General features: G+C 70.0%; 48 protein-coding genes and 2 pseudogenes (2 of these 50 cut by a window edge). 26 read left to right on the top strand and 24 right to left on the bottom strand.

Features of this window, described 5'->3' with window-relative positions; genetic code table 11:
• Positions 1 to 1064 carry the 5' portion of a glycoside hydrolase 5 family protein gene (locus AC1MEY_RS25700; RefSeq protein ID WP_480228163.1) on the bottom strand. The gene continues 76 nt to the left of window position 1, outside the view, so the window shows 1064 of its 1140 coding nt (coding positions 1-1064); it begins with the start codon at positions 1062 to 1064; the stop codon falls past the left edge of the window.
• Between the two features lie 136 nt (positions 1065 to 1200).
• Between AC1MEY_RS25700 and AC1MEY_RS25695 the strand changes: the two genes are divergently transcribed.
• Both AC1MEY_RS25695 and AC1MEY_RS25690 read left to right on the top strand, forming a co-directional pair.
• A complete protein-coding gene (locus AC1MEY_RS25695; protein ID WP_480228162.1) occupies positions 1201 to 1845 on the top strand; it encodes a TetR/AcrR family transcriptional regulator in 645 nt (214 codons plus the stop codon).
• 73 nt (positions 1846 to 1918) lie between these two features.
• Positions 1919 to 3781, top strand: coding sequence for a S9 family peptidase (locus tag AC1MEY_RS25690; protein WP_480228161.1), 1863 nt, complete (start codon positions 1919 to 1921; stop codon positions 3779 to 3781).
• A 6-nt stretch (positions 3782 to 3787) separates the two neighbouring features.
• Here the strand turns inward: AC1MEY_RS25690 and AC1MEY_RS25685 are convergent, their stop codons facing one another.
• Positions 3788 to 4483 carry a proteasome protein gene (locus tag AC1MEY_RS25685; RefSeq protein ID WP_480228160.1) on the bottom strand — a complete coding sequence of 232 codons (696 nt, stop codon included), beginning with the start codon at positions 4481 to 4483 and terminating at the stop codon, positions 3788 to 3790.
• Positions 4484 to 4513: 30 nt separating this feature from the next.
• The gene (locus tag AC1MEY_RS25680) at positions 4514 to 6025 is read right to left on the bottom strand and encodes a threonine/serine exporter family protein (RefSeq protein ID WP_480228159.1); all 1512 of its coding nucleotides are present in this window, start codon (positions 6023 to 6025) and stop codon (positions 4514 to 4516) included.
• A gap of 172 nt (positions 6026 to 6197) precedes the next feature.
• Here AC1MEY_RS25680 and AC1MEY_RS25675 point away from each other — a divergent pair, with 172 nt between their 5' ends.
• Positions 6198 to 6797: a LysE/ArgO family amino acid transporter gene (locus tag AC1MEY_RS25675; RefSeq protein ID WP_480228158.1), complete on the top strand. Its 600-nt coding sequence runs from the start codon at positions 6198 to 6200 to the stop codon at positions 6795 to 6797.
• On the opposite strand, the gene AC1MEY_RS25670 is transcribed toward AC1MEY_RS25675, so the two are convergent.
• Both AC1MEY_RS25670 and AC1MEY_RS25665 read right to left on the bottom strand, forming a co-directional pair.
• Entirely contained in the window at positions 6790 to 7011 is a 222-nt protein-coding gene (locus tag AC1MEY_RS25670) for a hypothetical protein (RefSeq protein WP_480228157.1), read from the bottom strand. The two genes, AC1MEY_RS25675 and AC1MEY_RS25670, sit on opposite strands and share 8 nt — an antisense overlap.
• Positions 7012 to 7015: 4 nt before the next feature.
• Positions 7016 to 7300: a GlsB/YeaQ/YmgE family stress response membrane protein gene (locus AC1MEY_RS25665; protein ID WP_480228156.1), complete on the bottom strand. Its 285-nt coding sequence runs from the start codon at positions 7298 to 7300 to the stop codon at positions 7016 to 7018.
• A gap of 275 nt (positions 7301 to 7575) precedes the next feature.
• On the opposite strand from AC1MEY_RS25665, the gene AC1MEY_RS25660 reads away from it, so the two are divergent.
• Genes AC1MEY_RS25660 through AC1MEY_RS25635 form a run of 6 tightly spaced genes read left to right on the top strand, consistent with a single transcriptional unit; the run spans position 7576 to position 12567 of the window.
• On the top strand, positions 7576 to 8661 hold the full coding sequence (locus tag AC1MEY_RS25660; protein WP_480231673.1) for a YeiH family protein: 1086 nt from the start codon (positions 7576 to 7578) through the stop codon (positions 8659 to 8661).
• A 17-nt stretch (positions 8662 to 8678) separates the two neighbouring features.
• Entirely contained in the window at positions 8679 to 9671 is a 993-nt protein-coding gene (locus AC1MEY_RS25655; protein WP_480228155.1) for an ABC transporter substrate-binding protein, read from the top strand.
• A gap of 32 nt (positions 9672 to 9703) precedes the next feature.
• Positions 9704 to 10390, top strand: coding sequence for a queuosine precursor transporter (locus tag AC1MEY_RS25650; protein WP_480228154.1), 687 nt, complete (start codon positions 9704 to 9706; stop codon positions 10388 to 10390).
• Between the two features lie 2 nt (positions 10391 to 10392).
• Positions 10393 to 11034, top strand: coding sequence for a 5-oxoprolinase subunit B family protein (locus AC1MEY_RS25645; protein WP_480228153.1), 642 nt, complete (start codon positions 10393 to 10395; stop codon positions 11032 to 11034).
• Complete coding sequence (locus tag AC1MEY_RS25640; RefSeq protein ID WP_480228152.1) at positions 11031 to 11933, top strand: 5-oxoprolinase/urea amidolyase family protein; 903 nt, start codon at positions 11031 to 11033, stop codon at positions 11931 to 11933. Before AC1MEY_RS25645 ends, AC1MEY_RS25640 begins: the two co-directional genes overlap by 4 nt.
• Positions 11934 to 11967: 34 nt before the next feature.
• Entirely contained in the window at positions 11968 to 12567 is a 600-nt protein-coding gene (locus AC1MEY_RS25635) for a TetR/AcrR family transcriptional regulator (protein WP_480228151.1), read from the top strand.
• Between the two features lie 6 nt (positions 12568 to 12573).
• Here the strand turns inward: AC1MEY_RS25635 and AC1MEY_RS25630 are convergent, their stop codons facing one another.
• The gene (locus tag AC1MEY_RS25630) at positions 12574 to 15627 is read right to left on the bottom strand and encodes an MMPL family transporter (RefSeq protein ID WP_480228150.1); all 3054 of its coding nucleotides are present in this window, start codon (positions 15625 to 15627) and stop codon (positions 12574 to 12576) included.
• 151 nt (positions 15628 to 15778) lie between these two features.
• On the opposite strand from AC1MEY_RS25630, the gene AC1MEY_RS25625 reads away from it, so the two are divergent.
• Positions 15779 to 16324 carry a GNAT family N-acetyltransferase gene (locus AC1MEY_RS25625; protein ID WP_480231672.1) on the top strand — a complete coding sequence of 182 codons (546 nt, stop codon included), beginning with the start codon at positions 15779 to 15781 and terminating at the stop codon, positions 16322 to 16324.
• A gap of 12 nt (positions 16325 to 16336) precedes the next feature.
• Here AC1MEY_RS25625 and AC1MEY_RS25620 read toward each other — a convergent pair.
• Positions 16337 to 16652: pseudogene (locus AC1MEY_RS25620) on the bottom strand (Orn/Lys/Arg family decarboxylase); the annotation flags it as partial.
• Between the two features lie 148 nt (positions 16653 to 16800).
• Positions 16801 to 17379, bottom strand: coding sequence for a hypothetical protein (locus tag AC1MEY_RS25615; RefSeq protein WP_480228149.1), 579 nt, complete (start codon positions 17377 to 17379; stop codon positions 16801 to 16803).
• 18 nt (positions 17380 to 17397) lie between these two features.
• On the opposite strand from AC1MEY_RS25615, the gene AC1MEY_RS25610 reads away from it, so the two are divergent.
• The 3 genes from AC1MEY_RS25610 (at position 17398) to AC1MEY_RS25600 (ending at position 20118) form a co-directional block, all read left to right on the top strand.
• The gene (locus AC1MEY_RS25610; protein ID WP_480228148.1) at positions 17398 to 18165 is read left to right on the top strand and encodes an endonuclease/exonuclease/phosphatase family protein; all 768 of its coding nucleotides are present in this window, start codon (positions 17398 to 17400) and stop codon (positions 18163 to 18165) included.
• 130 nt (positions 18166 to 18295) lie between these two features.
• Positions 18296 to 19438, top strand: a complete 1143-nt coding sequence (locus AC1MEY_RS25605) for a uroporphyrinogen-III synthase (protein ID WP_480228147.1) — start codon at positions 18296 to 18298, stop codon at positions 19436 to 19438.
• Entirely contained in the window at positions 19435 to 20118 is a 684-nt protein-coding gene (locus tag AC1MEY_RS25600; RefSeq protein WP_480228146.1) for a sirohydrochlorin chelatase, read from the top strand. The genes AC1MEY_RS25605 and AC1MEY_RS25600 overlap by 4 nt, the downstream gene beginning before the upstream one ends.
• 78 nt (positions 20119 to 20196) lie before the next feature.
• Here AC1MEY_RS25600 and nirD read toward each other — a convergent pair whose 3' ends face one another.
• Both nirD and nirB read right to left on the bottom strand, forming a co-directional pair.
• On the bottom strand, positions 20197 to 20556 hold the full coding sequence (gene nirD / locus AC1MEY_RS25595) for a nitrite reductase small subunit NirD (protein ID WP_480228145.1): 360 nt from the start codon (positions 20554 to 20556) through the stop codon (positions 20197 to 20199).
• A complete protein-coding gene (gene nirB, locus AC1MEY_RS25590; RefSeq protein ID WP_480228144.1) occupies positions 20553 to 23114 on the bottom strand; it encodes a nitrite reductase large subunit NirB in 2562 nt (853 codons plus the stop codon). Before nirB ends, nirD begins: the two co-directional genes overlap by 4 nt.
• Positions 23115 to 23277: 163 nt before the next feature.
• Between nirB and AC1MEY_RS25585 the strand changes: the two are divergent.
• Positions 23278 to 23873: pseudogene (locus AC1MEY_RS25585) on the top strand (YdcF family protein).
• Between the two features lie 2 nt (positions 23874 to 23875).
• On the opposite strand, the gene AC1MEY_RS25580 reads toward AC1MEY_RS25585, so the two are convergent.
• Both AC1MEY_RS25580 and AC1MEY_RS25575 read right to left on the bottom strand, forming a co-directional pair.
• Entirely contained in the window at positions 23876 to 24259 is a 384-nt protein-coding gene (locus AC1MEY_RS25580) for a hypothetical protein (protein ID WP_480228143.1), read from the bottom strand.
• Positions 24260 to 24301: 42 nt separating this feature from the next.
• Positions 24302 to 25072 carry an isocitrate lyase/PEP mutase family protein gene (locus AC1MEY_RS25575; protein WP_480228142.1) on the bottom strand — a complete coding sequence of 257 codons (771 nt, stop codon included), beginning with the start codon at positions 25070 to 25072 and terminating at the stop codon, positions 24302 to 24304.
• A 113-nt stretch (positions 25073 to 25185) separates the two neighbouring features.
• On the opposite strand from AC1MEY_RS25575, the gene AC1MEY_RS25570 reads away from it, so the two are divergent.
• From AC1MEY_RS25570 to AC1MEY_RS25550, 5 genes are all read left to right on the top strand, one after another.
• Positions 25186 to 25491 (top strand): hypothetical protein, encoded by a 306-nt coding sequence (locus AC1MEY_RS25570; protein ID WP_163796425.1) that lies wholly within the window; start codon positions 25186 to 25188, stop codon positions 25489 to 25491.
• Between the two features lie 48 nt (positions 25492 to 25539).
• Positions 25540 to 26376, top strand: a complete 837-nt coding sequence (locus tag AC1MEY_RS25565) for a hypothetical protein (protein WP_480228141.1) — start codon at positions 25540 to 25542, stop codon at positions 26374 to 26376.
• 34 nt (positions 26377 to 26410) lie between these two features.
• A complete protein-coding gene (locus AC1MEY_RS25560; RefSeq protein WP_480228140.1) occupies positions 26411 to 28342 on the top strand; it encodes a fumarate reductase/succinate dehydrogenase flavoprotein subunit in 1932 nt (643 codons plus the stop codon).
• A 3-nt stretch (positions 28343 to 28345) separates the two neighbouring features.
• The gene (locus AC1MEY_RS25555) at positions 28346 to 29098 is read left to right on the top strand and encodes a succinate dehydrogenase/fumarate reductase iron-sulfur subunit (protein WP_480228139.1); all 753 of its coding nucleotides are present in this window, start codon (positions 28346 to 28348) and stop codon (positions 29096 to 29098) included.
• Between the two features lie 177 nt (positions 29099 to 29275).
• On the top strand, positions 29276 to 29437 hold the full coding sequence (locus tag AC1MEY_RS25550; RefSeq protein WP_480228138.1) for a hypothetical protein: 162 nt from the start codon (positions 29276 to 29278) through the stop codon (positions 29435 to 29437).
• A gap of 6 nt (positions 29438 to 29443) precedes the next feature.
• Here the strand turns inward: AC1MEY_RS25550 and AC1MEY_RS25545 are convergent, their stop codons facing one another.
• Positions 29444 to 29929, bottom strand: coding sequence for a flavin reductase family protein (locus AC1MEY_RS25545; RefSeq protein ID WP_480228137.1), 486 nt, complete (start codon positions 29927 to 29929; stop codon positions 29444 to 29446).
• Between the two features lie 180 nt (positions 29930 to 30109).
• On the opposite strand from AC1MEY_RS25545, the gene AC1MEY_RS25540 reads away from it, so the two are divergent.
• The 3 genes from AC1MEY_RS25540 (at position 30110) to AC1MEY_RS25530 (ending at position 33731) form a co-directional block, all read left to right on the top strand.
• The gene (locus tag AC1MEY_RS25540) at positions 30110 to 31843 is read left to right on the top strand and encodes an AMP-binding protein (protein ID WP_480228136.1); all 1734 of its coding nucleotides are present in this window, start codon (positions 30110 to 30112) and stop codon (positions 31841 to 31843) included.
• A gap of 42 nt (positions 31844 to 31885) precedes the next feature.
• Complete coding sequence (locus tag AC1MEY_RS25535; protein WP_480228135.1) at positions 31886 to 32542, top strand: GAP family protein; 657 nt, start codon at positions 31886 to 31888, stop codon at positions 32540 to 32542.
• Positions 32543 to 32642: 100 nt separating this feature from the next.
• Positions 32643 to 33731, top strand: a complete 1089-nt coding sequence (locus AC1MEY_RS25530; protein WP_480228134.1) for a PE-PPE domain-containing protein — start codon at positions 32643 to 32645, stop codon at positions 33729 to 33731.
• 326 nt (positions 33732 to 34057) lie between these two features.
• Here AC1MEY_RS25530 and AC1MEY_RS25525 read toward each other — a convergent pair whose 3' ends face one another.
• The 4 genes from AC1MEY_RS25525 to AC1MEY_RS25510 form a co-directional block, all read right to left on the bottom strand.
• Positions 34058 to 37051, bottom strand: a complete 2994-nt coding sequence (locus tag AC1MEY_RS25525; RefSeq protein ID WP_480228133.1) for an MMPL/RND family transporter — start codon at positions 37049 to 37051, stop codon at positions 34058 to 34060.
• Positions 37052 to 37132: 81 nt separating this feature from the next.
• Complete coding sequence (locus tag AC1MEY_RS25520; protein WP_480228132.1) at positions 37133 to 38548, bottom strand: condensation domain-containing protein; 1416 nt, start codon at positions 38546 to 38548, stop codon at positions 37133 to 37135.
• 49 nt (positions 38549 to 38597) lie between these two features.
• Positions 38598 to 44867: a sulfolipid-1 biosynthesis phthioceranic/hydroxyphthioceranic acid synthase gene (gene pks2 / locus AC1MEY_RS25515; protein WP_480228131.1), complete on the bottom strand. Its 6270-nt coding sequence runs from the start codon at positions 44865 to 44867 to the stop codon at positions 38598 to 38600.
• Positions 44868 to 45185: 318 nt separating this feature from the next.
• Complete coding sequence (locus AC1MEY_RS25510; protein ID WP_480228130.1) at positions 45186 to 46268, bottom strand: NAD(P)H-dependent amine dehydrogenase family protein; 1083 nt, start codon at positions 46266 to 46268, stop codon at positions 45186 to 45188.
• A gap of 248 nt (positions 46269 to 46516) precedes the next feature.
• Here AC1MEY_RS25510 and AC1MEY_RS25505 point away from each other — a divergent pair, with 248 nt between their 5' ends.
• Positions 46517 to 48352 carry an acyl-CoA dehydrogenase gene (locus AC1MEY_RS25505; protein ID WP_480228129.1) on the top strand — a complete coding sequence of 612 codons (1836 nt, stop codon included), beginning with the start codon at positions 46517 to 46519 and terminating at the stop codon, positions 48350 to 48352.
• A 116-nt stretch (positions 48353 to 48468) separates the two neighbouring features.
• Here AC1MEY_RS25505 and AC1MEY_RS25500 read toward each other — a convergent pair whose 3' ends face one another.
• Complete coding sequence (locus tag AC1MEY_RS25500) at positions 48469 to 49281, bottom strand: GNAT family N-acetyltransferase (RefSeq protein WP_480231671.1); 813 nt, start codon at positions 49279 to 49281, stop codon at positions 48469 to 48471.
• A gap of 49 nt (positions 49282 to 49330) precedes the next feature.
• Entirely contained in the window at positions 49331 to 50257 is a 927-nt protein-coding gene (locus tag AC1MEY_RS25495) for a TIGR03564 family F420-dependent LLM class oxidoreductase (protein ID WP_480228128.1), read from the bottom strand.
• A 15-nt stretch (positions 50258 to 50272) separates the two neighbouring features.
• Between AC1MEY_RS25495 and AC1MEY_RS25490 the strand changes: the two genes are divergently transcribed.
• The gene (locus AC1MEY_RS25490) at positions 50273 to 51418 is read left to right on the top strand and encodes a TDT family transporter (RefSeq protein WP_480228127.1); all 1146 of its coding nucleotides are present in this window, start codon (positions 50273 to 50275) and stop codon (positions 51416 to 51418) included.
• Here the strand turns inward: AC1MEY_RS25490 and AC1MEY_RS25485 are convergent.
• On the bottom strand, positions 51376 to 52062 hold the full coding sequence (locus tag AC1MEY_RS25485; protein WP_480228126.1) for an alpha/beta hydrolase: 687 nt from the start codon (positions 52060 to 52062) through the stop codon (positions 51376 to 51378). The two genes, AC1MEY_RS25490 and AC1MEY_RS25485, sit on opposite strands and share 43 nt — an antisense overlap.
• Positions 52063 to 52220: 158 nt before the next feature.
• The gene (locus AC1MEY_RS25480; RefSeq protein ID WP_480228125.1) at positions 52221 to 53522 is read right to left on the bottom strand and encodes an acetyl-CoA C-acetyltransferase; all 1302 of its coding nucleotides are present in this window, start codon (positions 53520 to 53522) and stop codon (positions 52221 to 52223) included.
• A gap of 182 nt (positions 53523 to 53704) precedes the next feature.
• Between AC1MEY_RS25480 and AC1MEY_RS25475 the strand changes: the two genes are divergently transcribed.
• Positions 53705 to 55069 (top strand): 3-oxoacyl-ACP reductase, encoded by a 1365-nt coding sequence (locus AC1MEY_RS25475; RefSeq protein WP_480228124.1) that lies wholly within the window; start codon positions 53705 to 53707, stop codon positions 55067 to 55069.
• A 31-nt stretch (positions 55070 to 55100) separates the two neighbouring features.
• Positions 55101 to 55946 carry a MaoC/PaaZ C-terminal domain-containing protein gene (locus AC1MEY_RS25470; RefSeq protein ID WP_480228123.1) on the top strand — a complete coding sequence of 282 codons (846 nt, stop codon included), beginning with the start codon at positions 55101 to 55103 and terminating at the stop codon, positions 55944 to 55946.
• Between the two features lie 105 nt (positions 55947 to 56051).
• Here the strand turns inward: AC1MEY_RS25470 and AC1MEY_RS25465 are convergent, their stop codons facing one another.
• The 3 genes in view from AC1MEY_RS25465 to AC1MEY_RS25455 are tightly spaced (at most 55 nt apart) and all read right to left on the bottom strand, a layout consistent with a single transcriptional unit that may run on beyond the window.
• Positions 56052 to 56663 (bottom strand): TetR/AcrR family transcriptional regulator, encoded by a 612-nt coding sequence (locus tag AC1MEY_RS25465; RefSeq protein ID WP_480228122.1) that lies wholly within the window; start codon positions 56661 to 56663, stop codon positions 56052 to 56054.
• A 55-nt stretch (positions 56664 to 56718) separates the two neighbouring features.
• Positions 56719 to 57573, bottom strand: a complete 855-nt coding sequence (locus tag AC1MEY_RS25460) for a MurR/RpiR family transcriptional regulator (protein WP_480228121.1) — start codon at positions 57571 to 57573, stop codon at positions 56719 to 56721.
• Positions 57574 to 57578: 5 nt separating this feature from the next.
• On the bottom strand, positions 57579 to 57671 hold the end of the coding sequence (locus tag AC1MEY_RS25455) for a class II glutamine amidotransferase (protein ID WP_480228120.1). 720 nt of this gene lie beyond the right edge of the window; only the last 93 of its 813 coding nucleotides appear in the window; the start codon falls outside the window, past its right edge; it ends in the stop codon at positions 57579 to 57581.

The following is a 57671-nucleotide window of genomic DNA, read 5'->3' as shown; positions in this document are numbered from 1 at the left end:
TGGATGAGGTCGTGGAACCAGGTCTTCGGCGGCCCGTCGTAGGGGTTGTCCCACGAGTCCCACGGCAGGTAGGTCTGCGTGCGGCCCGCGATCAGACCCCAGTTGTAGACGCCGACGCCCCGCTTCTTGGCGACCGGGAGGATGCCCTCGACGGTGCTGCCCTCCGCTCGGGCCAGGTACTCGGTGCAGATCATCGGACGGCCGAGCGGCGCGAGTTCGTCGATGCGGGCGTCGAATTCGTCCGGTGTGCCATAGCTGTGGAACGTGATGACGTCGGAGTTGTCCAGCTGGAACGACGCGATGGCACTGCGCTTGCCGGCGTCCTTCCACGTGCCCTGCCAGACGCCGCTGGTGAGCGGCTGCACCGGGTCGACGGACCTGGCCCACTCGAAGACCTGGGGCAGCAACGTGCCCACGACCTGTTGCTTGTCCGCGCGTTCGACCTTGCGGTACTGCTTGGCGGGGTTGTCCGGCTCGTTCCACAGGTCCCAGCCGAGGATGCGGCTGTCGCCGCGGAAGGCGCCGATGACACCGGTCACGTAGTCGCGCAACACCGGCAGGTAGGCGGGATCGTCGATCAGGTCGGCGCCCGGACTCTGCACCCAGCCGGAGTTGTGCACGCCCGGCGTCGGCGCGCGCTGCGGGCCGAGCTTGGGATGCGGGTCCCAGCACGAATCGAAGAACACGAACAGCGGCTTGATGCCACGGTTGGCGGCGATCGTCGTGAATTGCTGGATGCGGCGCAGGAATCCGGCGCGGTCCTGCGCCCAGAGCTGGTCGTGCAGGAACACCCGCACGGTGTTCATCCCCACCTGGCGCGCCACCTGCAGCTCGCCGTCGATGCGCCGCGGGTCGTACGTGCCCGGCTGCCACATCTCGATCTGGTTGCTCGCCGTCACCGGGACGTAGTTGGCGCCGACCAGCCACCCCTGCGCCTGATACCAGGTGTTCGCGCGCTCGGGCGACCATCGGGTCGCCGCTGCCGCCGAGGCGATGGGCACACGGGTCAGTGCCGCGCCCGCTGCCACGAGTAGCGGGAGTTTGAGGGCAGTCCGACGGTGCACCTGGTGAACCTACGGGGCCTCGGCCGAGCGCTCCGACCCCCGACGCGCGCCGCAACCACACGGCAGCCGAACCGTTATCCGATGGACGCCGGTTGACGGGGCGTGTCACTTAGTGACACAGTGGTATTGTCACTAAGTGACACCAATCGAGGGGAGGGTCGTCATCGACACCCGACAGGCGCAGGCGCGACTCGCCGTCTCCCGGCATGCCTGCCGGCTGTTCTGGGAGAACGGCGTCGCCGGCACCAGTGGGGACGACATCGCCTCCGCCGCAGGGCTTTCCACTCGCACCATCTGGCGTTACTTCCGATCGAAGGAGAGTTGCGTGGAGCCGCTGCTGTCGAGGTCGACGCAGCGGTTCCTCGAGGTCCTCGACCGGTGGCCACCAGAGCTGTCCCTCGCCGAGCACCTGGCACAGGACATCCCCGCCCACCCCCTGCCCCCCGAGGACGTGGCCGACGAGATGAGCGGCCTGCGGATCGCCACCATGACCCGCTCGGATCCGGCGCTGCGCACCGCTTACCTGATGGTGCACGACGAACTCGAACAGGGCTTCATCCCCGTCATCGCGCGGCGCCTGAACCTGGCCGATGACGACCTCACCGTGCGCGTGTGCGCCGCGGCGGTCACGGGGGCGTTTCGGGTGATCGACGAGGACGTCAGCCGTGCCGTCATCGTCGACGGCCGCACGGTCACGCAGAGCGAGGTGCTGGCGCTGATCGACTGCGCCATCCGCGACGCCACCAACGGTCGACTCGGGGGTCCCGTCACCACCCACTAGATCCGCACCACATCTCGAATGACGCGCAGGTGTGGCGTACCCGCATGCCCACATCCTCCAGAAAGGGAACACCATGACTCGACCCGAACAGATCTCCGTCGAGGACTTCTTCGCACCGCCCACCCGCGGCGCGGCCACCATCTCGCCCGACGGCACCCGGATCGCCTTCCTGGCGCCGTTCGAGGGCCGGCTCAACGTCTGGGTCCAGGGTCTCGACGACGGGTCCGACGCCCGGCGCGTCACCGCCGACGCCAACCGCAGCATCTACATGTTCGAGTGGACCGACGACCCGCGCTGGATGCTGTACATGCAGGACGCCGGCGGCGACGAGAACTGGCACGTCTACCGCATCGACCTGGACGATCCCGACTCCAGCCCAACGGATCTCACGCCGTTCCCCGGCATACGGGCGATGTTCGAGACGTCCGCCGCACGGCCCGGCAAGGCCATCGTGCAGATGAACAGGCGCGTCCCCGAACTGCTCGACGTCTACGAACTCGACATCGCGACCGGCGACCTGACGCTGCTCGCCGAGAACCCCGGCGACGTGGTCGGCTGGCGCACCGGCCGCAGCGGCCAGCTGTACACGTCGTCGCTGACCGCCGACGGTGACGTCGAACTGTTCCTCTGGCAACAGGATTCGGGCACGATGCGCAGCATCGCGGTCTACGAGGGCACCGACTACCCGCTCGGCATCAACCCGATCGAGATGACGCCCGACGGCACCGGCATCTGGCTGGGCTCCAACGAGGGCAGCGACCAGGTGCGGCTCGTGCGGGTGGACGTCGAGACCGGCGAGGAGACCGTCGTCGACAGTCACCCGACCTTCGACCTGGGCGGCCAGCTCGGGCTGCCCTCGCCGCTGATCCTCAGCCGCCGGACCGGTGAGTTGATCGGCGCCCGTTATGCCCGTGAACGTCAGGTGATCCACGCGCTGGACCCGCACTTCGCCGAGGTGCTCGAAAAGCTCGAGGCGCTGTCCGACGGCGACCTGGGCGCCATCTCGTCCGACGAGAGCGAGCGACGCTGGGTGGTGAGCTTCGTGCACGACCGCGACCCCGGCGTCACCTACCTCTACGACCACTCGACCGGTGCGAGCCAGCAGCTGTTCCGGCCGTTCCCGCACCTCGACCCGGAGGCGATGGCGCCGATGACGCCGGTGACCATCCCCTCCCGCGACGGTCTGGACCTGCATTCGTATCTGACGCTGCCGGTCGGCGTCGAACCCGTCGGCCTGCCGATGGTGCTGCTGGTGCACGGCGGCCCCTGGGCGAGGGACGCCTGGGGCTTTCATCCCGAGGTCCAGTTGCTCGCCAACCGCGGATACGCGGTGCTGCAGGTCAACTTTCGCGGATCCACGGGATACGGCAAGGCGTTCGTCAAGGCGGCCATCGGCGAGTTCGCGGGCAAGATGCACGACGACCTGATCGATGCCGTCGACTGGGCCGTCGACCGGGGCTACGCCGACCGCGACCGCGTCGCCATCTTCGGCGGCTCGTACGGCGGGTACGCCGCGCTGGTGGGCGTCACGTTCACCCCGGACGTGTTCGCCGCCGCCATCGACTACGTCGGCATCTCGAGCCTCGCCAACTTCATGCGGACGCTGCCCAACATCGCCCGGCCGTTCCTCGCGAACAACTGGCACCTGTTCGTGGGCAACCCGTCGGATCCGCAGCAGGAGGCGGACATGCTGGCCCGCTCGCCGATCACCTACGTGGAGAAGATCCGGACGCCACTGCTGGTGGTGCAGGGCGCCAACGACACCCGGGTGGTGCAGGCCGAGTCGGACAACCTCGTCGAGGCGCTACGGGCGCGGGGCGTGGACGTGGAGTACATGGTCAAGGAGGACGAGGGCCACGGCTTCCTCAATCCCGACAACCAGATCGATCTCTACCACGCCGTCGAGCGGTTCCTCGCCGAGCACCTGCAGCGCTGACCGCGGTCAGGAGAACAACCCGTCCAGAGCCTCCTGCTCGAGGCCGATCCACCGCCGCACCCGAGCCCGGACGTCGTCCACCTCGTCCGGGCTCAGGTGTTCGGCGCCGTCCGGGGTGATGCGGCAGAGGTCCATCGGGCCACCGACGCTCGGCGACGACGCGTCCAGCGCGTCGAGCACCCGCAGCGCGGCGACCATGCCGTAGTCGACGTCGCGCTCGGACATCCGGAAGTGCGCGAGCAGGGCATGCGCCTGCTGGGCCATCGGTGCGCCGCTGCCCACGGCCTGGAAGCCGGTGGTCTCGTGGTGGCCGATGAGGCCGTTCGGATCGAGGTCGACGATGAACGGGGTGTCGCCGGCATAGCCCGCGGCGAGCACGTACGTCGCGGGCGTGCCTGCCGCCTCCTGGCCGGGGACCTCGGCGATGAAGTTCGCGTAGTGGTGCTTGAGCACGGGCACGACCCTGGCCTGGATGGCATGGCCGACCTCCCGGGCCTCCACGATGGCCTCGGCCTCGGCGGTGAAGATCTGCTCCACGTCGTAGAGCACCGCGCGCGAGCCGCTACCGCCCCAGGCCGCGTGACCGCCGAGCGGATGCAGCTTCTGGGCGGGGTAGCTCACTCCGCGGCCGGGATCGGTGATCTGCGAGTCCGACGCCATCGCGATTCCGTTGAGACACTTGATGGCCAGGACGACTGTCATGCGGCGATCGTCCCACGCCCGCGGCCGGGGCTAGGGCGTTCCGGCGTCCTCGTCGGTGTCCGGGGCACGATCCTGGGCGGGCTCCAGAGCGACGCTCAGCGGGCGTTGGCCGTCGCTCGACTGCTCGGGGTCGGCGGGTTCGAGCCGCACCACCCGGCCGACTGCCCGGCGCAGCCCCGGGGCGCCTTCGATGCGGAGGAAGTCACCCACCCGACCGGCGCGGTACCGCAGGGGTGAGCCGATGAACTCGCCGAGCACCACCCCGCTGCCCAGCGCAAGCGCGACCGCCGTCGCGGACAGCATCTGCGCCAGTCCGTCGTTGTAGCTGCCGTCGACGGCGAGGTAGTAGACGGCGCGGAACACCGCGAGGCCCGGCAGCATCGGCATGATCGCGGCGGTGGCGGTGATGAGGGCGGGGGCCTGCCTGCGGATCGAGATGAGCGTGGCGACGAAACCCACCGCCACGGCGGCGATCCCGGTGGCGACGACCTGTCCGAGGCCGGCGGTGCCGAGTCCGATGAGCAGCCACTCCGCACTCGCGGCGGCGATACCGGCGATGATGATCGACCGCCACGGCGCGTAACTCGCGAGAGTCAGGCAGGCACCCGCGAGCCCGGCGCCGAACACCGCGAGCCCGATGGACAGCGGCTGATTCGGAATGACGAAGCTCTCGGTGGCGTCGACGTGCAGCTCGATGGAGATGCCCGCGAGGGTGGCGACCTGGAGTCCGGCGACGATGCCCACCACGATGCCGGAGGTGAGGAACAGCGCCTCGCCGAGCCGCGCCACCGCGGTGAGCATGTTGCCGGTCACCGCGTCCTGCATGGCGCCGACGAACGTCAGACCCGAGAGCAGCATCACGATCCCGGTGGCCACCAGCGCCGTCGGGTTCAGTCCCGCCACGAAGTACGCCGCCACCGCGACCAGCGTCGCGATCGCCGCGCCCGTGACGTGCTGGAAGAAGTACGGGGTGCCGATGCGGTTGAGCAGCCGGCCCGACTGGTCGATGACCATCGAGGTGACGGCTGCCAGCACGCACGTCAGCCACGTGCCGCCGAGCAGCATGGCGATGCCCAGCGCGAAGCCCGCCCAGCCGACGGTGGCCACCCAGCGCGGATAGATGTGCGGGCGTTCGGTCAGTTCGTCCATCGCGTCGTGGGCCTCGTCGACGGTGACGCCGCCGGAGGTGATGCGCTGCACCAGCAGGTCGAGATCGGCCAGCCGCGTGTAGTCGGTGGTGCGAACGTGGACGGCCCGCACGATCGTGACCGGCGGGCTGTCGGCGGTGGGCAGCGCGGACACGATGGCGGTGGTCGCGAAGACGTCGACGACGCAGTCGGTCAGGCGGTAGGCCTGGGCGACGTCCTCGGCGGTGGCGATGACGTCGGCGGTGCCCGAACCGGACGACAGCATGACCTCGGCGAGGCGGATGGTGAGGTCGAGGACCTTGCGCGTGTGGAGGTCGCCCACCTCGCGCGGGGCCCGCCGGCGCTGGCCGGCGATGGGTGCGGGATCGCGGCGCCCCGGCAGGGCGATCTGCATCCCCCGGCGGGACGGCGCCCGTCCGTCAGATCGTTTCCCAACCACGCACGGAACGATACTGAGTCGCGGGCGGTGCGCCGAACGCCGCAGTGACCGGCAACATAAGCGTCGCTAATGCCAGTGAAGAATCATTAGCTGTACTGAATCGCAGGCGGCTCCTACCGTCGTCGGCATGACCTCACCGCTGCTCGTCGGCTTCCTTACGTCGATCGCACTGATCGCGGCCATCGGCGCGCAGAACGCGTTCGTCCTCCGCCAGGGCATCCGGGGCGAGCACGTCGTTCCGGTGGTGCTGCTCTGCACCGTGGCCGACATGCTGTTGATCACCGCGGGCATCGCCGGCGTCGGGTCACTGGTGAGCGCTCACCCCGGTGCCATGGACGTCGCACGGTTCGGCGGGGCCGCCTTCCTGATCGGCTACGGCGTGCTCGCCGCGCGACGCGCGATGCGGCCCGCCGCGCTCACCCCTGCCGACGAGGCACCCGCGCGACTCGGCGCGGTGCTGGTGACCGCGGCGGCCCTGACGTTCCTGAACCCGCACGTGTACCTGGACACCGTGGTGCTGCTGGGCGCCCTGGCCAATCAACAGCAGGGTGGCCGTTGGCTGTTCGGGGTCGGCGCGGTCACCGCGAGCGCCGTCTGGTTCGTCACGCTCGGGTTCGGGGCACGCCGCCTGGCCGGCGTCTTCGCCACACCGAGGACCTGGCGCATCCTCGACGGCGTGATCGCCGCGACGATGGTGGTCCTCGGCGTCTCGCTCGCCCTCACCTGAGGGCGCGCGAATCACCCATCTCGTGCTTGCCCTTGCGGGTGCGGCGCTGGAGGAAGCCGGAGGCCTTCGCCAGGGCACTCGACACCTTGGTGTGCCGACCGTCGTTGCGGCGCTGCAGGAAAAGACTCAGGCGCGACAGGACGAAGGCCAGCACGGGAACGAGCAGGACCGTCAGGACCCAACGCCGGACCGGTGAACTCAGCAGTGCAAGCACGGGGTCACCGGCCGATCTTGGACGAGCTGCGCTTGCCGGTGATGCCGAGGTAGCCCGCGATCAGGATGATCGCGACGATGATCCCGACGAGGAACGGGATGATCTTGAAGCCGCCGTTCTGGTTCGAGTACCCGAGCTTGTACGCGACCCAGGTGCCCAGGAACGATCCGATCGCCCCGAGGAGCACCGTCATGATGACGCCGATGTTCTGCTTGCCCGGCATGATCAGCCGTGCCAATCCGCCCACGATGAGGCCGACGACGATGGCGCCGATGATTGTTCCGATCATGATGTGTCCTTTGTTCGGTCAAGTGCAGATGCCGCACATAAGTACCCCAAACCGCGCGTCTCAACCGACTGCGGGTTGACGCGCGCCGGTTGCGCTCGCGCTGAGCGCAACCGGTGAGATTGCCTCCACCGGTCGGTAGCGTCCGCCCACGTGAATGAGGACTGGCTCGCCGTCGTCGTCGGACTGGCGCTACTCGCCCTGGTGCTCGTCGGCGCCCTCCCGGGCAGCGTGATCCCGTGACCGATCGCACCCGGGCCGACGACGCGGCCGTCGAGGTGCCGCCCGCGTCGCGCCCGGTGGTGGGCTATGCCGTCGCAGGCGTGGCCGTGGTGCTCGTCCTCGGCGCCGCAGCGCGCTTCCTGGAGTCCCACGTCCCCGGGTGGGCCGCGGACACTCCCCTCGCGGGCGTCGCCAAGTCGATCGAATTCCCCATCTACGCCATCGCTTTGGGGCTGCTGGGCAATGCCGTACTCAGCCGGCTGGGGGTCCGCGACGCACTGTCCCGCGGCTTCCGCACCGAGTTCTTCATCAAGACCGGTCTCGTGTTGCTCGGCGCCTCGGTGAACCTGAAGATCCTGGTCACCGCAGCCGGTCCGGCAATCGTCCAGGCACTGCTGCTGATCTCGATCGTCTTCGGCTTCACGTGGTGGCTCGGCGGTCGGCTCGGCCTCGATGACAAGCTGCGGGCACTGCTCGCGTCGGCGGTGTCGATCTGTGGTGTCAGCGCCGCGATCGCCGCGGCCGGTGCCGTACAGGCGAAGAAGGAACAGTTGGCCTACGCCGCGTCGCTGGTGATCGTCTTCGCACTCCCGTCGATCTTCCTACTGCCGTGGCTCGCCGACGTCCTCGGCCTCTCGCCGGCCGTGTCCGGGGCGTGGATCGGCGGCAACATCGACACCACCGCCGCCGTCGCCGCCGCCGGGTCGCTCGCCGGCGAGGACGCGTTGCAGATCGCGACGATCGTGAAGACGACGCAGAACGCGCTGATCGGGTTCGTGGCGATCGCCCTGACCGCCTACTTCGCACTGAAGGTCGAGCGCACGGACGCCTCGGCCCGGCCCACCGTGGGTCAGTTCTGGGAGAGGTTCCCCAAGTTCGTCCTGGGCTTCATCGCGGCGTCGGTGATCGGCACCCTCTACCTGCAGTACGGCGGCGACAAGGCGGCCATCACGACCGTCAACGACCTGCGCACCTGGTTCCTGATCTTCGCCTTCGTGTCGATCGGCCTGGAGTTCAGCCTCCGCGGTCTGCGCGAGGCCGGCTGGCGTCCCGTGGCGGTGTTCGCCTCGGCGACGGTGGTGAACATCGTGGTGGCGCTGGGACTCGCGGCAATCCTGTTCGCCAACTTCGACCTCGGTTAGCCACTACGCTCGGCCGCGTGCCCCACATCTGGTCGCGCAGGGCCTTCCTGGCCCGGTCACTGGCCCTGTCCGCCGGAGCCGCCGCGTTCGCCGCCGGTTGCAGTCCCGACAAGCCGGGCGCCGTCGCCGACGACGGTTCCGTCACCGTCACACACGTGTTCGGCGAGACCAAGATCCCCGGCCCACCGCAGCGCGTCGTCAGTGCCGGCTTCACCGAGCAGGACGACCTCCTCGCCCTCGGGGTGGTGCCGATCGCCGTGACGGAGTGGTTCGGCGGCGAGCCCTTCGCCACCTGGCCGTGGGCACTGCCTAAACTGGGTGCCGCGCAACCCGTCGTGCTCAACCTCGTCGACGGCATCCAGGTCGACCAGATCGCCTCTCTGAAGCCCGATCTCATCGTCGCGATCAACGCCGGCCTGGACGCCGACACCTACACCCGGCTGTCGGCCATCGCGCCCACCATCGCCCAGTCCGGCGCGGACGCCTTCTTCGAACCGTGGAAGACCCAGGCCGACGTCATCGGTCAGGCGACGTTCAAGGTCGACGACATGCGGACCCTCGTCACCGGCGTCGAGGACCGCTTCGCGAAGGTCAAGACCGACAACCCGTCGCTCAACGACAAGAAGGTGTACGTGGTCGGCGGGACGTTTTTCAAGGACCGCGTCGTGGTCACCCCGGCGGGCCCACGCACCGAATACCTCACCCAGATGGGCCTGACGATCCCCGACGGTATCGCCGAGTACGTCGACGGCGAGAGCGCCTACGTCCCGCGGGACCGCTGGGCGGCCGTCCTCGACCAGGCCGACGCGCTGATCTGGACCACCGAGAACGACGCCGAGATCGGCGCGCTCCTCGCCGACCCGACGTTCGCGGAACTCAAGGCGACGAAGAACAACCGCAACGTGCTCACCGACAGGGAGTTGGCGGGCGCCATCGCGTACGGCACCGTGCTGTCCTACCCGGTGGTCGCCGACCGGCTGCCACCGATGCTGGCCAAAGTGCTCGCCTGAGACCCGATCCGACGGCCTGACACAATGTCCGGGTGACAGACGCCCTCGAGGACACCGCTCGGCCCAGCTTCGCCAAGGTCGGCTCGGCCTACTATCCGGTGCTCGTCGCCGTCTTCACCGCGCTCGTCATCATCTCCAACGTCACCGCCACCAAGGGCGTCGCGTTCGGTCCGATCCTCACCGACGGCGGGTTCATCGTGTTCCCGCTGACCTACGTGATCGGCGACGTGCTGTCCGAGGTGTACGGCTTCAAGGCCGCGCGGAAGGCGATCATCCTCGGCTTCTCGATGAACGTGCTGGCGGCCCTGGCGTTCTGGGTCACGGTCTATCTGCCCGCCGCGGACTTCTACGAGAACCAGGCCGCGCTCGAGAACATCGTGGGGGCCTACACCCAGCTGATCGTCGCGGGCCTGGCCGGATTCGCGGTCGGCCAGACGATCAACGCGTGGGTGGTCGTGGCGATCAAGGAGCGCACCAGGGAGAAGCACCTGTGGGCGCGGCTGGTGGGCTCGACCTTCGCGGGCCAACTCGGTGACACGCTGGTGTTCTGCGCGATCGCCGCGAGCGCCATCGGCATCACCACGTTCCGCGACTTCGCCGTCTACACCGCGCTCGGATGGCTCTACAAGACCGCCATCGAGGTGGTGATGCTGCCGATCACCTACCGCGTCATCGGCCACATCAAACGACGCGAACCGACCTACCAGCCCGCCATCTGACGATGTCCGCCGTCGGCACCGTGCACGACTACGGGGAGCGCGCACTGCTCCTCGAGTTCGACGGCATCGACGAGGTGCTGGCGTGGACGGACGCCATACGCCGGGCCGACCTGCCGGGCGTCCTGGACGTCGTGCCCGCCGCTCGGACCGTCCTGGTCGAACTGGCCGCCCTCGCGGACGTCGGTGCCGTCCGGCGACGGTTGACGTCGCTGCGGGTGGACCCCGCCGACGGCAGTCCCGGCGACGGTGGCGTCGACGTCACGCTCGACGTGGTCTACGACGGTCCCGACCTCGACGAGGTGGCCCGGCTGACCGGCCTGTCCGCCGACGACGTCGTGACCGCCCACACCGCGGCACCGATGCGGGTGGGTTTCGGCGGGTTCGCACCCGGCTTCGCCTACCTCGTCGGCGGCGACCCCCGATTGCACGTCCCACGCCGCGCCGAACCGCGGACCAGGGTGCCCGCGGGATCGGTCGGGCTCGCCGGCGAGTTCAGCGGCGTGTACCCCCGCGAGACACCTGGCGGCTGGCAGCTGATCGGACGGTGCGACGCCGTCCTGTGGGACGTCGACCGCACTCCGCCTGCCCTACTGGTACCGGGTACGTGGATCCGGTTCCGCGCGATCGACCGGCCGACTCCGTGATCACCCTGGAGATTCTCGCGACCGGGCCGCTGGCCCTGGTGCAGGACCTGGGCCGACCGGGCCACGCCCACCTCGGCGTCACCCGCTCCGGAGCCGCCGACCGGCGCGCGCACGCCCTGGGCAATCGCCTGGTCGCGAACCCCGAGGACCGTGCCACGATCGAGGTCACGCTCGGCGGGTTCGTCGCCCGACTACGCGGCGGCGACCTGTCGATCGCCGTCACCGGTGCCGACGCCCGGCCGACCGTGGACGGGAAGCCGTTCGGCAGCAACGGGATACAGCACGTGCGGGACGGGCAGGTGCTGGCCCTCGGCATCCCCGCCGCGGGACTGCGCAGCTACGTCGCCGTCCGGGGCGGCGTCGACGTCGAGCCCGTCCTCGGATCGCGGAGCCACGACGTGCTGTCGACGATCGGCCCCCGGCCGCTGCGGGCCGGAGACGACGTTCCCGTCGGGGAACACACCGCCGACTACCCCGAACTCGACCAGGCACCCGTCGCCGCGATCGGCACCGGCGTCCTGGACCTGCACGTGATGCCCGGCCCCCGCGACGACTGGTTCGCCGATCCCGACCGGTTCGTCCGCACCGAGTGGATCGCCTCCGACCGCAGCGACCGCGTCGGCATGCGCCTGGACGGCAACCCCCTGTCGGCGCGGTGGCCGGATCGTCAACTCCCCAGCGAGGGCGCCGTCCGCGGTGCGATCCAGGTGCCGCCCAACGGCCTCCCGGTGATCCTCGGACCGGACCATCCCGTGACCGGCGGCTACCCGGTGATCGGCGTGCTCACCGAGGCCGCCATCGACGACGCCGCCCAACTCCGTCCCGGCCGGAGCGTCCGGTTCCACTGGGCGCGGGCGCGCTCGACCGGCCACGGAGACGGGCCCACACCTGTAGCATGAACGGTCTACTGGCCGCCGATGAAGGAGTGCTCCGATGGAGGGTGCCCGCCGACGCCTGGTGTCGTGCACCATCGCCCTGCTCCGCAGTCGCGGGGTGCAGGCGACCGGCATCGCCGAGATCGTGCAGCAGAGCGGCGCGGCCCGCCGCTCGATCTACAACCACTTCCCCTCCGGCAAGATGGAATTGATGGTCGAGGCCACCCGCGTCGCGGGCGCGCACGTCAACGGCGCCATCCGGCACCTGACCGAAGACAGTGACCCGCAGGACAGCCTCACCGGCTTCGTCGAGTTCTGGAAGCAGGCGATGATCGCCGAGGACTTCCAGAGCGGATGCCCGATCGCGATGGCGGCGCTCGGGTCGTTCGACACCCCCGCACTCGCCCGCCAGGCCGCCGACGTGTTCTCGGAGTGGCGGGACACGCTGGCCGCGCAGCTGCAGGCGCATGGCCTGACCGCCGCGGAGGCGGCCTCGCTGGCCACCTTCACGCTGTCGGCCGTGGAGGGCGCCATCGTGCAGGCCATCGCCTACCGGTCCACCGACCCGCTCGACGTGACCCACGAGCACATGGCCGCCCTGCTTCGTCAACGCTTGTCGCCCAACACCTCTCGACGCAAGCGCGCCACCGCCCGCTGAACGGTCTCAGCTCGCGGCAGGCGTGCTGGGCCACCACATCCGGTCGCCGATGATCACCATGCCGGCGGGGATGAAGATCGTCCGCACCACGGCGATGTCGAGCAGCAGGCCCAGCCCGACCGTCGATCCGATCTGAACGAGGTTGAACACGCTGCCACTCATCAGCGCGAACATCGTGATCGCGAAGACCAGGCCGGCGGTGGTGATCACGCTGCCCGTGGACGTGAAGCCGCGCAGGATCCCGCGCACCATGCCGCCACGCTCGGCCTCCTCCCGGATCCGGTCGGCGAACAGCATGCTGTAGTCGGCCCCGACGGCGACCAGCGCCATGAACGACACGGGCAGCACCGACCAGTCCAGCGGGATGCCCAGCAGGTGCTGCCAGACGAACACGCTGACGCCTCCCGCCGCGGCGAAGGACAGCACCACGGTGGCGACCATGAACGCGGGCGCCACCAGCGACCGCAGCAGCACCGCCAGCACCAGGAACACCCCGATCACCGCAACGGTGCCGAACAGGGCGAAGTCCTCGAACACCTGCGTGCGCATCTGGTCGGCGATCGAGGAGTATCCCGTCGCCGCGAATCGGGCGCCGTCGAGCACCGTGCCCTGGGCCGCCTCCGCAGCCGCGGGTGCGAGGGCGGACGCCGTGTTGAGCGCCTCGTCGGAGAAGGGGTTGACGTTCCAGACGACGAGCATCCTGGCGGTGCGTCCGTCCGGGGACATCAGCAGCTTGGCGCCGTCGACGAAGCGCGACTGCGCGAGCCCCTCCGGCGGGAGGTAGAAGCCGCTGCCCGGCCCCACCGTCGTGTGCGAACTCAATCCGGAGAGGTAGTCGGTGGCGGTCCGAAGGCCGCCCTGGAGTTCGGCGGTGAGGGCGACGGTCTGATCGGTGCCCGCCTTGACCTGGCCGAGCCCGCTGCTCAGGTCCGCCAGCCCGCCGGTGAGCCGGTCGACGCCGTCGGACAGTCGAACCAGTTGTGCGCGTGCGGCGTCCGGTGACTGACCGTCGAGCTGGTCGAGCATCCGCTGCAGGCCGGTCAGCGCCGTCTCGATCTGGGGCAGGGCGGTCTGCGCGCGGGTCAGGACGTCCCGTGGGTAGCCGGTGAGCGAACCGGCCTGGCGTAGCGCCGCCGAGACCGCCCCCGCCGTGTACGCGTTGAGGTCGGTGAAGGCTTGGCGTGCCTGCAGGCACCTCGGATCGGCCGCGCACGCAGGCGAGGGCGCGTCGGCCAGGAACGGCCGGAAGGCGTCGGCGATCCGTGCCGCCGCGGCGGACTGCTGCTCGTCGGCGGCGCCCACCGCCGCCGCGAGGGCGGACAGGGCGGACACGGTGTCGGTGAGACGGTCGGTGGCCTGGCGGAGGTCGGCGCTGCCCGCCGTCGCGGTGTCGACGATGCCCTCCGCCACGTCGAGCCCGTCGAGGACCGATCTGGCGAGCGTGACCACCCGCTGGGTCCCCGACGCCAGTTCGGGCAGCCGGCGCACGGCGTCGGCCGCGCCGGCGTTGAGCCGATCCACGCCCGCCGCCAGTGCCCGCAGTTGGGGTGAGGCCGTCTGCAGTTGCCGGTCGGCGTCGGCGAGTCCGTCGGCGACGCGTCCGGTCTGGTACCCCACGCTGGCCTCGGGGATCGGAGCGCCGTCCGGCCGGGTGATCGACCGGACGTGGGCGACCTGCGGGACGTTGGCCACCCCGATCGCGACCGCCTCGAGCGCGGCCAGGTCGTTGGTGTTGCGCATGTCGTGGTCGGCGCGCACCAGCAGGAACTCCGGCATCGCCTCGTTCACCGGCCAGTGCCGGTACACCGCGTCCAGACCGTCGGTCGAATCGGTGGCGCGGATCTGCATCCTGTCCTCGTCGAAGCTCGACACGGCGGTGAGGAGCACCGACGACGCCGCGAGCAGCAGGACGACGGCGGCGACGGACAGCGGTATGGCCGACCGTACGACGCGGGATCCGATCCTGCGCCAACGCCTTTCGTTGAGTGGACGCGGCTCGAGCCACCCCCGAGGCGCGAGCAGCCGGAGCAACGCCGGCGGTACCGTCAACGCCACCAGGCCGGCGACCACGATCGAGATGGCCGTGGGGATGCCCGCGGTCCGGAAGATCCCCGACTTGCAGAACGCCATCGCAGCACTCGCGACGGCGACGGTCAGCGCCGAGGCCACGATGATGCGGGTGACCCGCGCCGACGAGTAGCCGATGGCCTCGCGCCACGGCACCGATCGGCGACGACCCTCGAAGAAGCTGGTGACGGTGAAGATGGCGTAGTCGGTGGCGCCGCCGAGCACCATGGCCGTCGCGATTGCGATCGACAGGTTCGACACCGGAATCACGTGGGTGAGGCCGAGCAGCGACACGATCGGGCGGGCGATCCCGAGACAGATGCCGATCGTGACGAGCGGGATCGCCGCGGCCGCCCACGACTTGAAGGCGATCAGCAGCAGGATGGTGATCAGCACGACCGAGACCGACGTGATGATCAGCAGCGACTGGTCCATCGACGTGAACAGGTCCGCCAGCGTGGGGCCGGCACCGGTCAGATGCGTCTGCAGCCCTTCGGGTTTCGGGATCGAGTCGATGGCGGCACGAATCGCCACCGTGCTCTCGTGGGCCCGTGCCGACCCCACGTCACCCACCCCGGCGACAGTCAGGACGATCGCCTTGCCGTCGGGACTCTGGCCGACCTCGCCGATCGCGGGATTGCCGTAGACGTCGATGAGGTAGGCGACGTCCTCGCGGTCGGCGTTCAGACGGTCGACGACCTGCCGGTAGTAGTCCTGCTCGGCGGGCCCGATGCGGTGCTCGGACTCGATCACCAGGCTCGCGATCGCGGTCGAGTGCGGGACGTCGAAGTCGTCGGCCATCTCGCGCAACGCGTTGACCGCGGGCAGGTCGTTGGAGATGAACGGCGCCGAGTTCTTCGCGACGGTGACCTCGACCTGTGGCACGAACACGTTGAGGACGCCGGCGAGCAGCACCCAGAACCCGATCACCCAGATCGCGCGGCGCGCGCACCAGTCACCGAACCCAGCGGCGACGTTCCGCTGACCAGCCATGAGACTCCCGGGGAGAGGGCACCGGAGCGGTGATGCGAGCCGCGGTGCAGAACGATTGGTCTACCGTAGGTAGAAAGGTCGGTCTACGCAAATGGCGCGATCCCGGTCGGTCCGTGCGCCCGCGGCCCGTCACCTCGGTGGCCCGCCGGTGATACAACAGGGTGTGCACACGGCGCGCCTGGTTCATACGTCCGATCTGGACGCCGACACGCGGGACGGCGCGTTGCGCATGATCGTCGAGGCCTTCGCGGGCGACTTCACCGACGCCGACTGGCAGCACGCCCTCGGCGGAATGCACGCGCTGATCTTCGACCACGGCGCGCTGATCGCCCACGGCGCGGTCGTCCAGCGCCAACTCCTACACGACGGCCGTGCGCTGCGCTGCGGGTACCTCGAGGCGGTGGCGGTGCGGGAGGACTGCCGGGGTCGCGGTCTGGCGATGGCCGTCATGGACGCACTGGAGCAGGTGGTGCGCGGCGCGTACCAGCTGGGCGCACTCAGTGCGTCCGAAGCGGGCAGGCCCCTCTACGCGGGGCGCGGCTGGCTGCCGTGGCGCGGCCGGACGTCGACGTTGAGCCCGGCCGGCGTCACCCGCACACCCGGCGACGACGACGGCATCTTCGTCCTCCCCGTCACCGTCGACCTCGACACCACCGGCGAGATCACCTGCGACTGGCGCGAGGGCGACGTCTGGTGACCGGGGTACTCCTCACCCCGCTCGGGCGACGACCCTGAACGTCTGCAGCGACGCGTCCGTCGCGTCGGGGACGGCCATCCCGGCCGCGGAACCCGAACGCAGATAGTCGATCACCGCGTCGGTCAGGCGCTCGCCCGGCACCACGGCCGGGATGCCCGGCGGGTACGGGGTGAGCTGTTCGGCGGCGATCGCTCATGCCCACGTCGATCCGGCGGTGCGCACGGAGCCAGTCGGCGCACTGATACCCGGTGACGCCCAACTCCGAGACGTCGATGAGCACCTGTAGACGGTCCAGATCGTGCGACGCCTGATGGCCGAGCAAGCGGTCTTAGTACCCCGAGACCAGGCCCAGGTCGGCCAGCGTGGCCAGGGCCCGTACACCGGTGAGTTCGGGCCTGCGTGCGGTCAGCCCGGTCGTCGTCCCAATCGTCGCCATGACGCGATCCGGTACCCGCCCGAGGTCGGGACAAACGAGGTCACGCCGTCGGCGCGATGCCCATCCGATCGGCGAGGAACAGCAGCGCGGCCGCGAAGTGATTGTCCTTCGTCGCGTCGCGCAGCCGCGGCCAGTCGACCTGTTCGCGCACCGCCCGCAGCCGCGGCAGCAGTGGCTCGAAGTCGCAGTGGTGTTCGTTCAGTGCCAGCAGTTTCTGCGTCAGCGCCGTCGTGGGCTCCAGCACCCGCATCGGGATCGCGAGCACGTCGTAGGACGGCGACGCCTCGATCAGCGCGGCGTCGACGGGAACGCCGTTGACCCTGTGCAGGACGTCCACCAGCGCGCCGTCCCAGTACGCCTTGAGCAGCCAGGACTCCAGCGGCCGCTCCACGGTGAATCCCGCCCGCGTCAGCGTCTCGGCGACCGCGTCCGCGTCGGACTCCTCGACCACCAGGTCGACGTCGTGCAGCGGTTCGGGGGCGCCGTGCACCCACAGCGCGTAGCTGCCGGCCAGCGCGAACGGCCGCCCCTCCGCGGCCAGCGCGGACGCCGCCCGTCGCAGCGCTTCGCGCAGTCCGGACCACGGATCCTGCTCGGGCTTTGGCTCGATGTGCGTCATGGTGGGTATCAAGTACCCATGCGGATGGCTACCTTCAACATTCTGCACGGCCGGAACCTGGACGACGGCGTGGACGTCGCCCGCTTCGCGCGGGTGATCGAGAGCCTGAACGTCGACGTACTGGCCCTGCAGGAGGTCGACCGCGACCAGCCGCGGTCGGGGATGGCGGACCTGACGGCGGTGGCCGCCGAGGCCATGGGTGCCCGCTCACACCGCTTCGTGGCCGCCATGTCCGGCATCCCGGGCGCCACCTGGATGGCCGCCACCGGGCGGGAGAGCCCCGACACCGCCGCCTACGGCATCGCCCTGCTGTCGCGGTACCCGGCCACCACCTGGCGTTCCATCCGGCTGCCGCGGATCCCGATCAAGGTTCCCGTCTACATCCCCGGCACCCGACGGGTCATCATCGTCGACGAGGAACCGCGGTCGGCGATCATCGGACGGTTCGAGACCCCGCTCGGCCCGCTCACCGTGGCCAACTCGCACCTGTCCTTCGTGCCCGGCTGGAACCGCCGCCAGTTGCGACGGCTGGTCGACGGACTGCGGCTCAGCCCGGGCGCCCACCTCCTGGCGGGCGACCTCAACATGACGCCCGCCACGGTGCGGCGCTGGACGGGCTTCCGTCCGCTCGCCGACGCGCTCACGTTCCCCGCCCACGAACCGGACCGCCAGCTCGACCACCTGATGACCGACGACCCGGGCCTCGTCGTGACGGGCGTCAGCGCACCGGAGGTACCGCTGAGCGACCATCGTCCGCTGGTCGCCGACCTGGAACGACGGCCGTGAGCGCACCTCACGGGCGACCGACCACGCCGGTGAGGCCGTGTTCACGGTCGGGTCACCCCCCGCAGGCGGCGACACGCCGCGGCAATCACTGCGTAACGGCTCCGCAACACGATGTCTCTGTACTTGTCGCATGACTGAGCCGAGCGGCGCGCCACTGACGGGTTTCCGCGTGGCCGTGACCTCGGCACGCCGTTCGGAGGAGCTGGCGACGCTGCTGACCCGCCGCGGCGCCGCCGTGACCAGCGCCGCAGCGATCGCGATGGTGCCGCTGCCCGACGACGACGAGCTGCGCAGGCACACCGAGGCGCTGATCGCCGCGCCCCCCGACGTCGTGATCGCCACCACCGGCATCGGCCTGCGGGGCTGGGTGGAGGCGGCCGACGGCTGGGGGCTGGCCGGTGACCTCACCGACGCGCTGGCCGGCGCGCGGATCGTCTCGCGGGGCCCGAAGGCGACGGGCGCGCTGCGCGCCGCGGGGCTGCCCGAGGAGTGGTCACCGGACTCCGAGTCGTCCCGCGAGGTGCTGCAGTACCTGCTCGCGGGCGGCATCTCCGGCCTGCGGATCGCCGTCCAGCTGCACGGCGCCACCGACGACTGGGACCCGTTCCCCGAGTTCGTCGACGAGCTGCGCGCCGCGGGCGCCGACGTCGTCCCGATCCGGGTGTACCGCTGGCATCCCGCGCCGCACGGCGGGGCGTTCGACCAGCTGGTGCTCGACATCGCCGACCGCAAGTTCGACGCCGTCAGCTTCACGTCCGCGCCCGCCGTCGCCTCGGTGCTGATGCGTGCCATGGAACTCGGCGTCGAGGACCACGTGCTGTCCGCACTGCGCACCGACGTCCACGCGATGTGCGTCGGCCCCGTCACCGCGCGGCCGCTGGTGCGCCTCGGCGTCCCGACCTCGGCGCCGGTGCGGATGCGGCTCGGGGCGCTGGCCCGGCACATCACCGACGAGCTGCCCGTGCTGTGCTCGCGGGTCGTGCGGGTCGCCGGGCACACCCTCGAGATCCGCGGGACCTGCGTCCTGGTCGACGGGGTTGTCAAGGAGCTGTCCCCGGCGGGCATGGCCACCATCCGGGCGCTCGCCACGCGCCCGGGCTCGGTGGTGTCGCGCGTCGACCTGCTGCGCGCGCTGCCCGGCAGCGGCACCGACACCCACGCTGTCGAGACCGCTGTCCTGCGCCTGCGAACGGCGCTGGGCGACAAGCAGATCGTCTCGACGGTGGTGAAGCGGGGCTACCGCCTGGCCGTCGATGACTCGGGTGCCGCATGATCCCGATCCTGGTGGCGCACGGCACCCGCAAGCCCGGCGGCGTCGCCATGATCGCCGACCTCGCGGCGCGAGTGGGCCCGATGCTCGGGACGCGCGTGCGGACGGCGTTCGTCGACGTGGTGGGGCCGACCCCGTCGGACGTCCTCGCCGAGATCGGCGGCGCCCCTGCGGTCTTGGTGCCTGCATTCCTGACCCGCGGCTACCACGTCCGCGTCGACATCCCCGCCCACGTCGAAGACAGCGGCCACGCCGACGTCACCGTCACCGAGGCGCTCGGCCCGTCGCCGCAGCTGATCCACGTGCTCTCCGACCGACTGCTCGAATGCGGCTGGCGCCCCGGCGATTCGGTGGTGCTCGCCGCCGCCGGCACGTCCGACGACGGCGCGCTGCGCGACCTCCGGATCACCGCGGCGATGCTGTCGGCCGCACTCGGCGAGCGGGTGGAGCTGGCGTTCGCGGCGACCGGTGAGCCCCGGGTCGCGGACGCGGTGACCGCCCTGCGCGACGGTGGTGCCCGACGCGTGGTGGTGGCGTCATACCTGTTGGCGGACGGCCTCTTCCAGGATCGACTGCGGGCCTCCGGTGCCGACGCCGTGTCCGAGCCGCTGGGCGCCCACGCCGGGGTGCTGCGACTGATCGCGAACCGGTTCCGTCGGGCGCGGATGGCTGCTGCCGCGTGAGTCCCGAAGCCCGCCGACACTACGGTCGTTGACGGTTTCCACGCTGAATCCGTCAACTTCCGTAGTGTCGGCGGTGGTTCAGCGGGCGGCGATCTCCACCACGCCGGCGTCGGTCACCCGCGTGCGGTACACCGGCAGCGACACGTCGTCATCGTCGAGGCACTGACCGTCGGCCAGCGCGAACGCCTGCTTCTTGATCGGCGTCTGCACGCACGGCCGGCCGCCGCGATCGCCGACGATGCCACGCGACATCACCGCCGCGCCGGAGAACGGGTCGACGTTGCCGACGGCGTGCAGCGACCCGTCGTCGAGCCGAAAGAGGGCGGCCTGGCTGCCGTCGGGGAGCAGCACCCCCACGCCGCGGCACGGGATCAGGTGCGAGTAGTCGCAGGCGGCCGTCCAGACGCCGACGTGGTTGCGATCGTCGAGCAGTGTCACGAGATCTCCTGTCGGACGGGAAGTGTGGGCATGCCGATGGGTACCGTGCGACCGGACCGCTTCTCGAACTCGATCGTCGGGTCGGCCTCGTCGGGCGCGTTGACGAAGGACACGAAGCGCGACAGCTTGTCGGGGTCGTCGAGGACGCCCTTCCACTCGCACGCGTACCCGTCGACGTGACGCTCGACGGCCGCCTCGAATTCCGCTGCCAGGCCGAGGGAGTCGTTGACCACGACGTCGCGCAGGTGCGCCATGCCGCCGTCGAGCGCCTCGACCCAGGGCGCCGTACGCTGCAGCCGGTCGGCCGTGCGCAGGTAGAACATCAGGAACCGGTCGACGTAGCGGACCAGCGTCTCGTCGTCGAGGTCGCCGGCGAGCAGCTCGGCGTGCCGGGGCGTCATGCCGCCGTTGCCGCCGACGTAGAGGTTCCAGCCGGTCTCGGTGGCGATCACGCCGACGTCCTTGCCACGCGCCTCCGCACACTCCCGAGCGCACCCCGAGACGCCCATCTTGATCTTGTGCGGGGCCCGCAGGCCGCGGTAGCGCAGCTCCAGGTCGATCGCCATCTGCACCGAATCCTGCTGACCGTACCGGCACCAGTCGCTGCCCACGCAGCTCTTCACCGTCCGCAGCGACTTCCCGTAGGCCTGACCGGATTCCATGCCGCCCTCGACGAGGCGGCGCCAGATCTCGGGCAGTTGGTCGACGGTTGCGCCGAACATGTCGATGCGCTGGCCGCCGGTGATCTTCGTGTAGAGCCCGAAGTCCCTGGCCACCTCGCCGATCAGGATCAGCTGCTCGGCGGTGATGTCGCCGCCCGGCACCCGCGGCACCACCGAGTAGCTGCCGTTCTTCTGGATGTTGGCCAGGAAGTGGTCGTTGCTGTCCTGCAGCGAGGCCTGTTCGCCGTCGAGGATGTGGTCGGAGCTGGTCGAGGCGAGGATCGACGCGACCACCGGCTTGCACACGTCGCAGCCCCGGCCGGTGCCGAACTTCTCGATCAGCCCCGAGAACGTCCGGATCTCGGTCGCGCCGATGATCTCGAACATCTCGGCGCGCGACTGGGAGAAGTGCTCGCACAACGACTTCGACTGCTCGACGCCCTCCGCCTCCAGCAGCTGCTTGAGGAGCGGGACGCACGATCCGCACGACGTGCCCGCGAGGGTGCACTTCTTCAGGCCGGGCACGTCGGTGCAGCCGCCGCAGATGGCGTCCTTGAGATCGCCCTTGGTGACGTTGTTGCACGAACAGATCTGCGCGATGTCCGGCAGCGCGCCGATGCCCAGGCCGGGCGAATCACCGCTGCCCGCAGGGGCGATCAACGACAGCGGGTCACCGGGCAGCTCGCTGGCGACCATCGGGCGCAGCACGCCGTAGGCCGACGCGTCGCCGACCAGGATGCCGCCCAGCAGGGTCGTCGCGTCGTCGGAGAGCACCAGTTTGGCGTAGGTCTGCTTGACCGGATCGTTGACCACGACGTCGAGGCAGTTGGGCGTGCGGCCCTGCGCGTCGCCGAAGCTGGCGACGTCGACGCCGAGCAGCTTGAGCTTGGTGGACATGTCGGCCTCGCCGAACTCCGCCTCGCCGCCGAGCAACCGGTCGGCGACGACCTCGGCGCTGGTGTACCCCGGTCCGACCAGGCCGTAGCAGCGGCCGTCGATGGCCGCGACCTCGCCGATCGCGTACACGTCGGGATCGCTGGTGACACAGGAGCGGTCGGTCAGCACGCCACCCCGCTGGGCGATGTCGAGACCGGCGTGGCGGGCCAGCTCGTCCCGCGGCCGCACCCCGGCGGCGAACACGACCACGCCGGCGTCGATGGTGCTGCCGTCGTTGAGCGTCACGCGGACCGAGTCGTCGTTGCGCGACTTCTTCAGGGGCTTGTTCTTCTGGATCGGATGGATGCTCTCGGTGCTGACGCCGGTGTGCACCTCGATGCCCAGGCCGCGGATCATCCGGTTGAGCAGGGCGCCGCCGGCCCCGTCGAGCTGGGCGGCCATCAGGTGCGGCGACATCTCGAGCACCTGCGTCGACAGCCCGAAGTCCCGCAGCGCGTTGGCCGCCTCGAGGCCCAGCAGACCGCCGCCGATCACCACGCCGACGGGTGTCTTCGTGGCACGGGCGGCCAGGGCGCCTGCCCGGATCGCGTCCAGGTCGTCGAGGGTGCGGTAGACGTGGCAGTTCGGCAGGTCGTGGCCGGGAATCGGCGGCACGAACGCGTACGACCCGGTGGCCAGCACCAGCGCGTCGTACGCCACGCGGCGGCCCAGCGCCGTCGTCACGTGACGGCCCGCCCGGTCGATGCGGGTGACCGCGTCGCGCAGGATCAGCTCGACGTGGTCGTCACCTGCGTAGGCGTTGCCGGCGAGCGCGAGCTTCGACCGGTCCCAGTGCTCGGTGTAGCCGGTCAGCCCCACCCGGTCATAGGCCGCGTCGGCCTCCTCCGCGAGTACGACGACGTGCCACTCGTCCGACTCGTCGCGGGCCCGAAGTGCTTCCACGAAGCGGTGTCCGACCATGCCGTGGCCGATGACCACGACGCGTTTCGATGCGCGCATGACCACAAGGTAGGGAGCCGACGTTGCCACCGTGTCGCGTCGTGTGACACGACCATCACGGTGTCCTCACCACCGTCGGCGGACGCTCGTGAGAAGACGGAACCGCCTCGTCGGTAACACCGGCCAGCCCGTAATCGATGACAACGTCAGTAACACCGACACCATCCGCCCCGCAGATCGTGGAGACCTCGTGCGTTGGAAGACCTCGGCAGCCGCCGCCCTCCTGGCCGTGGCGACGTTCTTCGGCAGCGCCTCACCGGCGGGATCCCCCGCGACGGCCTCGGCCCAGCCGGCGGGCAAGGACTTCCGCAAGCCGGCGATCGTCATCCTCGGCTACGGACTCACCGACCAGGGCGCGATGCGGCCCATCCTCTACACCCGCGTCCTCACGGGATTGGCCGTCGCGCAGTTCTTTCCGCAGTCGCCCGTCATCGTCACGGGCGGAAATCCGCGCAACGGCCAGTCCGAGGCGGGGGCCATGCGCGACACGCTGATGCTGCTCGGCATGCCCGCGAGCCGGATTCTCGTGGAGGACCGCGCCAACAGCACCGTGCAGAACGCGCGGTTCTCGGTGCCCCTGGCGAAGAAGGCCGGAGCCACCGGCATCATCCTGGTCACCTCGTCGACCCATCAGGGCCGCGCGGACGGCAACTTCGAGACGCCGGCGGCAACGTGCTGGCCACCGTCAGCTTTCCCGACGGCGATCCGGGCACCAACGTCGCGCAGTTGGTCCGCGACGTCATCAGCCCGTTCACCTGACCTCAGACGCTGCCCGCCGAGGGGACCGTCGTAGTGGGCGCGTACGGGTTGTAGATCGTCGTCGGCGTCGGCGACTCCGGTTGCGGCGCAGCGCTTTCGGATGAGCCGGTCGGCGGTGGCGGCGGGGCGACCGCCGGCTCGCTGGTCTCCGGGCGCGGCACCGGGTAGCTCGTCGTGGACGACCCGGTGCGAACCGTCGACGACGTCCCCGCGGACGTCGTCGTTGCGATCCCGGGTGACGACGGGCCGTCGCGCTCGGCGACGTCCGTCGACATCCGCAGCACCGCCCAGACCAACAGGGCGACCAGCAGCAGCGCCGCCAGCCCCGCCGCCCAGATCAGGTCGTCATGGTCCACCCAGCTGCCGCTGGGCCCGTCGTCGTCCACGCGCCGGATGCTAGCCAGCGCCGCCCAACGGCGGGTGAACCGCTAGTTCCAGCGGCCGAGGATCTCGTTGGCGCGGACCGCGAGGGCCGCCTGCCAGAACGGACCGAAGCTGATCCGGCCCACGCCGAGCGGCCCGAACCGGGACGGGTCGTCCTGATCCGGGATCGCGATCGCGTTCACCGGAAGCGGCAGTGCCTCGACGAGCCTGCGGTAGGTGTCGTCGTCGTGCCGGCCCACCGGGTAGAGGCTGTCGGCGCCGGCGTCGGCCGCGAGCTGCAGGCGCGACACCGCACGATCGAAGCGGTCGGACTCGTCGCCGTCCTGGCGCAGGAACAGGTCGGTCCGCGCGTTGAGCACCACGTGCACGTCGGCGGCGTCGGCCGCCGCCCGCAGACCGCCGATGAGGGCGGCGTGGTCCTCCGCCGAGCGGATCCGCTTGCCCTCGGAATGCACGGTGTCCTCGATGTTCAGCCCCACCGCGCCGACGGACAGCAAACCGTCGACGATCCGCTCCGGCGACTCGCCGTAGCCCGACTCGACGTCCACCGACAGCGGCGCGTCCACCGCGCCGGTGATCTGCGCGACCCGCGCGAGGAGGTCGTCGAACGACATGCCCTCGCCGTCCTCCTTGCCGATCGAATCGGCCACCGGATGGCTGCCGACGGTGAGCGCGCTGAACCCCGCGTCGACGGCGAGCGTCGCCGACCACGCGTCCCACACCGTGGGCAGCACCACCGGCGTGCCGGGCACGTGCAGGGCCAGCAACGCGGCCGCGCGCTCCTTCAGGTCCGGCGTGAATTCCTGCTTCGACACTCTGTCTCCTCCAGTCAGTAACGTGATCCGTGTCACTCCGAACAGGGTGATGTGGCTAGCATCGCTTGCGTAATGTGATTCCCGACACCCTTCAGCCCAAGGAGGTCATCCCGTTGTCCACGACCACGGAACTCGACCAGCTCCACGAACTGATCAGCGGCATGCGTCGCTGCGTCACCTCGCTCGCATCACGCTACGGGGACACACCGGCGATGCGCCGCATCGTCAACGACGCGGAACGCATCCTCAACGACATCGATCGTCTCGACATCGATGCCGAGGAATTAGACCTCTCGCGTGGGGTAGTACACACCCATCACCACGTCGGCGAGAAGATCGGCATCCCGGATACGCAGTACGCCAGCGACTTCTGGCAGGACGTGGACGACGAGGGGCCCCTCACGTCGCCCTTCGACTGACACCCAAGGTCCCCCGGGACGCATTCGAACTACAGTGAGGCAAAGTACGTGAGCGCACCCACCGATGACCGCAAGGGCACCGGCGTCTTCTCCCCGACGCGAGCGCAGATCCCCGAGCGCACCCTGCGTACCGACCAGTGGTGGCGTTCGCCGATCATCACCGACCTCGGGTTCGCCGCCTTCGTCATCTACGCGACGGTGCGGGCGTTCATGCGCGACGACTTCTTCGTCGAGAAGTACCACTACCTCACGCCGTTCTACTCCCCCTGCTTGAGCAAGGCGTGCGGCGAGGCCAGTGAGTTCTGGCCGCAGTTCCTGCCCACCTCGGGCCCGTTCTCGCTGCTGCCGTACGCGCTGCTGTCGTTGCCCTTCCTGCTGCTGTTCCGGATCACCTGCTACTACTACCGGGGCGCCTACTACCGCTCCGTGTGGCAGTCGCCGACCGCGTGCGGCGTGGCCGAGCCGCGTGCCCACTACACCGGCGAGACGCGCTTCCCGCTGATCCTGCAGAACCTGCACCGCTACTTCTTCTACATCGCGGCGATCATCTCGCTGATCAACACCTGGGACGCGATCAAGGCGTTCCACTCCGAGGACGGCCCCGGCGGTTTCGGCTTCGGTCTCGGCAACGTCATCCTGGTCGTCAACGTCGTGATGCTGTGGGTGTACACGCTGTCCTGCCACACCTGCCGCCACGTCGTGGGTGGGCGGATGAAGCACTTCTCCAAGCATCCGATCCGGTACTGGTTCTGGACCAAGGTGAGTTCCCTGAACACCCGGCACAAGCTGTACGCGTGGATCACGCTCGGCACGCTGATGCTCACCGACTTCTACGTGATGCTGGTCGCGAGCGGCACGATCTCCGACCTCAGATTCATTGGCTGACAACTCAATACACGATCAAGCGAGGATGAACTAGATGGCTTCGGACGAAGCTCAGGTGGAGCGGCACGAGTACGACGTCGTCGTGATCGGCGCCGGCGGCGCGGGACTGCGCGCGGTGATCGAGGCACGCGAGCGCGGACTGCGCGTCGCGGTGGTCACGAAGTCGCTGTTCGGCAAGGCCCACACCGTCATGGCCGAGGGCGGCTGCGCGGCGGCGATGCGCAACGTCAACACGAAGGACTCCTGGCAGGTCCACTTCGGCGACACCATGCGCGGCGGCAAGTTCCTGAACAACTGGCGGATGGCCGAACTGCACGCGCAGGAGGCTCCCGACCGGGTGTGGGAACTGGAGACCTACGGCGCGCTGTTCGACCGCACCAAGGACGGCAAGATCAGCCAGCGCAACTTCGGCGGGCACACCTACCCGCGTCTCGCGCACGTCGGCGACCGCACCGGCCTGGAGATCATCCGCACCCTGCAGCAGAAGATCGTGTCGCTGCAGCAGGAGGACTTCAAGGAACTCGGCGACTACGACGCCCGCATCCGGGTGTTCCACGAGTGCTCGGTCACCGACCTCATCAAGGACGGCGACCGCATCGCCGGCGCCTTCGGCTACTACCGCGAGACCGGCAAGTTCGTCGTGTTCGAGGCGCCCGCGATCGTGCTGGCCACCGGCGGCATCGGCAAGTCCTTCAAGGTGTCGTCGAACTCCTGGGAGTACACCGGCGACGGCCACGCGCTCGCGCTGCGCGCCGGCTCCGGCCTGATCAACATGGAGTTCATCCAGTTCCACCCCACCGGCATGGTCTGGCCGCTGTCCGTCAAGGGCATCCTGGTCACCGAGGGCGTGCGCGGTGACGGCGGAGTGCTGAAGAACTCCGAGGGCAAGCGGTTCATGTTCGACTACATCCCCGACGTCTTCAAGGGGCAGTACGCCGAGACGCCCGAAGAGGCCGATCAGTGGCTCAAGGACAACGACTCCGCGCGCCGCACCCCCGACCTCCTTCCCCGTGACGAGGTGGCGCGCGCCATCAACACCGAGGTGAAGGAAGGCCGCGGCACCCCGCACGGCGGCGTCTACCTCGACATCGCCTCGCGCATGCCCGCCGAGGAGATCAAGCGACGCCTGCCGTCGATGTACCACCAGTTCATCGAGCTGGCGGAGGTCGACATCACCAAGGACGAGATGGAGGTCGGGCCGACCTGCCACTACGTCATGGGCGGCATCGAGGTCGATCCCGACAGCGGCGGCGCGGCCACCCCCGGCCTGTTCGCCGCCGGCGAGTGCTCGGGCGGCATGCACGGCTCCAACCGCCTCGGCGGCAACTCGCTGTCGGACCTCCTCGTCTTCGGCCGACGCGCCGGGATGGGCGCCGCGGACTACGTGCGATCGCTGTCGGACCGGCCCAAGGTCACCGACGACCACCTCGACGCGGCGACCACGCTGGCGCTGGTGCCGTTCGAGCGCAAGGAGAACCCCGAGAACCCGTACACGCTGCACGCGGAACTGCAGCAGTCGATGAACGACCTCGCGGGCATCATCCGCAAGGAGGACGAACTGCAGGAAGTCCTCGCCAAGATCGACGAACTCAAGCAGCGCTACCTGAACGTCACCGTCGAGGGCGGCCGGGTCTTCAACCCCGGCTGGCACCTCGCGATCGACATGCGCAACATGCTGCTGGTCAGCGAGTGCGTCGCCAAGGCGGCGCTGCAGCGCACCGAGAGCCGCGGCGGCCACACCCGCGACGACTACCCGCAGATGGACAACAAGTGGCGCAACGCGCTGCTGGTCTGCAAGACGGTCAACGACGGCGTGGGCACCGAGGCGGTCGCACCCGAGGTGACCGTCACCCGTGAGGAGCAGACGCCCATGCGGCCGGACCTGCTCGAGGTCTTCGAGCTGTCGGAACTCGAGAAGTACTACACCGACGAAGAACTGCACGACCATCCGCAACGGAAGGGCTGAACCATGGCGGCATACGACGCGAGCCTGCGAGTCTGGCGCGGCGACGACACCGGCGGAGAACTGAAGGACTACACCGTCGAGGTGAACGACGGCGAGGTGGTGCTCGACATCATCCACCGCCTACAGGCCACCCAGGCGGGCGATCTCGCCGTGCGGTGGAACTGCAAGGCCGGCAAGTGCGGATCGTGCTCCGCGGAGATCAACGGCCGCCCGCGCCTGCTCTGCATGACGCGGATGTCGACGTTCGGCGAGGACGAGACCGTGACGGTGACGCCGCTGCGGACGTTCCCCGTCATGCGCGACCTCGTCACCGACGTCTCGTTCAACTACGAGAAGGCGCGCGAGATCCCGTCGTTCACCCCGCCGAAGGACCTGCAGCCCGGTGAGTACCGGATGCAGCAGGAGGACGTGAACCGCAGCCAGGAATTCCGCAAGTGCATCGAGTGCTTCCTGTGCCAGAACGTCTGCCACGTGATGCGCGATCACGAGGAGAACAAGGAGAACTTCTCCGGACCCCGCTATCTGATGCGGATGACCGAGCTGGACATGCATCCGCTCGACACGCACGCCCACCGCGCGGAGGAAGCGCAGGACGAGCACGGGCTCGGCTACTGCAACATCACCAAGTGCTGCACCGAGGTGTGTCCCGAGCACATCAAGATCACCGACAACGCGCTGATCCCGATGAAGGAGCGCGTCGCCGACCGGAAGTACGACCCCGTCGTGTGGCTCGGCAACAAGCTCTTCAGGCGGTAGGCCGTCGAGTAGTCGTCACCGGCGCGGCCCCACTGGGGCCGCGCCGGTTTCGTTTTTCGGGCCGTGCCACTTCGTCCCGAGACGGTCCACGGAACTGGGCCCTTCGAGCCCCCTGTAGTCGGCGTCAATTCGGCGTACGCTCGCAAGAAACACCGAATCAACAGGAAGGACAGGCCCGTGAGTACGGCAGAAACGAAGAGCGTCAACAGCATTCGCACAGCAATCCGCGAACTTTCCGCCCGGGCCGAGCTGGCCCGCAAGGAGGGACGCCCCGACGACGCGGCCGAGATCGAGCAACGCGTCGCGCACTACCGCGAGGAACTCGGCGCCCGCCCCTAGACCCGCTCAGGCACCCAGTCGGCGGAACGTGCTGCGGTGGAACACGATGGGGGCAACGTCCTCGTGCACGACGATGTCGTGCACCCGCAGGACCACGATCGTGTGATCGCCGGCCGGGACGAGCTGCTCGATCGCGCTCTCCAGCCACACGCTGGTGCCGTGGATGAACACCGCGCCGCTGTCGCGCGACTCCGTGTCGAGGCCCGCGAACCGATCACCGGTCTTCGCGGCCAGGGTCTTGGCGGCGGCGTCGTGCGCCTCTCCGAGCACGCTGATGCCGAGCGCCGGCAGGTCCACCAGCTTCGGCCACGTGGTGGACGTGTTCTGCACGCAGAACGACACCAGCGGCGGGTCGAGCGACACCGGCACGAACGTGCTCGCCGCGAGCCCCACCCGGACCCCGTCGACTTCGGCGGCGATCGCGATGACACCGGTCGGGAAGTGGCCGAACGCCTCGCGTAGGGACGCCGGACTGATATCGGTACTGCTCATGGCCTCTTCATCGTGACGGGTGTCCACGGACGGCGGTCGCTGCCGTCCACCAACCTCTCATGATCCCCCTCGACCGACGTCGCCGCCAGAGTCGGAATCTCGATGAACGCAACGTGGCAAAGAAACGAGCCGCCGATCCACGGGGCACGCGCGGGGTGACCGACCGGTAACCTGTCGCGCATGCCCAAGCCGTCCCTTCTCACGATGCTGCGCGAACGAGCGGGTGTACAGCCCAACGACACGGCGTTCCGCTACACCGACTACGACCAGGACTGGGACGGCGTCGCCTCCACGCTGACCTGGTCGCAGGCCTTCCGCCGGACCATCAACGTGGCGACCGCGGTGGCCGAGCACGGCACCGTCGGCGACCGCGCCGCGGTCCTGCTCCCCCAGGGACTCGACTACATCGTCGCGTTCCTCGGCGCCATGCAGGCCGGGCTGATCGCGGTACCCCTGTCGGTGCCGTCGGTCGGCTCGCATGACGAGCGCGTTGGCGCGGTGTTCGCCGATACCTCACCCACCGTCGTCCTCACCACCGCCGCCCTGGTCGAGACCGTCGCCGGATACGTCGCGGAGTCCTGCCCGGGTGCCGCGGTCATCGCGGTCGACGCGCTGGACCTCGACGCCCGCAACGGCTCGGGCCCGCGGGTGAAGGAGCCGCCGGCGACGGCCTACCTGCAGTACACCTCGGGGTCCACCCGCACGCCCGCCGGCGTGATGATCTCCAACCTCAACCTGACGGCCAACTTCGAGCAGCTCATGGCCGACTACTTCCCCGAACTCGGCGGGATGGCGCCGCCCGACACCACCATCGTGTCGTGGCTGCCCTTCTATCACGACATGGGGCTGATGCTCGGCGTCATCGCGCCCATCCTCGGCGGGTTCCGCACCGAGATCACCAGCCCGCTGGCGTTCCTCGCGCGACCGGCACGGTGGATCCAGGCCCTCGGCACCTACCCGCACGTGTACACGGCAGGCCCGAACTTCGCGTTCGAGCTGGCAGTCAAGCGGACGACCGACGAGGACATGGTGGGCTACGACCTGTCCAACGTCCTGACCATCGTCAGCGGTAGCGAGCGCGTGCACCCGGCCACCCTCAAGCGCTTCGTCGACCGGTTCGGCAAGTTCGGCTTCGCCGATCGCATGATGACGCCGTCCTACGGCCTGGCAGAGGCGACGGTCTACGTGGCGACCCGCGAGACCAGCGGCGATCCCGTCCTCGTCGACTTCGACACCGACAAGCTCGCCGAGGGCGTCGCCGAGCGCGTGCCGTCGGGTACCGGCAGCGAACTGCTCAGCTACGGCGTCACCAAGTCCCCGCTGGTGCGGATCGTCGACCAGGACACCCGCGTCGAGTGCGGCGACGGCACCGTCGGCGAGATCTGGGTCAGGGGCGACAACGTCGCGTCCGGCTACTGGAACAAGCCCGAGGAGACCGAGCGCACCTTCCAGGCGACCATCGTCGACCCGACGCCCGGCACCCCCGAGGGACCGTGGCTGCGCACCGGCGATCTGGGCTTCGTGTCCGACGGCGAACTGTTCATCGTCGGCCGCATCAAGGACCTGCTCATCGTGCGCGGCCGCAACCACTACGCCGAGGACATCGAGGCCACGGTGCAGGAGATCACCGGCGGTCGCGTCGCGGCGATCTCGGTGTCGGTGGACGCCGCCGAGAAGCTCGTCACGATCATCGAGATGAAGAAGCGCGGCGACTCCGCCGAGGAGGTGACCGAGAAGCTCACCTCCGTGCGCAACGACGTCACCTCGGCGATCTCGCGGTCGCACGGCCTCAACGTCGCCGACCTGGTGATGGTGCAGCCCGGCACCATTCCGACGACGACGAGCGGCAAGGTGCGTCGCGCGGCCTGTGTCCTGCAGTACCAGCGCGAGCAGTTCGCCCGCCTGGACGCCTGAGCACCTAGTCACCTGAGCGCCTAGGACGTCACCGCCCATCCCATGTGGATCACGCTGCTGGTGATGGCCGTCGCCGTGAGCCTCGAGCCGTTCCGCATCGGACTGTCCGTCCTGATGCTCAACCGGCCGCGGCCGGTGCGGCAGATGTTCGCGTTCCTCTGCGGTGGCTACGCGATGGGGCTGACCGTCGGGCTGATCGTGCTGTTCGCGCTGCGGCCCCGGCTGCCTGGCGCCTCGGAGTTCACGCTGCCCACCGTGCAGATCGTCATCGGCACGCTGTGCCTGGTGACCGCGGCGGTGCTGGCGGTGACGCGGCGGCGCGGAGGCACCGACCCCGCTGCGCCCGGCCGGTTCGCCGGACTGACGCGGCGGCTCACCGACGGCGGTTCGCTGTGGGTGGCGGGCGCGGCGGGGCTGGGCATCGCGTTGCCGTCGATCGACTACTTGGCGGTGCTGGCCGTCATCCTCGCGGCGGGGGCGTCGGCGACGACGCAGCTGACCGCGCTGCTGGTGTTCCACGTGGTGGCGTTCGCACTCGTCGAGATCCCGCTGATCGCCTACCTGGTGGCGCCGCAGCGGACGCTGGCCGCGATGTCGTCGCTGAACGACTGGATCCGGTCGCGTCGGCGCCGCGACGTCGCCGTGCTGCTCGCGATCTTCGGCAGCGTCATTATCGGCGTCGGATTGGCAGGGATCTGACACCGGATGCACCCCGGCGCCTGTGGTCGGAGTGCAGTAGCCTGGAGCCCGAAATGCGCGGAACGATCCCTAGTTTCGCGGACCTGGAGGATTTCGGCTGATGAGGCGTCTACTCGCCGGTGTGGTCACGGTGGGCGTCGTCGGCGCAGCCGGCGGACTCGGAACCGGAATCGCGGCCGCTGATCCGCGCTGGATCGATCCCATCTTCCCGCCCGCACCTGCCCCCGTCGGCCAGGCCGCGCCCGCGCAGGAGGTGTACGCCCTCGGCGGTGCACGCGCGCCGGGCATCCCGTGGGCCGATTACACCAATCGCGCCGGTGCCGAGTACTTCCCGAACGCGCAGCGCAACCTCGTCGACTACCCGGCGGGTGCGCCGTTCAGCTGGGTGCCCGACATGTTCCTGCCGGCCGGTAGCCAGCGCGACACCGAGAGCATCGGCGAGGCCGCCACGATCGCCAGCAAGAACCTCGACCGGGCGCTCGCGGGCAACGGCGGCAAGCCGACCGCCGTCGTAGGTCTGTCGCAGGGCACGCTCGGCCTGGACGGCGAGATGGTGCGACTCGCCAACGATCCGAAGGCGCCGCCGCGCGACCAGTTGACGTTCACCGAGATCGGCAACCCGATCGGCCATCACGGCTTCGGGCAGAGCTTCCTGACCGGCCTGTTCAAGCCCGGCGACTACATCCCGTTCATCGACTACACGGTGCCGCAGCGCGTCGACTCGCAGTACGACCAGAACAAGGTCGTCGCGACGTACGACGGGCTGGCCGACTACCCGGACCGCCCCGACAACCTGGTCGCGGGCATCAACGCCTTCGCGGCGTCGGCCATCGTGCACACGCCCGCGGCGTTCACCGGTCCCGGAGACGTTCCGCCGCAGAACATTCGGACCACCGTCAACTCCAAGGGCGCCACCGAGACGACGTATCTGATCCCGGTCAACCACCTGCCGCTGACGCTGCCCCTGCGCTACCTGGGCATGTCAACGGGCTTCGTCGACCAGATCGACAGCGTGCTCCAGCCGATGGTGGATTCCGGCTACTCGCGCTACGACAACCCGATGGCGCGGCCGGTGTCGGTGGACCCCGTGCGCGGCATGGATCCGATCGGCATCCTCGATCCGGCGACGCGCGGCACGATCGAGGGCGCGTTCGCCACGGCTCGCGACATCATCGGCCCGCTGCCCTGAGCTTTCCTGCGTTCAGATAGCGGTGGGCGACACCGTCACTCGCACTTTCGCCACCTCAGCGCTATCTCGATGCGTGGGGCGCCCCGCCCGTAGCACCTGTGCACCTGGGCGCGTCATCATTCGTTGACGCGCCGGGGAGACACAGTGCTCGGCTGACGGGCAGAACGCAGCCCGCGCGCGTCCAGATAGCGCTGAGCGACACCGTCACTCGCACTTCCGTCGCCTGAGCGCTATCTCGACGCGTGGGCCGCCCCCGCCCAGAGCACGTGTGCACCCGGGTGCGTCATCAACCGTTGACGCGCCGGACGCAGCCCGCAACCCCAGCGTCAGACCTTGTCGAATACCGTTGTCGGCTTCTCCGGCGGCGGCACCTCGGACGCGGCCTTCGACAGCCACGGCTTCGCCGGCCACCAGCTCGCCCGCCCCATCAGCGTCACGATCGCCGGCACGGTGATGGTGCGGACGATGAACGTGTCCAGCAGGATGCCCACGCCGATCACGAAGCCCGACTGGATCACCGTCCCGATGCTCGAGAACAGCAGGCCGAACATCGACGCCGCGAAGATCAGCCCGGCCGCGGTGATCACGCCACCCGTCGACCGCACCGTGCGGATCACGCCGTAGCGCATGCCGTGCGGCGCCTCGTCGCGCAATCGGGACGCCAACAGCATGTTGTAGTCCGCCCCGACGGCGACGAGCACCACGAACGCCAAACCTGGCACACTCCAATGCAACTCGTCGCCGAGCAGATACTGGAACACCAGCACGCCGAGCCCCACCGCCGACAGGTAGGACACGATCACCGAACCCACCAGGTACAGCGGCGCCACGACGGCCCGCAGCAGCGTCATCAGGATCAGCAGCACCACGGCGATCGTCACGACGATGATGAAGCGCAGATCGCGGTCGTAGAAGTCGCGGGTGTCGCGCAGCGTCACCGGATACCCGGACATCGAGATCTTCGCGTCGGCGAGCGACGTGTTGGGCTGCGCGCCACGCGCCGTCTCGAGGATCTGGTTCACCTGATCCATCGCCTGCGTACTGAACGGGTTCAGGTCGGTCTGGATGAAGTACCGCGCGGCATGCCCGTCGGGCGAGATGAAGATCCGCGCGATCTGCTTGAAGTCGTCGGTCTCCAGCACCTGCTGCGGCACGTTGAAGCCGGCCATCGACGGCTGCGTCGCGCCCTGCCCCATCGCCATCAGAAAGCTCGATGCCTGGCTCAGGCCGATGCCCATCCGCTTGGTCTCGTTGACGAGAAGCGTGACACCGTCCGCGATTTGGCGACTGGCGCCGGCGAGGTCGTTGGCGCCCTTCTGCACGGTCGCGATCTGACTGCGGGCACTGCGGGCATCGGTCAGGCCAAGCTTCCGCAGCGACCCCGTCGCCGACTCGAGCGACGTGGTCAGCCCCTCGATGGTCGACGACAGCTTGTCCAGCGGCCCCGCCGCCTGCAACTGCCTGCCGAGCGCCACTAGCCGATCCAGCGACCCGTCGTCACGGGCGGCCTGCAACCGGTAGAACTGCCCGCGGGCGGTCACGCAGACCGGGTTGGCGTTGCAGATCGGGCTGGCGTCCAACGACGCGATCACGGGGTCGATCCACGCGAAGTCGACCGTCAGGTTGCCGAAGATCCGCTCGGTCAGGTCGCCGAGCGAGCGCATGCTCTTGATGAGCTTCGCGGAGTCGCCCAGCGAGCCGAGGGACATGCCGCCGCCGAACACGCTCTGGATGGACTGCAGCGAGTCCACCAGACCCTTGACGCCGCCGACGGCCTTGTTGATCTGCCCGCGGGCGTCACCGAGTCCGTCGGCGAGCTGATCGGCGCCCGAAGCCAACACGTTCAGGTCGCGAGAGCGTCCGTTGATGCCCGACGACGCCGCGCCGAGCTGGTTGCCCACCTCGCCGGCCTGGTAGGTGGCCCTGGCCTGTTCGAGCGACTCGCCCGTGGGCCGGGTGACGCCGCGGACCATCGCGACGCCGGGCACCTGGCTGACGCGCTGCGCCATCTGCTCCAGATCGGCGAGCGCACCGGGCGTCCGAAGGTCCTGCGACGACTGGATGAACAGGTACTCGGGGATGGTCTGGTTGACCGAGAAGTGCCGGTCCAGCGCCGCATACCCGATCGAACTCTCGGCGCTGTCGCGCAGCTGCTTGCGGTCGTCGTAGTTGAAGTTCGCGAGGCTCGCGCAGCTGGCGAGCGCGAGCAGGATCACCAGGCTGCCCACCAGGTGCGCCTTCGGCCTGCGCACGATGCGGATGCCCATGCGCCGCCAAAACTGCGACATCCGCTCGGCGCGCGGGTTCACCCAGCCGCGCGGACCGGCCAGCACGAGGATCGCGGGCAGCAGCGTCACCGCGGCCAGGAATGCGACGGCGATCGCGATGGCCAGCGCGACGCCGACGGTCGAGAACACGCCGAGCTTCGCGAAGCCCATGCCGAGGAACGTGACGCCGACGGTGGCCGCCGACGCCGCCACCACCTTGCCGATCGACACCATGGCGTGGCGGACCGCGCGCACCGGCTCCTCACCGAGTCGCACGTAGTCGTGATAGCGGCTGATCAGGAAGACCGCGTAATCGGTTCCCGCGCCGGCGATCATCGCGCTCATCAGCACGATCGTCTGATTGGAGATGGCCAGGCCGGTCAGCAGCGACACCAGCGCCACCAGCCCCTGCGCGGCCAACAGCGACGCCCCGATCGTGATGAGCGGCAGGAACATCGTCACCGGATTGCGGTAGACGACGATCAGGATGATCAGCAGCAGGATCGCGATCGCCAGCTCGATCGGCAGTCGGTCGGCGGCGCCCGCGGCGGTCAGGTCCGCGACGGTGGACGCGGGTCCGGTGAGGTTGGCCTTGAGGTCGGTGCCGGCGACGGTCCGGTCGACGATGTCGGAGACCCGCTCGAACGCGCCGTACGCCTCGGGGGTGCCGAGTTCACCGGCCAACCCGATCGGCAGGATCCATGCCTTGCCGTCCTTGCCGGACAACGTCTCCCGCAGCTGCGGCGTGCTGACGAAGTCCTGCAGCATCACCACGTCGCGCTGGTTGTCCTGGAGCCGGTCGACCAGCTTGCGGTAGACCTGCTCGTCGTCGGGGGTGAGCGCCTTGCCCTCGTCGGTGTTGGTGAGGAGCACCACCAGCACGTTCTCGGACCCGGCCTCCTTGAAGGCCTCGGTCATCTCGCGCGTCGCGACGGTCGACGGCGCGTCCGCGGGCAGGACGGCGATCGGGTTGCGCTCCGACATCTCCGTCAGCGACGGGATGGTCAGGGGCAGCGCCAGAGCCAACACGGCCCAGAACGCGATGACGAACACGGGCCATCGCGCGACGAACCCGCCTATCCGACCGAAGATGGCTGAACTCCCAGTGACTGAGTCGACCTGGCGGCGGACCGCTCAGGCGACATTGCGCCAGTGGCCACTCACGGCCACGCGCTCGAATACCGACCTCAACGCCTCGAGGTAGATCTGGACCGACGCCTGCGCCTCGGGGTTGTCCGGGAACATGACCGCGACTGCGGTCTCCTTCTCCACCCGGATCACGTACACGCACAGCTGGTAGGAGTACCGGCCGTCGCTGTAGATGCCGATGTTCAGGTCGTCGAGGTTGGCGGTCAGGAGCGCCGACAGCGGCGCGGTGCCCGCGTCGAGGAAGTTGACCACCGGGAAGTCGGGCCGCGGCTTGCGGAGGTGCGGTGCGAGTTCGAGCACCCGGTCATACGGCACCTCGGCCATGTCGAGGCCGGTGTCGAAGGCGACCTGGGCGGTACGGGCGGCGTCGCCGAACGCCGATCCGGCGATGGGCACCGTGATCGGCACCAGCCCGGTGAACCAGCCCTGTGTCATGACGTCGATCTCGGTCTTGCGGGTGTCGCTCGGGGTCAGCCCGTAATAGGTGTCGGTGCCGGTGAGTTCGTGCTCGGCGAGCGCGCTGCAGGCCAGCACACCACCGATGAAGCGGGCACCCGCCGCCGTGCAGGCCTGCTCGAAGCGGGCGGTCTGGTGCTCGTCCATCATCCGCATCGTGACGATGTCGGCGTCGACGGGCACCGACGGATCACCCAGCGGCAGCGGGAAGGACGGCATGCTGCCGGCGTTGGCCTCGGCGAAGTCCGTCCACTTCCGCACCCGCGGCGAGTCGGCGGTCAGCCCGTCGGTGAACGCCTGCTGCTTGACGCAGAACGCGTCGTAGCTGCCCGCGGTCGGCAACGGCAGCGGCGGGTTCCCGCCGACCAGCGCGAGGTACATCATGTGGAACTCCATGAGCGTCGACCCGACGATCATCGCGTCGACGTGCACGTGGTCGATGCTCGCGAAGAACGTGAAGTGGTCGTCGCCCTGGACGATGCCGTAGCGGAAGCAGTCCCACTGCAACGGATCCGGCGTGCTGACGACGAGGTCGCGCGCCTCCTCGAGCGTCAGCTCCCCGTGCCGCTTCGGCACGAACTGGATGTCGGCGACGTCGGTGATGGTGCGCCGGACGATCGTCCGGTCCGGCATCATCTCGAACCGGCTGCGGTAGGTGTCGTGCCTACGCAGGTGGGAGTTGATGACGTAGCTCATCGCGCGGACGTCGCAGTGCCCTGGCGCGTCGCAGCTGACGATCATCAGCCGCGAGTAGTCCAGGCCCTGGGCCTTCTGGTCGGCGTAGCCGCGGATGTGCTGCGCCTGCATGTAGCTGACGGGCACGTCGCTGATCGGGGCGGCCGCGGCCGCCTCGAGCGCGACCGCCGACGGCTGCCAGAGGATCGCCTTGCCCGCTTGCGGGCTCCATTCGGCAAGCGTGCCGACCGCCAAAGGCCCTACCTGCACTGCACTCTCCTCGACTCACACACGCCGGACGACCTCCGACAGACTGCCATCACGTCGCCAGCGCGGGTTCGCTGGCCGCCAGTTGCTCGCACAGATGATCTGCCAGGCCGCGCACGGTGGTGATGTGCGTGGGGCTGATGCGGATGCCGGTCTCGGTCTCGATCCGTGTGCGCAGCTCGAGGTTGCCCAGCGAGTCGAGCCCGTAGTCCGACAGCGGCCGGTCGGGATCGATCGTCCGGCGCAGCAGCAGGCTGATCTGGTCCGACACCAGTTTGCGGATGGTGCTGGGCCACTCCTCGCGGGGCAGCGCGTCGAGTTCGGCGCGGAACCTGCCGGTGTCCTGTTGCCCGCGGCCACTGTCCTGGAACGCCTCGGCGAACGTGCTGCGCTGCGCGAACGACGTCAGCCACGGCGAGCCCATCAGCGGGGCGTACCCGGTGTAGGCGCGGTCGTGGCGCAGCAGCGCCTGGAACGCCGCGAAGCCCTCGTCGGGGGCGATCGCCGCACCGCTGTCCTCGGCCAGCGCGGTGGCGCGGCCCACCTCGGACCACGCACCCCATGCGATGGACTCGCTGGGCCTGCCCTGCGCGCGACGCCAGTGCGAGAACCCGTCGAGCCAGCTGTTGGCCGCGGAGTAGGCGCCCTGTCCCGGCGAGCCGACCAGTGCGGCGGCCGACGAGAACGAGCAGAACCAGTCGAGCGGCTGGTCGAGCGTCGCCTCGTGAATGTTCCACGCACCGCGGACCTTCGGCGACCAGCACCGGTCGATGAGATCGTCGGTCACGTTGGTGAGCGTGGCGTCCTCGACGACCGCGGCGGCGTGCAGGACGCCGCGGACCGGCAGGCCGGTGGCCGTCGCCATCTCCACCAGCCGCTGCGCGGTCGCCGGGTCGGCCACGTCACCGCGGACCACCTCGACCTCGACGCCGGTCGCCCGGATCTTCTCGATCTGCTCCAGCGCGTCGGGCTTCGGCTCCGAGCGCGCGTTCAGGACGAGCCGGCCGGCACCCGCGGACGCCATCTCGGCGGCGAGGAACAGCCCGAGGCCGCCCATGCCGCCGGTGACGACGTAGGCGCCGTCGGCGCGGAACGGCCGCACCTGCGCGGGCGGCAGTACCGCGATGCTGCGGCCCTTGCGGGGCACGTCGAGGATGACCTTGCCGGTGTGTCCCGCACCGCCCACCAGGCGCACCGCGGTGGCGGCGTCGTGGATCGGGTGGTGGGTGACCTGCGGCGCGGGAAGCGTTCCGTCGGCGGTCTTCTCGTACACGGTGGTGAGCAGCCGCCGAACGACCTTCGGGTGGGTGTGCGTCAGCAGCGCCAGGTCGACGGCGTAGAGCGACAGGTTCCGGCGGAACGGGAACAGCCCGAGCCGGGTGTCGCCGTAGATGTCGCGCTTGCCGATCTCGACGAACCGCCCGCCGAACGCCAGCAGCTCGATGCCCTCGCGCTGCGCGGCGCCGGGCAGCGAGTTCAGCACGACGTCGACGCCGTACCCGCCGGTGTCGCGGCGGATCTCGTCGGCGAAGTCGAGTGTGCGGGAGTCGTAGACGTGCTCGATCCCCATGTCGCGCAACAACTGCCGCCGCTCGGGGCTGCCGGCGGTGGCGAACACCTCGGCACCCACCGAGCGGGCGATCGCGATCGCGGCCTGTCCCACGCCGCCGGTGCCCGAGTGGATCAGCACCTTGTCGTCGGCGTCGATGCGAGCCAGGTCGACCAGCGAGTACCAGGCGGTGGCCGAGGCCGTCGGCACGGCGGCCGCATCGGCGAGCGGCACCTCGTCGGGCACCGTCACGGCGTGGCGCGCGTCGCAGGTGACGAACGTGCTCCAGCAGCCGTTGGGCGACATGCCGCCCACCTTGTCGCCGACGGCGTGCTCGGTGACGCCGGGCCCGACGGCGGTGACGATGCCCGCGAAGTCGATGCCCAGCTGCTGCTTGTAGCCGTCGAACGTCGGGTAGCGCCCGAAGGCGACGAGGACGTCGGCGAAGTTGATGCTCGATCCGGTGACCGCGACCTCGATCTCGCCGGGTCCCGGTGCGACGCGGTCGAATGCGGCGAACTCGAGCGACTCGACGTCGCCGGGCATGCGGATCTCGAGGCGCATGCCGTCGGTCTCGTGCTCGACGGTGGTGGTGCGCCGCTCGTCGGGCCGCAGCGGCCCGAGACGCAGCCGCGCGGTGAACCAGTCACCGTTGCGCCACGCCGTCTCGTCCTCGTCGGACCCGCTGCGCAGCTGACGTGCCACCTGGGCCGGTTCGGTCGCGGCGTCCACGTCGATCTGGGTGGTGGACAGGTGCGGGTGTTCGGAGTCGACGACGCGCAGCAGGCCGCGCAGACCCGTCTGCTCCAGGTTGGGCGCCTCACCGTCGTGCACCGTGGCGGCATCGTGGGTGACGACGTAGAGGCGCGGCGCCTCGCCGGGCAGATCGGCCAGCTCGCGGGCGATCCCGACGACGGCGGCCACGGAGTCGCGACCCGCCTCGGAGGTGAAGGCGCCGGTGCTCGGCGCCGTCACGACGACGACGCCGCGGGATCCGTCGCCGAGGTCGACACGGCCCAATTGCGTTGCCAGCGTTGACCCGTCGGGCAGCGGCCAGGACACGTCGGTCACCGTCGCGCCGTCGGCGACGAGTTCCTCGCGCAGTGCCGACACCTCGGTGGCCGCGGCGCCCGCGGTGCCGACCAGCAGCCAGGTGCCGGGCTCGGCCTTGGGCGCCTCGGGCAGCTCGCGCGGCTCCCACTCGATGGTGAGCAGGCGCTCGTTGAGGGTGCGGGTGGCCTGCTCGGACGCCGACGCCCCGCCGCCGAGGCGCAGACCCTCGACGCTCAGCAGCACCGTCCCCTCCTGGTCGAGCACCTCGAGGTCGGCCTCGGCCTCGCCGAGCCGCCACGACGTCACGCGGGTCAGGCAGTAGTGCGCGTTGCGCGTGGGCTGGTGCAGCCGCAGCCGGCGGACGCCGACGGGCAGCAGCAGTCCGCCACCGGCGGCGGCGCTCTGCACGTCGGGGTGCACGATGACCGACTGGAAGCAGGCGTCGAGGAGCGCGGGGTGGGTGCCGTAGGCCGACTGCTGCGAGCGGATGATGCCCGGCAGCGCGACCTCGGCCAGCACGGTGGTGACCTCGCCGTCCGCGGTGTTCGCCGACGACAACCCTTCGAACGCCGGCCCGTAACCGATTCCGACACTGGCGTATACGTCGCGCAGGCCCTCACCGTCGACGCGATGCGGGTGACTCGTCAGCAGCGCCGCGAGATCGTGCGCGGCGGGCCGGGCGGCATCGCCGTCGACGTAGAGGACGGCCGCGGCGCGGCGGGCACGCTCACCCTCGAGGTGGGTCTCCACCGCGAACTCGAGCACGCCGGGCGCGACGACGGTGGCGTTCGCCGACACCGACGTCTGCTCGTCGAGCAACAGCATCTGCTCGAACCGGACGTCGCGGACCTCGGCGTGCTCGCCGAGCGCGGCATCGGCTGCGGCCAAAGCCATCTCGCAGTATGCGGCGCCGGGGAACGCGGCCACGCTGCGCACCTGGTGGTCGGCCAGCCACGGGTGGGCATCCGTACCGACCTCGCCCTGCCAGACGTGCCGCTCGGGCTCCTCGAACAGGTGCACGTGCGCACCGAGCAGGGGGTGCACGCCGAGCACCGAGGAGCCGTGCGTCGAGACGTCGGCGTCCTCCCGGCTCAGCATCAGGTCGCGGTGCGTCCACGTGGGCAGCGGCGCATCGACCAGCCGTCCCTCGGGGTACAGGGTCGCGAAGTCGACTGCGGCACCGGCACTGTGGACGTCGGCGACGAACGCGCGCAACCCGGTCGGCAGCTCCTGCTCGCGGCGCATCGCGGCCAGGGCGGCAATGGGCATGTCGAGGCTCGCGGCATTCTGGTTGACCGCGTTGGTGAGCAGCGGATGCGGTGACAGTTCGCCGAACACGCGGAAGCCGTCGTCGAGGGCCGCCTGCACGGCCGCGGCGAAGCGCACGGTGTAGCGCAGGTTGTCCGCCCAGTAGTCGGCGTCGAACGAGGGCCGGTCGCGCGGATCCCACAGCGTCGCCGAGTAGTACGGCACCTGGGGCGTGCGCGGCTCGATGTCCTGCAGCGCCTCGATGAGGTCGTCGAGGATCGGGTCGACCTGCGGCGAGTGGGACGCCACGTCGACGGCGACCTCGCGCGCCATCACGTCCTTCTGCTCCCACGCCGCGACGAGTTCGCGGATGGTGGCGGCGTCGCCGCCGACCACGGTGGAGGTGGGCGAGGCGACGACCGACAGCACCACGTCGGCGACGCCGCGGATCGACAGCTCCGAGAGCACTTGCTGCCCAGGCAGTTCGACGGCCGCCATGGCACCACTGCCCGAGATGCGCAGCATCAGCTTGGAGCGCCGGCAGATGACCTTGAGGCCGTCCTCGAGTGACAGACCGCCGGCGACCACGGCTGCGGCCGACTCGCCGAGCGAGTGCCCGATGACCGCGCCGGGGACCACGCCGTAGGACTTGAGGGTCTCGGCGAGTGCCACCTGCATCGCGAAGATGGTCGGCTGCACGCGGTCGATGCCGGTCACCGTCTGCGGCGCCGTCATGGCCTCGGTCACCGAGAAGCCGGACTCCGCGGCGATGATCGGTTCGATCTCGGCGATGGTGGCGGCGAACACCGGCTCGCTGGCGAGCAGGCTCGCGCCCATCCGCGGCCACTGCGAACCCTGGCCGGAGAACACCCACACCGGACCGCGGTCGGCCTGGCCGACGGCGGGCTGGAACGGGGTCTCGCCGTCGGCGACCTCGCGCAGCGCGGTGACGAGCTGGTCGAGGCTCAGCGCGGAGACGGCAGTCCGGACCGGCTTGTGCGAGCGGCGGCGGGCGAGCGTGTAGCCGAGGTCGGCGAGGTTGCCCGCGCCGTTGCCGCGATGGGCGTCGACCCAGTCGGCGATCCGGCGCGACGACACCCGGAGCTGCTCCACCGACGTCGCCGACAGCGGGAACAGCAGCGGCGCGTCGGCGACCGGCTGCTCCTCGGCCGCGGTCGTCGCCGGCGCCTGCTCGAGGACCACGTGGACGTTGGTGCCGGACAGGCCGTACGACGAGACCGCCGCACGCCGCGGATGCTCACCCGCGACGGGCCACGGGGTCTGCTCCTCGGGGATGAACAGCCCGGTCTCGACCTCGACGAGTTCGTCGGGCAGCCGGGTGAAGTGCAGGTTCTGCGGGATGACGCCGTGCTGCAGCGCGAGGATCGCCTTGATCATGCCGAGCGGGCCCGACGTCGACTGCAGGTGACCGAAGTTCGTCTTAACCGACGCCAGCGCGGTGGGGCCGGCGGTGCCGTACACCGCCGCGAGGCTGGCGTACTCGATGGGATCGCCGACCGGGGTGCCGGTGCCGTGCGCCTCGACCAGGCCGACCGTGGTGGGGTCGACGCCGGCGACGGCGAGCGCGGAGCGGTAGACGGCGGTCTGCGCCTCCTCCGAGGGGGTCGCGATGTTGACGGTGCGGCCGTCCTGGTTGGCGGCGGTCCCGCGGACGACGGCGAGGATGCGGTCGCCGTCGCGCTGCGCGGCGTCCAGACGCTTGAGCAGCAGCACGACGCAGCCCTCGCCCGAGACGAAGCCGTCGGCGCGCACGTCGAAGGCGTGGCAGCGGCCGGTGGGCGACAGCATGCCCTGCAGCGAGCCCGACACCGACTTGCGCGGCTCCAGCGTCACGGCGACGCCGCCGGCCAGCGCGAGGTCGCTCTCCCCGTCGTGCAGGCTGCGGCACGCCTGGTGAATGGCCATCAGACCGGACGAGCAGGCGGTGTCGACGGTGACGGCGGGACCGTGCAGGCCCAGCGCGTAGGACACCCGGCCCGAGGCGAAGCTGTTGCTGGTGCCGGTGAAGCCGTACGGCCCCTCGGCGGCGCCGATGTCGGCGGACAGCAGTTCGTAATCGCCGTGCGTCAGGCCGACGAACACGCCGGTCTGGGTGCGGGCGAGCGTGGCGGGATCGATGCCCGCGTGCTCGAGCGCGTCCCACGACGCCTCCAGCAGCAGCCGGTGCTGCGGATCGATCGCCGTCGCCTCGCGCTCGGTCATGCCGAAGAAGTCCGAGTCGAAACCGCCGACGTCGTCGAGGAAGGAACCCCAGCGCGTCACCGAGCGGCCGGGGACGCCGGGCTCGGGGTCGTAGTAGACGTCGGCGTCCCAGCGGTCCGCGGGGATCTCGTCCACGAAGTCCTGACCGCGCAGCAGTGCCTCCCAGAGGGCCTGGGGTGAGTCGACGCCGCCGGGAAGTCGGCAGGACATGCCGATGACGGCGATGGGCGTGGCGGTTGAGGCGCGCAAAATGCGGTTACTCCCCTAGGTGTCGGAGCGATCTGCCACGAGAAGGCGATGGACCCCGTTGATTCGAAGCACCCTGGGTCCCCGCACTCGGCTCGAGATTCGTCGTCGAGTTTGATCAAGGTTCCGCAGTAGCTTAGCGGCCCCGGCTGGTAGCCGCCTGCCCACGATGGACGTCGACGCAACCGTCAGTAACATCGACGAAACCTTCGGTGGCCGTTTGCTATCAGTTCATTTTGCGCATTCAACGACTACACCAGGTTGAACCCGCTGGCGGACGTTGCCCCAAGATCACCGACGTTGCTGGCCGGAGACCGTGGATCAGTCGGCCCAGCGGGTCGCCTCGACCTCGGCGGCCAGCGGCGTATGCAGGGGGACGTCGAGCCCGTCGTAGATGCCCGGCTGCTGGCCGGCCAGCCACTCGATGGCGCCGAGCAGCCGGTTCGCCGCGGTGGTGTTGCCGCCGTCCGCGCGCGTGCCGCCCGGCACGTCGCCCCGGGTGACGATGGTCAGCTGCGGGTCGCCGTCGATGATGACGCGGTGGTCGCCGACGCCCTCGTCGGGCTGGGGCCAGTGCGGCGCGCAGGCCGGGTCGATCCGGGTGACGTGCTCGACGATGACGCGCTGCCGCCCACCCGACCACCCGATGATCTTCAGGAAGAACGCGCCCTGCGTGCCCTTCTCGAAGCGGCCCATCACGTTCTCGACCGCTTCGTCGAGCGGAAGGCGTTCGACCTCCTCGGTGATCTCGTCGATGTCCAGACCGAGGCCGCGACCGATCAGCCGGATGTTGCCGCCCCACACCATGGTCGGGATCGACGGCAGCAGCATCATCGGCACCTCGTCCATGGCACCGCCGAAGCCGCACGACACCCGCACGGCGTGCGGCTGGTCGTAGGTGGAGTAGTCGAAGATCTCCTGGCAGCGGATGGTCCGGATGCGCGTGCACAGGCCGGCGGCCATGACGGCGAGCGCGTCGTTGGCCCAGCCGGGGTCGACGCCGCTGACCAGCAGCGTGGCGCCGCCCTCCTTCGCCGCGGCCGTCAGCCGGTCCACCCACTCCGCCGGCGCGGAGGCCGGATCGTAGAGCGAGTACAGCGACGGCGTGACGACGTGCCTGCCCGCTCGCAGACACCGTTCGATGTCGGCCAGCGCGTCGTCGGGCCGGATGTCGCCGGACGCCATGTAGGCAACCGCGTCGCAGCCGGCGAGCACGGCGTCGACGTCCATGCTCGCGGCCACGCCCGTCTGCGCGTCGAGCGTGGTGAAGTCGGCGGCATCGCGGTCGGCCTTGTCCGGCGACGACGTGATGACGCCAGTCAGTTCCAGTCCGGGAAACGCCGTGGCCGACCTGATCGCCGCCGCCCCCATGTTGCCCGTCCCCCACACCGCTACACGCCTCATCCGGCACACCCTAACGGGCGTGCTGAGGCCACTCGTGGCAGACATCACAATCACTGAAAAGGCCTGCTCACGGCTACCAACCAACCGTTTGGGCAGCCGTTGTCGACCGCCTGGTCACTTAGCTGGGAAAGATTTGCTCTACACCGCTTTGCGCCGTGGTTACCGAGCGGTATAGTCGGAGACAGTTACTGGTGGGTAACTTAGTCCAAGTACCCAACCTGCGTACCGAATCTCATCGAGGAGACAGCGTGAGCCATTACAAGAGCAACGTCCGTGACCAGGTATTCAACCTGTTCGAGGTCTTCGGCATCGACAAGGCACTGGGCCAGGGCAAGTACGCCGACCTGGACCAGGAATCGACGCTCGACATGCTCGCCGAGATCGCCCGCCTGTCCGAGGGCCCGATCGCCGATTCGTTCGCCGAGGGCGACCGCAATCCCCCCGTCTTCGACCCCGAGACGCACGTCGTCACGCTGCCCGCGGCCTTCAAGAAGTCCGTCCGCGCGATCACCGACGGCGGCTGGGACAAGATCGGCCTCGATGAGGAACTCGGCGGCATGCCGATGCCCCGCGCCGTCCAGTGGGCCCTGATGGAGCACGTGCTCGGCGCCAACCCCGCCGTCTACATGTACTCGATGGGCGCCGGCTTCGCGCAGATCATGTACAACCTCGGCACCGAAGAGCAGAAGAAGTGGGCCGTCCTGGCCGCCGAGCGCGGATGGACCTCCACGATGGTGCTCACCGAGCCCGACGCCGGATCCGACGTGGGCGCAGGCCGCACGAAGGCCGTCCAACAGGCCGACGGCACCTGGCACATCGACGGCGTCAAGCGCTTCATCACCTCCGGTGACGCCGACGACCTCGGCGAGAACATCCTGCACCTGGTGCTGGCCCGCCCCGAGGGCGCCGGACCCGGCACCAAGGGCCTGTCGCTGTTCTTCGTGCCGAAGTTCCACTTCGACCCCGAGACGGGCGAGCCCGGCGAGCGCAACGGCGTCTACGTCACCAACGTCGAGCACAAGATGGGCCTCAAGGTCTCCGCGACGTGTGAGCTGTCGCTCGGCCAGCACGACGTCCCGGCCGTGGGCTGGCTCGTCGGCGAGGTGCACGAGGGCATCGCGCAGATGTTCGAGGTCATCGAGCAGGCCCGAATGATGGTCGGCACCAAGGCGATCGCCACGCTGTCCACCGGCTACCTCAACGCACTCGAGTACGCCAAGTCGCGCATCCAGGGTTCGGACATGACCCAGATGACCGACAAGACCGCACCGCGCGTCAGCATCACCCACCACCCCGACGTGCGCCGGTCGCTGATGACGCAGAAGACCTACGCCGAGGGCCTGCGTGCGCTGTACCTGTACACGTCGACCTTCCAGGACGCCGAGGTCGCCACGGCGGTCCACGGCGTCGACCAGGAGCTGGCGACCAAGGTCAACGACCTGCTGCTCCCGATCGTCAAGGGCGTCGGCTCCGAGCAGGCCTACGCCAAGCTGACCGAGTCGCTGCAGACCTTCGGTGGGTCCGGCTTCCTGCAGGACTACCCGATCGAGCAGTACATCCGCGACGCGAAGATCGACTCGCTCTACGAGGGCACCACCGCCATCCAGGCGCAGGACTTCTTCTTCCGCAAGATCGTGCGGGACAAGGGCGTTGCGCTCGGCTACGTGGCCACCCAGATCGAGACGTTCATCAAGAACGAGTCCGGCAACGGCCGCCTCAAGGCCGAGCGCGAACTGCTCGCCACCGCGCTGGCCGACGTGCAGGGCATGGCTGCCACGCTCACCGGCTACCTGATGGACGCGCAGACCAACCCGAGCAGCCTGTACAAGGTCGGCCTCGGCTCGGTCCGCTTCCTGATGAGCGTCGGCGACCTGGTGCTCGCGTGGCTGCTGCAGGAGCAGGCCGCCGTCGCGATCTCCGCGCTCGACGCCGGCACCTCCGGTGACGACCGCGCCTTCTACGAGGGCAAGATCGCCGGTGCGTCGTTCTTCGCGAAGAACTTCCTGCCGCTGCTCACCAGCACCAAGGCCATCGTCGAGAACATCGACAACGAGGTCATGGAGTTGGACGAAGCGTCCTTCTAGACCGCATCACGCTCAGGGCCCTCGCTTCGGCGGGGGCCCTTTGCGTTGCCATGACCTTTGCGTTGCCATGACCTTTGCGTTGCCATGACCTTTGCGTTGCCATGACCTTCGCGTTGCTACGAGGTGAGCACGACGCGGGTGTAGAGCAGGTGAAAGCCGCTGCGCTGCACGTTCTTCTGCGACGTCGATCCCGGGTCGGTGGTCACGACGGCGACGTCGCATCCGGCCCGGGCGGCGTCGCGCAGCCGGGCCGCCAGCAGCGCCGCCTGCACGCCACGCCGCCGATGGGCCGGCGCGGTCGCCGCACCGGTGAGCTGGGCGACGCCGTCGGTCATGCGCATGCTGCCGCCGCCCGCGACCGCGCCGTCCCGGAGCGCGACGTAGGCGACGGCGCCCGCGCCGGTGAAGTCCCGCATCGCCCGGTCGACGACGTCGCGCGGGAAGTCCTCGTGGCTGGGCACGCCCACGCCGTCGGGATGGGCGAACCCGTCGACCACTACGTCGACCCATGCGTCGAGTTCACCGGCATCCACGGGCCGCACCTCCACGTCCGACGGCGCCGGAACCTCGGCCGGCAGCCGACACCCCAGCACGTCCTCGAACCCGGCCACCCGATAGCCGCGTGCGGACAGCAGCGCGACGACGCCGGGATCGGCGAGGTTCGACAGTTCCACCGAGACCGGACCGTGCGCCGCCAGCCGCCGCTCGACGCCGTCCCAGTCCACGGGGACGCCGCCGAACCCGAGGCCCACGACCTTGTTCATGGGCGACCCGTCCTCGGCGAAGCAGCCGTATCCGCCGGCGACGGGCACCGCGAGGCCCGGCGCGCCCCGCTCGTGCGCCGCCGCGGTGGCCGCCGCGATTAGGGAGGCCTCGGCCGCCTCGATGCGCCGTGCCAGGTCCGTGCCGCAGAACAGTGGTGCGTCGATCACGCAGGCATTCTGCGCGACCGCGAGCCGACGGTCGAGCGAATTTCGGCTACGCGGCGTAGGACCGCAGCAGTGCGCGGGTGCGGGCGCGACCCTCGGGCGAGGGATCGAAAGTCGCAGCGACGTACTCGTCGACGCCCGCGGCGCGCAGCTCGTCGAGCCGGCCGCGCACGGTGTCCTCGTCGCCGATGATCGCGGCGTCCTCGGGTCCGGCGTAGCCCTCGCGGTCCAGCATCGCGCGGTACGACGGCAGCTGGCCGTACATCGCGAACTGCTCGGCGGCCTGCCTGCGGGCACCGTCCACGTCGTCGGTGACGCTGACCGGCAGCGCGGCCACCACCCGCACGTCGCTCTCGGCGCGGCCCGCGTCGGCGGCGGCCTGCCGCAAAGTCGGGGCGACGTGCCCGGACAGCGTCGCCGGCCCCGTCATCCACGTGCAGGTGCCCGACGTGCGGCGGCCCGCGAGCTTGAGCAGCTGCGGCCCGAGTGCGGCGACGTACACGTCCGGTGTCGGCGCACCCGGGATCATCAGCGCGCCGCGCGTCGTCAGGATCTCTCCGGACGCGGCGGCAGGCTCGCCGGCGAGCAGCGGCAGCAGACCGTCGAGGAACTCGTTGAGCCGGCGGACCGGCCGGTCCCACGGAATGCCCCACATGCCCTCGGTGACGGCCTGGTGGGTCATGCCGAGGCCCAGGGTGAACCGACCGCCAGAGGCCAGGCTGACCGTCAGCGCGCGCTGCGCCATCTGCATCGGGTGCTGATTCTGGATGGGGACGACGCCGCTGGCCACCTCGATGGTGTCGACCTCGCGCAACGCCACGGCGACGATCGTGAGAAGGTCGGGCTCATACGGCATCTGGCTCATCCAGATGCGCGCGAAGCCCTCGTCGCGCAGCATCGCGAGGTTCTGCACGCACGCGTCGATCGGTGATCCGCCACGCGCGTCCACGAGTTGCCCGAACATACTGATCTGCATGAGTGGTATCGAACCATGACCGCCGATCTGACCCGGCTGGGGAACTTCGGACCCAACTGGTTCGCCTCGGTGATGGGCACCGGCATCGTGGCGACGGCGGGTGCGACGCTGCCCGTGCACGTGCCCGGCCTGCACGTGTTCTCCCGAGTCGTGTGGGTGGTGGCGGCGGTCCTGCTGGTGGTGCTGATCGTTGCGGTGTCGGCGCAGTGGTTCCGGCATCCGACCGTCGCCCGCGGCCACGCGCACAACCCGCAGATGGCGCACTTCTACGGCGCGGCGCCGATGGCGTTCATGACGGTGGGCGCCGGCGCGCTCCTGGTGGGCCACGACCTGATCGGCGAACGGGTGGCCGTGGACCTCGCCTGGGTGCTGTGGACGACGGGCACGCTCGGCGGCCTGTTCACCGCGATCTCGATCCCGTACCTGATGTTCACCCAGCTCAACGTCGGGCCGGATGCGGCGTTCGGCGGCTGGCTGATGCCCGTGGTGCCGCCGATGGTGTCCGCCGCGACGGGTGCGCTGCTCATCCCGCACATGGCGCCGGGCACCGGCCGCGAGACCATGCTCTACGGCTGCTGGGCGATGTTCGGACTGTCCCTGATCGCGGGGCTCATCATCATCTCGCTGATCTGGAGTCGCCTGGCGCACTACGGCACGTCGGGGACCGCGCGGGTGCCGACGCTGTGGATCGTGCTCGGCCCGCTGGGACAGGGCATCACCGCGGCCGGGCTGCTGGGGACGCAGGCCGCGTTGGCCGTGCCGCCGGAGCTGGCGTCCGGGATGGCGATCTTCGCGATCCTGTTCGGCGTGCCGGTGTGGGGCTTCGCCGTGCTGTGGATCGCGCTGGCGACGTCGCTGACGGTGCGGACCATGCGGCGTGGCATGCCGTTCGCGCTGACGTGGTGGAGCCTGACGTTCCCGGTCGGCACGTTCGTCACCGGCACCACGCAGCTGGCCGTGCACACCGGGCTGCCCGCGTTCCACGTCGCCGCGGTGATCGCCTACGCGTGCCTGCTGTGCACCTGGGCGCTGGTGACGGTGCGGACCACGCGCGGCAGCGTGGGCGGCAGCCTCTTCCAGCCGCCGGCCTCGTCGGGTCCGATCACGGCGACGAAGGATCAGCCGGCGGGGAGCACGGGGCCCACGGCGCCCAGCAGGTGATCGACGAGTTCGACCGGATGCGACAGCATCGCCATGTGCCCGCCGGGGGCGACCCTGGGCTCGACGCCGAGCCGGTCGGCCACCATCGCCCTCGTGAACGGCTCGGGGAAGAGCCGGTCGTCACGCAGCAGGACGAAGGACGTCGGCAGGTCGGGTAGCCCCGGTCCCGGCCACGGCGCCCGGGACGGCGTCTCGGATTGGGCGCGCTCGACCTCCTCGGCCACGATCGTCGGATCGACGCCGTCGTAGAACACCGCGTCCATGTCGTCGGGGTCCCATCCACCCGCGCGGGCCGCGGCCTGCTGCGCTTCGGCGCATCCGGTGGCGGCCCACCAGTCGTCCGCGCACTCACCGGGTCGCGGGATCATCGCCGAGACGTACACCAGCGCCGCCGCGTCGACGCGCGGGCAGGCGAGCGGGCCGGTGAACCCGCCGAAGGAGTGCGCGACCACGATCGGGCGCCCGTCGTCACCGGGATGCTGGGCCACCACGGCGTCGGCGTAGGCGGACAGATCGGCCGAGTCGTCCTCGCACGGGAGGTCGATCGCGATGCCGCGATGCCCGCGGGCCGAAAGCTGCGCCACCACGAACCGCCAGTACGACGGGTCGGAGCCGCCGCCGGGGATCAGCAGGAAGGTCGCCACCGATCCACGCTACGGCGGACCGCGCGACCCCGGGACAGAAAAAGTGCCCCGTGTTGCCGTCGGGTCGGGGGGTCAGACGGCAACACGGAGCTATCCAGTACATCGGCCCGTCCTCGCCCGCCGTTACAGGCGAACGAGATCTTTTTCGGGCGGGAGTTCTACGCCTCGAGGATCGCGGTGACGCCCAGTCCGCCGGCGGCGCAGACGGAGATCAGTCCGCGGACCGGCTTGCCGGTCTCCTTCTTCTTCTCGGCGAGCTGCTTGGCCAGCTGGGCGACGATGCGGCCACCGGTCGCGGCGAACGGGTGCCCGGCGGCGAGCGACGAGCCGTTGACGTTGAGCTTCGACCGGTCGATCGAGCCGAGCGCACCGTCCAGGCCGAGGCGCTCCTTGCAGTACTCGTCGGACTCCCAGGCGGCCAGCGTCGCGAGGACCACCGACGCGAACGCCTCGTGGATCTCGTAGTAGTCGAAGTCCTGCAGCGTGAGCCCGTTGCGGGCCAGCAGCCGCGGCACGGCGTAGGTCGGCGCCATCAGCAGGCCGTCGGGGCCGTTGACGTAGTCGACGGCGGCGGTCTCACCGTCCACGAAGTACGCCAGCACCGGCAGGTTGCGCTCGGCCGCCCACTCCTCGCTGGCCAGCAGCGACACCGACGCACCGTCGGTCAGCGGGGTCGAGTTGCCCGCCGTCATCGTGGCGTCGCCGTACTTCACGCCGAACACGGGCTTGAGCTTGGCGAGCTTCTCGGCCGACGAATCGGGACGCAGGTTGTTGTCGCGGTAGAGCCCGAGGAACGGCGTGACCAGGTCGTCGAAGAAGCCGCGGTCGTAGGCGGCGGCCATGTTGCGGTGGCTCGCGGCGGCCAGTTCGTCCTGGTCGACGCGCTTGACGCCCATCTCCTTGGCGGTGATGGCCGCGTGCTCGCCCATCGACAGGCCGGTGCGGGGCTCGCCGTTGGTGGGGATCTCCACGCCGACCGCGGCGGGCAGCTTGCCGACCAGCTTGAGCCGGTCGACGTTCGACTTGGCGCGACGCAGCCCGAGCAGCACGCGACGCAGGTCGTCGCCGAACGCAATCGGGGCGTCCGACGTGGTGTCGACGCCGCCGGCGGCCGCCGAGTCGTACTGGCCCAGCGCGATCGCGTTGGCGACGGCGATGGTCGACTGCAGGCCGGTGCCGCACGCCTGCTGCAGGTCGTAGGCGGGCGTGTGCGGGTCGAGGGCCGAGCCCAGAACGCTCTCGCGCATCAGGTTGAAGTCGCGGCTGTGCTTGAGCACCGCGCCGCCGACGACGGCGCCGAGGCGCTCGCCGGCCAGGTTGAAGCGGTCGATCAGTCCGTCGAGCGCCGCGGTGAACATGTCCTGGTTGGACGCGTTGGCGTAGGCGCCGTCGGAGCGGGCGAAGGGAATGCGGTTGCCGCCGAGGATGGCTACCCGGCGGGGGTTCTTGGTGTCGGCCACGTCTACCTCTTCTACGTCTGAAATGGGCGTTGGTTGTGTCGGTCAGGTGTTTGGCTCGGCTGTACCCGGGTCATCAGGGTGTCGGGGGTCATACTACCCACCGTTATTACTCTGGAGTAAGTTCGGTGGTCGACACGATCCATCATCCGCTCACGACACGTCCTTTCGAAAGGCTCAGCGAAGTGGCTAGCGACCTGTTCTCCCAAGTGGTCAACTCCGGCCCCGGATCCTTCCTCGCCAAGCAGCTCGGCGTGCCCCAGCCGCAGAAGCTGCGGCGATACCGAGCCGGCGAACCGCCCCTGCCCGGCTCCCTCCTGGTCGGCGGCGACGGCCGGGTGGCTGAACCGCTGCGCGCCGCGCTCGCCGACGACTACGACCTGGTCGGCAACAACACCGGCGGCCGGTGGGCCGACACCTTCGGCGGCCTCGTCTTCGACGCCACCGGCATCACGACGCCCGAGGGCCTGAAGGCCCTGCACGACTTCTTCACGCCCGTGCTGCGCAACCTCGCGCCCAGCGGCCGCGTCGTCGTCATCGGCACCACTCCCGACCAGACCACCGGCGTCGACGAGCGGATCGCCCAGCGCGCGCTCGAGGGCTTCACCCGCTCCCTGGGCAAGGAGCTGCAGCGCGGCGCCACGATCGGCCTGGTGTACCTCGCCGCCGATGCGAAGCCCGCCGCGACCGGCCTGGAGTCCACGCTGCGCTTCCTGCTGTCGGGCAAGTCCGCCTACGTCGACGGTCAGGTGTTCTACGTCGGCGCCGACGACGCCACCCCGCCCGCCGACTGGGACAAGCCGCTCGCAGGCAAGGTCGCCCTGGTGACCGGCGCCGCGCGCGGCATCGGCGCGGAGATCGCCAAGGTGTTCGCCCGCGACGGCGCCCACGTCGTGGCCATCGACGTCGAGCAGGCAGGCGAGGCACTCGCCGAGACCGCCACGAAGGTGGGCGGCACGGCCCTGACGCTCGACGTGACGGCGCCCGACGCTGTCGACCGGATCGTCGAGCACCTGCGCGAGCACTACGCCGACGTCAACGGCGGCAAGGCCGACGTGCTGGTCAACAACGCGGGCATCACCCGCGACAAGCTGCTCGCCAACATGGACGACGCCCGCTGGGACTCCGTCGTCGCGGTCAATCTCCTTGCCCCGCAACGCCTTGCCGAGGGCCTGGTGGAGAACGGCACCATCGGCTCCGGTGGACGCATCGTCGGCCTGTCGTCGATGGCCGGCATCGCGGGCAACCGCGGTCAGACCAACTACGCCGCCACCAAGGCGGGCATGATCGGCCTCACCCAGGCGCTGGCGCCGGTGTTCGGCGAGAAGGGCGTGACCATCAACGCCGTCGCGCCGGGCTTCATCGAGACCAAGATGACCGAGGCGATCCCGCTCGCGACCCGTGAGGTGGGCCGCCGGCTGAACTCGCTGTTCCAGGGTGGCCAACCGGTCGACGTCGCCGAGGCCATCGCGTACTTCGCCAGCCCGGCGTCGAATGCGGTCACCGGCAACACGATCCGCGTCTGCGGCCAGGCACTGATCGGCGCATGAGCGAGCAGCGGCCAGGATCCGGGGAGACGACATGACCGAACAGCCCAGCGGCCTGCTGAACATGGTCCGCGCGGCGGCGGGCGCACTGCCCTTCGTCCCGCGTGGCAGCGCGCTGCCCGATCGCACGGTGCACCTCGACGACCTGGCGATCGACGCCGCCAACGTCGCGGCGTACGCCCAAGTGACCGGGTTGCGGTTCGACGACACCGTTCCGCTGACGTATCCGTTCGCGCTGACGTTCCCGTCGCTGATGTCGCTGGTGAGTGGCTTCGACTTCCCGTTCGCCGCAATGGGTTCGGTGCACGTGGAGAACACGATCACGCAGTACCGGCCGATCGCCGTGACCGACGTGGTCGACGTCGACGTGCACGCCGAGAACCTGCGCGAGCACCGCAAGGGATTGCTGGTCGACCTCGTCACGGACGTGTCGGTCGGCAACGACGTCGCCTGGCACCAGGTGACGACGTTCCTGCACCAGCAGCGCACCAGCCTGTCCGACGAGCCGAAGGCCGAGCCCAAGAAGCGGCCGAAGCTGCCGCCGCCGAATGCGGTGCTGTCCATCAGCCCCGGCCAGATCCGGCACTACGCCTCGGTGGGCGGCGACCACAACCCGATCCACACCAGCTCGATCGGCGCGAAGCTGTTCGGCTTCCCCACCTCGATCGCGCACGGAATGTTCACGGCCGCAGCGATACTCGCCAACGTCGAGGGCCAGCTGCCCGACGCCGTGACGTACACGGTGAAGTTCGGCAAGCCCGTCCTGCTGCCGGCCAAGGCCGGGCTGTGGGTCGAGCGTGCCGGTAGCGGTTGGGAGTTGGCGCTGCGCCACCTGTCCAAGGGCTACCCGCACGTCACGGGCACCGTCACCCCGCTGTAGTCGGTCCCCACCCGACAGCCCCCGCCGAGACTGCTGGGAGATCGCGATTCCGCGTCGGATCGCGATCTCACAGCAGTCTCGCGGCGTGGTGGGAGGTGTGCAGCCTCAGGGCAGCGCGTGCGCGTCCGACGGCCGGCCCTTGAGGCCGCGCCAGAACAGGTTGATCATCAACTCGGCGGCGTCGTGGACGTCGGTGTCGCCGGTGCTGACCCGGTTCGCCACGGCCTCGCCGGCCCCCACCAGCGCGACGGCCATCATGTCGAAGTCCATGTCCGGCTCGGGGTTCCGCGTACCCGACAGCAGCAGCCTGCCGACGAGGTCGATGATGCGCTCGCGACCCTCGCGCACGGTGTGGGCGAACGCCTGCGAGCTGGTGGCCTGGGTGTACAGCACGATCCACGACGCCCGGTTCTCGTCGATGTAGCTCAGGAACGACACGACCGCGGTCCGCAGCAGTTCCCGCGCGGGCTGGGTGAAGTCGATGTCGCCGCGCACCGTCTCGACGAAGCGCGCCACCTCGCGGTCGAGGCACGCGCCGAACAGCTCCTCCTTGGAGCCGTAGTACAGGTAGAGCATCGGCTTGGAGATCTCCGCCTGTGCGGCGATCGCGTCCATCGACGTCTCGTGGTAGCCGTTCACCGAGAACATCTGCACCGCGGCGTCGAGCATCTGCTGCTCGCGGACCGCGCGCGGCAACCGCTTGGTTCCACCTGCCATGTGATCAGGGTAAACAATGGGTGCCCGGAGAGCCGCCGTGACGTGACCGCGGGGGTCAGGGCAGCAGCTCGGCCCGTCGCTGCTGTTCCCACAGGGCCATGCGGGTGCGTGCGGGTTCGCCGACGGCGTCCATCACCAGCGGGATGAGCAACTCCGTGAGCAGGAAGCCCGCCGACATGCTCTGGTAGACCGTGCCGACGGTGCTCGACGCCGCCAGCACCACCTCGGCATCGGGCGCCACCGGACAGGCCAGATCGTCGGTGATGAGCACCACCGACGCGCCCGCGCGGTGCACGTCCGCGGCGACGTCGGCGGCGCTGCGCTGGTACCGGTGGTAGTCGAACAGCACCACCACGTCGCGGCGGGTCAGCTCCATCATCGACCCGAGGTCGCGGCCCCGCGGGTCGGAGAGCAGCCGCACGCCCGGCCGCAGCTGCTCGAGGTGCGCGGCCAAATGCGCCGCCAGGAGGTGCGAGAAGCGCCCGCCGTACAGGTGCACGGGTCGAGCGACGTCCGACAGCAGCGCCACCGCGGCGTCGAGCGCCGACTCCGGCAGCAGCGCCAGCGTCTCGACCGCGCGGTCGTTCTGGCCGCGGGCCTGCCGCAGCAGCCGGTCCAGCAGGCCGCCCGCGGCGGGCTCGTCCGGCAACCGGGTGAGCGGGCCGCTGGACTGCGAGGTCAGCTCCGCGCGCAGCGCCACCTGCAGGCCCGCGAAGCCCTCGAATCCCAGCGACTGGGCGAACCGCAGCACGGTCGGCGGGCTCACCTCGGCCCGTTCGGCGAGCCGCGCGGCACTGACCAACCCCGCACTTGGATAGTCCGCGAGCAGGGCACGCCCCACTCGTCGCTCGGCCTTGCTCAGCGACGACAGCGCGGCATTGGCCCGGCCGGCCACGCTCTCGTCGGACATGGCGGTCAATCTGCCACGAGGGGATGGCGCGTCGTCGACAGATCGCCCAGCGCGATGGCGGTGACGCACTCCGGCTCCATCGGTTCCCACGCCAGCGA

Source organism: Mycobacterium sp. PTI7 (assembly GCF_056679845.1).
The sequence above is the reverse complement of the archived record's forward strand: the minus strand, read 5'-3'. Positions and strand labels throughout refer to the sequence as shown.

Excerpts from the sequence above, each read along its gene's own strand:
- AC1MEY_RS25690 (WP_480228161.1), top strand. The coding sequence starts at position 1,919 with ATGACTCGACCCGAACAGATCTCCGTCGAGGACTTCTTCGCACCGCCC.
- AC1MEY_RS25685 (WP_480228160.1), bottom strand. The coding sequence starts at position 4,483 with ATGACAGTCGTCCTGGCCATCAAGTGTCTCAACGGAATCGCGATGGCG.
- AC1MEY_RS25680 (WP_480228159.1), bottom strand. The coding sequence starts at position 6,025 with ATGCAGATCGCCCTGCCGGGGCGCCGCGATCCCGCACCCATCGCCGGC.
- AC1MEY_RS25675 (WP_480228158.1), top strand. The coding sequence starts at position 6,198 with ATGACCTCACCGCTGCTCGTCGGCTTCCTTACGTCGATCGCACTGATC.
- AC1MEY_RS25665 (WP_480228156.1), bottom strand. The coding sequence starts at position 7,300 with ATGATCGGAACAATCATCGGCGCCATCGTCGTCGGCCTCATCGTGGGC.
- AC1MEY_RS25645 (WP_480228153.1), top strand. The coding sequence starts at position 10,393 with ATGTCCGCCGTCGGCACCGTGCACGACTACGGGGAGCGCGCACTGCTC.
- AC1MEY_RS25635 (WP_480228151.1), top strand. The coding sequence starts at position 11,968 with ATGGAGGGTGCCCGCCGACGCCTGGTGTCGTGCACCATCGCCCTGCTC.
- AC1MEY_RS25630 (WP_480228150.1), bottom strand. The coding sequence starts at position 15,627 with ATGGCTGGTCAGCGGAACGTCGCCGCTGGGTTCGGTGACTGGTGCGCG.
- AC1MEY_RS25615 (WP_480228149.1), bottom strand. The coding sequence starts at position 17,379 with ATGACGCACATCGAGCCAAAGCCCGAGCAGGATCCGTGGTCCGGACTG.
- AC1MEY_RS25610 (WP_480228148.1), top strand. The coding sequence starts at position 17,398 with ATGCGGATGGCTACCTTCAACATTCTGCACGGCCGGAACCTGGACGAC.
- AC1MEY_RS25605 (WP_480228147.1), top strand. The coding sequence starts at position 18,296 with ATGACTGAGCCGAGCGGCGCGCCACTGACGGGTTTCCGCGTGGCCGTG.
- AC1MEY_RS25600 (WP_480228146.1), top strand. The coding sequence starts at position 19,435 with ATGATCCCGATCCTGGTGGCGCACGGCACCCGCAAGCCCGGCGGCGTC.
- nirB (WP_480228144.1), bottom strand. The coding sequence starts at position 23,114 with ATGCGCGCATCGAAACGCGTCGTGGTCATCGGCCACGGCATGGTCGGA.
- AC1MEY_RS25560 (WP_480228140.1), top strand. The coding sequence starts at position 26,411 with ATGGCTTCGGACGAAGCTCAGGTGGAGCGGCACGAGTACGACGTCGTC.
- AC1MEY_RS25555 (WP_480228139.1), top strand. The coding sequence starts at position 28,346 with ATGGCGGCATACGACGCGAGCCTGCGAGTCTGGCGCGGCGACGACACC.
- AC1MEY_RS25545 (WP_480228137.1), bottom strand. The coding sequence starts at position 29,929 with ATGAGCAGTACCGATATCAGTCCGGCGTCCCTACGCGAGGCGTTCGGC.
- AC1MEY_RS25540 (WP_480228136.1), top strand. The coding sequence starts at position 30,110 with ATGCCCAAGCCGTCCCTTCTCACGATGCTGCGCGAACGAGCGGGTGTA.
- AC1MEY_RS25535 (WP_480228135.1), top strand. The coding sequence starts at position 31,886 with ATGTGGATCACGCTGCTGGTGATGGCCGTCGCCGTGAGCCTCGAGCCG.
- AC1MEY_RS25530 (WP_480228134.1), top strand. The coding sequence starts at position 32,643 with ATGAGGCGTCTACTCGCCGGTGTGGTCACGGTGGGCGTCGTCGGCGCA.
- AC1MEY_RS25510 (WP_480228130.1), bottom strand. The coding sequence starts at position 46,268 with ATGAGGCGTGTAGCGGTGTGGGGGACGGGCAACATGGGGGCGGCGGCG.
- AC1MEY_RS25495 (WP_480228128.1), bottom strand. The coding sequence starts at position 50,257 with ATGCAGATCAGTATGTTCGGGCAACTCGTGGACGCGCGTGGCGGATCA.
- AC1MEY_RS25490 (WP_480228127.1), top strand. The coding sequence starts at position 50,273 with ATGACCGCCGATCTGACCCGGCTGGGGAACTTCGGACCCAACTGGTTC.
- AC1MEY_RS25470 (WP_480228123.1), top strand. The coding sequence starts at position 55,101 with ATGACCGAACAGCCCAGCGGCCTGCTGAACATGGTCCGCGCGGCGGCG.
- AC1MEY_RS25465 (WP_480228122.1), bottom strand. The coding sequence starts at position 56,663 with ATGGCAGGTGGAACCAAGCGGTTGCCGCGCGCGGTCCGCGAGCAGCAG.
- AC1MEY_RS25460 (WP_480228121.1), bottom strand. The coding sequence starts at position 57,573 with ATGTCCGACGAGAGCGTGGCCGGCCGGGCCAATGCCGCGCTGTCGTCG.